Below are 57,671 nucleotides of genomic sequence, written 5' to 3'. Positions count from 1 at the left end.
GCCGGCGGCCTTGTTCTTGTGAAAACAAAGGTAATTAATTGGCATATACCCACTGCCACGTTGGCTTCTGCCGCCATATTGTCACTGATTTTTTTCCTCGCAGATTCCGATTCATTTGCCTCGCCGTTATTTCACATACTTAATGGCAGCTTGATATTTGGTGCATTTTTTATCGCCACGGATCCTGTGACGGCCTCTACAACCGACAAAGGCAGGATAGTGTTCGGCGCATTCATCGGGATGTGGGTGATCATTATTCGCACATTTGGGGGTTATCCGGATGCCGTAGCCTTTGCGGTTATCATTATGAATATGGCTGTTCCCCTTATCGATTACTATACCCGTCCACGCACTTATGGTCATATGGCAAAAAAAGCGAGGAACCCACGATAATGTTTTCCACGCTTTATAAAAATGGCGGCATGTTAGCGTTGTTTGCCATTGTCACCACAGCATTAATTAGCATTACTTTTGCCACCACCGCTTCGCGTATTTCAGAGCAACAAAAAAAACGCCTTCTGAGTGTATTGACAGAAGTTGTGCCAGAACAGTATTACGACAATTCCTTTTACAACGATTGCACCTTGGTACAGGCTGATAATCTGGGCTCTAATGAACCTCATATTATTTACCGCGCTCGGCTTGGTGACCAACCCAGTGCGCTTGCAATCGAGACTACCGCACCCGATGGATACAGTGGCAATATTCATCTTGTGGTGGGCATTGATGTTAATCTGAATGTATTGGGCGTCAGAACCGTCGAGCATAAAGAAACGCCTGGGCTCGGCGATAAAATTGAGCTTGCCATCAGTGACTGGATTCTAACTTTTAATGGTAAATCGCTTTCTGACCCTCTCCCTCTGAACTGGGCAGTTAAAAAAGACGGCGGCCGTTTTGATCAATTTACGGGGGCTACCATCACTCCCCGCGCGGTCGTCAACGCTGTTAAAAATACGTTGATATTCGTACAAAATAATCAACACGTGCTGTTTGAGCAACCTAACGATTGCAAAGTGGAGGTTGAGTAATTCCCATGCCTAGTTATCAGGATCTCACCTTGCAAGGTTTGTGGAAAAATAACCCAGCACTGGTTCAGTTACTGGGTCTATGCCCATTACTGGCGGTTACCGCGACCTTTATAAATGGTTTGGGGCTGGGCCTTGCGACCATGTTGGTATTAATGGGGTCAAACATTACCGTATCACTCATTCGAAATGTGGTAAGAAACGAAATTCGTATCCCCATCTTCGTGATGATCATCGCTTCATTTGTCACCATTGTACAACTGCTGATGAACGCCTTCACTTATGAACTGTATTTAACGCTCGGTATTTTTATTCCCTTAATTGTGACTAACTGTGCCATCATAGGTCGCGCAGAAGCCTTTGCCTCTAAGAATTCAATTTTGCCTGCGGCCTATGATGGCCTTGTGATGGGTACGGGGTTTACCGTTGTATTAGTGGTACTAGGAGGCTTTAGAGAGGTGCTAGGGAACGGCACACTGTTTACCGGGGCCGATCGGTTGTTCGGTGAAGTCGCCAATAACTGGCAAGTCACCTTATTTGCCACTGACTCTCCCTTCCTGCTTGCTATTTTACCGCCCGGAGCGTTTTTAGGGATGGGGCTACTCATTGCCTGCAAAAACGCAGTGGACGCTCATCTAGCCGCGCGTAAGCCTCAAACCGAAAAGACAATTACCCGGGCCAGAGTAACCACTGAAATTTAAACGATATTCGATCCAATATGAATAATTCCAAACGAAAAGAAATATTAACGCGATTACGCGATGCTAACCCCCACCCCACTACAGAATTAAACTTTTCCAGCCCGTTTGAACTTTTGGTAGCGGTGACACTTTCAGCCCAGGCTACTGATGTGGGCGTGAATAAGGCCACTGATAGACTCTTTCCAGTCGCCAATACACCACAAGCGATTGTGGATTTAGGCCTGGAAGGTTTGCGAGGTTACATTAAAACGATTGGCCTTTATAATTCCAAGGCGCAAAACGTGTACAAGATGTGTCAAATTCTGATGGATAAACACAATGGAGAAGTTCCCGAATCAAGAGAAGCATTGGAAGCCCTGCCTGGTGTCGGGCGTAAAACCGCAAATGTGGTTTTAAATACAGCTTTCGGCTGGCCGACCATTGCTGTAGATACGCATATTTTTCGTGTATCTAACCGCACTAAGCTGGCCATGGGAAAAAACGTTGATCAGGTTGAACAAAAACTGTTAAAAGTAGTCCCAGCCGAATTTAAAGTCGATGTGCATCACTGGTTAATTTTGCACGGACGTTACACCTGCATCGCCCGAAAACCACGCTGCGGGTCCTGCATTATTGAGGACTTGTGTGAGTTTAAGGATAAAACTGAATAGCGAATCTAAGAGTCCCTCTACAGCTCCATCACCTGGAAAACTGAATAAAAAATGTTAGACTTGAATAAATACTTCTAAACCAAGTTACTGAAAAAAAACGGACGAGGGCGCTAAGAGTTAGTTTAAAAAGTTATTATTTCAGTGACATTAAATCAGCACATATTTTGCCTAAATCAGAATAATATTCTGGCTTAGACACCATCAGTTTTCTTTTTTCGGAAGGTGTAAGATGCAGCCATTGTTTTTTAGGTTACTACTTTTAGAATGTGCAGCTATTGTAGTGACATCGTCAATGAATGTTGCTGCTTTCTCATTAGAACTCAACGAACTCACTTACATAACTGAAAATAATGCGTCGTTTAATTATGTTCGAAATGGTCAACTGGAAGGGTTTGCCGTTGAGGTATTGTTAAGTGCATCGGCAGACTTGGGTAGCCCTGTTCAAAGAGACGAGATTTTGGTTCAACCTTGGGCAAGAGCTTTTAAAAACGCCTTACGAGGACCCAATACCGTTTTATTCAGTACGATTCGAACCCCTGAGCGAGAAGATAAATTTCAATGGGTAGGCCCATTCGCTTCTGAAAGCGACGTAGTGATCGCCCTTAAAGCTCGTCAAATTAAAATCACTGACTCCGCTAAATTAAAAAGTTATATCACCGGTGCGGTTAGAGGTGATGTAGGGGAAGAAATACTTCACGAAATAAAAGTTCCATCGGACAATATCGTATTGTTACCTGATTCCACAAGTATGGGGGCCATGTTAACTGCTGGACGGATTGATGTATGGGTTTTTGGAGAGGTTGCTTGGAGTGAAACGTTAAAGTCAGCCGGATTAAATCCTTCTTTATTTGAAGTTGTTTTCCGCTTTCCGCCAAAGCATTATTATTTCGCCTTGAGTAGAGACATTAATCCTATGCTGGTCCAATCCTTTCAATTGGCTATTGACCAAACACTTGAAAAATACCAAGACGGTTCAAAATTTTCTCTACCGTCAAACACGGGACTGCAGTGAGATAGTCTGGACGGCAAACGTTTTACAATTACCTCGCATAAAGGCCACTACAATGCTTTACGTGGCATAATTTGATTTCTTTTGTGTTTTATACTTGATTGGACTAAGGTCACACAAAAATCTACTTTAATTATCCTTCGGCTGGCCGACAATAGCCGTGGATACTCACATTTTCCGCGTGAGCAACCGCACGAAATTAGCCATGGGAAAAAATGTCGAGCAAGTTCAACTATAACTGCTGAAATTAGTCCCTACCGAATTTAAAGTCGATGTGCATCCCGGGTTAATTCTGCACGGACGTTACACCTGCATCGCCCGACAACCACGCTGTGGCTCATGCATTATTGAAGATTTGTGTGAGTTTAAGGATAAGACAGAATAAGTGTTTGGCGGCTTTGAATGAGTTGCCGTCATTCACCGAATAGAGTAGCGGTCGTTGAAGTTTTCAAAGAAATAATGCCGTCATCCCAGAAATGCGAAGCATTATCCGGGACCTCCGCAAATGTTGTCGTAAAACTTAGTAATCCACTTTTTTGAGTATAGGATAACAGTCAAAGTGGTTCCCGATGCTTCGGAAATGACGTTTCTTTGGAGTAGTATTTGGCGATAAATAAGCCTATACCAATTTAATTCACAGTACACAGCGGCCATCCAGTCACGAACAGATTAGCTTCAGTAAATGGCACAAAGCAGATAAAAAATTAATGGTAGGGTGAAGCAAAGAGTAAATCCAATGTCCGAATACTTAAATAACCAAATAGAACAAGTTGACAAAAAGCCGAGTACAGGGTCCATCAATAGCCTGTAGAGAAAACTTTCAATGCCTGTTTTAAATACTCGCTAATGTTGTATAACAGTGTATTAGTCAGTCCGCATGTTAAATTCGGTCTTGGAAAAATCGAGATAACTGACTGACGGGTTAATTTTTTAATCTTTACCTATTCTTATTACATTGCAAAGTCAGCATTTTTTCATTGAAAACGTCAGAAACCACGACTCTAAATAAAGACCGTAGACTTGATGCTGTTGGTCACCCCTGCATGCTTTTAGCAGGGAGCCATTAGCGACTAAATAAAACCAATTCCGGCTAAAAGGCCGCCGGAATGACGAGGTGGGTACAAGGTTTGATGAAGCAGATACAGGGTATGACCAGTCAAGTTCAGCCTAAGATTTTTTTAATGGGCTTTGGCGCTTTATTAGCTTCTAACATCTAGTCATTAGTATCTATTTACCTTTTTTACGTTTTACGGAGTCAATTCCATTCAGGATTTGCTGCAATTGGTCGAAGTCAGCGGGCTTAGCCAGGTGGTGATCAAACCCCGCGGCCCTTGACTTCTGGCGATCGCTGGACTGGTCATAGCCTGTCAGCGCGATATAGGTTGAACAATCCGCAGCCGTCTTGAGTTGCCGCGCGAGTTCATACCCTGTCATGTCGGGGAGGCCAATGTCCAAGATGAACACGTCCCAACGTGGTTCGGCCCGCACGATGGCCAGAGCGCGAGTACCATTGTCGGCGATTTCCGCGTCATGGCCCAGTGCATCCAGCAGGATAGCGAGCAACTCCGCCGCATCCTGGTTGTCGTCGACCACAAGGATTTTCAACGCTGTACTCGCACCAGTGGTGACAGATGGCGCTGGCACTAGCACCTCATCAGTTGCCGCCAATGGCAACGTAATCGTGAAGGTGCTGCCCAGATTGAGTCCAGGGCTTGTGGCCGCAACACTACCTCCATGCTGCTCCACAATACTGCGCACTAGAGCCAAGCCGATTCCCAGGCCCCCTTGGGAGCGATCTGGGGCGCGTTTACCCTGCGCGAACAGGTCGAACACCGTTGGCAACAATGCTTCGTCCATACCAATGCCGTTGTCAGTGACACGCAGCTGCACCTTTCCATTTTGGACCTGTACCGACATTTGCAACCGACCGTTAGCTGGCGTGTACTTGGCAGCGTTGTTGAGCAGATTCGCCACCACCTGAACCAGCCGGTGGCGGTCGCCGATAACCAGCGCCGTATCCGGGAATTGCGTCGTCAGGGCATGCCCGCGCGCAGCGATCAAGGGCTGGGCCTGCTCTACTGCAGCATCCAATACCGCACGTATGTCCACTGGCTCACGGGCAAATTCCACTAGGCCCCGCGTGACCCTCGAAACGTCCAGAAGGTCGTCCACAAGCTCGGTCATATGCGCGACCTGGCGCGTGATGACTCCCCCAATCTCCCGCACCTGCGCTTCATTATCCACAGGTGCTATCTTAAGCAAACTAGCTGCAGTCCCGATGGGCGCGAGAGGGTTGCGCAGCTCGTGTGCGAGCATGGCGAGGAACTCGTCCTTGCGGCGATCCGCCTGCTCAAGACTCTCAACCATCCGCCGACGTTCTGTGATATCGAGCACCGTTCCGATCATCGACAATGGTCTGGCGTCCGGCGCGTCTCCTTCAAACAATACCTGTCCGCGCGACATCGTCCACACCACTTGACCATCGGCGTGGATCCATCGGAACTCTTCGGTATAGCTGCCACCGGAACCGGGTCGAAGCGCACGTTGGAGGGCAGCCTCAACCCGCGGCCAGTCCTCGGAATGGATGCGCTGGGCCAGGACGTCCAAGGTTACGACCGCATCATCAGGTGCAGCACCAACAATCTGCCTACATCGCGGATCCATACGGACGTCGCCGGTTTGCACGTCCCAGACCCAGGTACCGAATTGGGCCACGTCCATGGCCAGTGCAAAGCGCTGTTCAGACACGCGCAATGCGTTTTCCATGCGTTTGCGATCCGTAATATCGACGGACGAACCGATCAAACCCAGAATGTTCCCGTCTTCATCACGCCACGGTGCCTTGTTCGATAGCCAGATGGCCGGGGTCCCATCGGATAGCATAACCTCTTCCTCGACTTGCTCGCCCACGCCGGAATCCATGATGCGGCGGTCAGTGGCCATAATCGCCGCGCTCTGAACGCTGTCTGCGAGTACGTCTTCATCCGTGCGACCGAGGAACTCCTCTGGGGGCAGTCCCAGCAGTTCCGCCACTCCGCGGTTGGCAACCATGAATCGGCCGGCACGGTCCTTTGCATAAACCACCCCGGGTACCGCATCGGTAAACATACGCAGCAGCATGCCGGCTTGGTCGCGTTCGGCTTCCATGCGTCGCCGGTCTTCAATGTCTAGCAGCACTCCCGGGAAACGGACCGCCTTACCATCGGGGTCTAGCTCTACTCTGCCGTTGGCTTCGACCCAGCGGAGGGTACCATCCCTGTGCCAGACCCTATATTCGCACCTGTATGCGCCCCCCCGTCCCATCACTTCCTCGATCGCCGCCGAGACTCGGTCGCGATCATCTGTATAAATGGATTCCATAACGAGTTCCAGTGGGAGGCCCGACTTACACAACGCCTCGTTGAGTCCGAAGCTGGCGGCGAAGCGGGCGTCTGCAATAAAGCGATTGTCCGGTATCGTCCAGACCCAGGTCCCAACGATGGCGCCCGCGTCCAACGCGAGTTGCACTCGTTCGGCCGCATCCGCAGCATCTGCAGCCATTTTCTTATGCTCGGTGATATCGCGTACAAATACGGCCAGACCGGCGTCGACCATATAGGCGCGCGCTTCATACCAGCACAATCCCTGTTCGGCTGAAACGTGGGAATAATCGTGCCGCTCCGGTGTACCACTGACACTGACGCGTTGGCACATTGAGTAGACTGAGGCCTGCCCGCCTTCCGAGAACAGGCTCCCGAAGTCCTCGCCGATCATATCACCCGGCGTTTTAATCAGGCGCGAAGCGGCATCATTGGCTTCCAGTACACGGAAATCAGGTCCCAGCAGCAGGAATGCCTCGTCCATGTTAGTCAGCACCCCGCGATGCCGTGCCTCGCTTTCGGCCAACCGCTGCTCGGTCAGCACCTGGGCGGTAATCTCCGTACACGCGCAGAACAATCCTTCGACTTCCAGAGCTTCCCCTCGCACTGGAGAATAGAAGAAGGAAAAATGAGTCTGTTCCGGATAGCCGTGCCGTTGCACCATCAATGGGATGTCCTGCATCTGCACTGGCTCGCCTCTCAGAGCAGAAGATACTATCGGCTGAAGTTGCTCCCGGATCTCGTACCAGACTTCTAAGAAATCCCGGCCAAGCGCATCTGGATGCTTGTTTCCGAGGATTTCAGCGTAGTAGTCATTATAGATAAGAGTGCGCGTGGCACCCCACGCTACAAACATCGGTTGGTTTGACGCCAACATGATCCCCACCAACGTCTTCAGTGACGACGGCCAGGCTGCCGATGGACCAAGGGGCGTCTGTTCCCAGGCAAAGGCCCGCAATCGCGCACCCATTTCACCGCCGCCAACCAGAAAGTGTGGTGTTTCTATTGTCAATTGGTCCTACCCCTAACGCCAGTGAAAACGGCTGCCGCGCAATTGCGCGGCAATCCAGTGAGCGCAGCGAACGTGTTTAACACACTTGTTAGGCGAAGTAATCATCACTCAACAACTGCTCTCTTCTACGAGGATAATTATTGAAGAAACCTCCTGTCACTATGTAGTGCTCGGTTTCTTCATGTATATTTCTAATGTACCAGATTCATTAAATTTTAAAGTCTTAGTATTCGGATATGCAAGAAGCATTTGCGAATGCGTAGCAACGATGAACTGCGACTCATCATTAACAAACTCATGAATTGCAGCAAGAGGAGCCAGTTGACATAGTGGTGAAAGTGCTGCCTATGGCTCATTCAGCATAAATAAGCTATTTCCACGCAATTTACTTAAGCGCAATAACATAAATGATTCTCCATGCGACCTTGCATGAAGCGATTTATTCCCAAATCCAGCTAAATAACCAACATCATCTATGCATGATGCATGGATTAAAAAACTTTCAGCACACCAACATGTAGAAGTCACAGTAACACGCGAGCTCTATTAATTGACGCAATCTACTATATAAAAAGTTAGTTAGAAAGCACTTGAACACTAAATTATTTTCCATAGAGGATATTACTGAGAAGGCTCAATAATATCCGAGTGGGTGTTTGATAGATTTAAATCGCACAAACATCTTTTTGAATGGGGACTTAAATGTCTGCTTTAGTTTGTTATTTGAAACTTTCCTGTGCTTTAACCGATGACCGGTTATAGCACTGAGCAGACATAAATTGTTCACTTTTTTCCATATCAATTTTAATTATCTTTTGGCTGGCCTACTATCGGCGTAGGCACCCACAGCTATCGTGTGACTTACCATACTAAGCGGGCAATGGATAAATATGTTTACCAGCGCGAACAGAAGCTGCGTAAAGTCGTGCCAGCAGAATTTAAGGTCGATGTGCATCAATGCTAATATTGCACAGGCACCATATGTGCATTGCGCGTAAACCCCGCTGGGGTTCTTGTTTGATCGAAGACTTATGCGAGTTTAAAGATAAACCAGAATAGACTGAGGTGAACTACAAACTAGTAGCTGACTGTCAAAGGGTACGGGGTTTACCTATTTCGCGTTGATTATTACTGACGAAATATGCCAGTCGATTCCGTAAGAATATGCAGACATTCATCGAATGATCTCGATGGATATTGCACATCATGCGAGGTATAGCAAAAACAACCTATACCGGTCTAGCGACATATATTCAGCGTGTTTTCATTACTTTGTAGAAGTTCAGAATTTAAGTATCCTCTTTCATATGCTGATTCAAATAGGCATGAACACCCAAGGTCGCGGTCAAATCACAATCGTACTGGTGAAAGCCTCCCATACCGACATTATGGAGAAATTTGTTTACAGTCTTAGCTCAATGCTCGCCAATTACCTAGAATAAATATTTGATTAAACGAGCTATAGACAAAACATTTACGTCAACGATAGAGGTTGAAAACTGTCTCGACGATCAGCCCCCAAGTTTAATAAAACTTGGGGGCTGACAATAGATTAACTCGGGCATGCACGACTTATTACCGTTTCTGATAAAAATCATCATGTCTGCACATATAGTGGATTTTGGCTTTAGTGCATACTATTTTAATTTTAAGGTATCAAATAATTCTTAAACAGTGATTTGTTACTTTAGAGGCATTTTTTAGATAGAGCAGACAAGTTGTATGGTGCTCTATGTTGTTACGACTTACCTAATCTATTTTTGCACAAAAAATCATCAATGCTAAAGGAAAAATGCATGCCGGCTAGTACTGTCTTAAGGCAGAGCTTTTGTTCTGCTAGTGCGCTATTTCGAACGCTTATTATATTCAAATGTTGTTGGGTATTATTGCTTGCGAACTTAGCATTTGCTGACTCTGTAAATGATAATGTGCAGCAGCAGATAGCCAAGTACGTTCAAGAAAAATACCACGAAGGTGAGTTCCATGGCGCCGTACTGGTTGCCAAAAATGGAGAAATTATTTATGAAGCTGGTGTTGGCTTAGCTAATTCGACCTGGGGTATTCCTAATGCAACTGATATTAAATATCCGTTGGCATCCATTACTAAATATTTAACTTCAATAGTAATCAATCAGCTTGTTGCATCTGGAGATATTGAGCTGGCAAAACCAGCGAATCTTTATTTGCGTGAAGAGAATTTAGGATTAAATCCAAGCATAACAATAGAGCATCTTCTTAGTCATCGCGCAGGCCTTGCCGATCATGTTTACGATTTATCAGATCAAGAATACCTTCGACTATATGGCAACCACTTCGTACCACCTCGCACCATTGTTAAGAATATGACATCACGACCACAAAAGTTTAAACCAGGCACTTCGAGTTATTACAGCAACACCGGATTCGTAGTTTTAGGTTTAGTTATTGAGTCTGTTACCGGTAAACCATTTTGTCAGGTGTTGAAAAGCCGTGTATTTGCGCCAGCCAATATGCACGAAAGTGGATGTTTGCAAAATAAAGAGGTTGTTCCAAGATTTGCCACTTCATACGAATCAGATGAATCGAAGCTTCTACACGTGCCCTTTGATCATTCTAATTATTCAGACGGTTATGCTTATAGTACACCGCGGGATATGCTTAAACTCGATATTGCCTTACGTAATGAAATATTATTACCCCTAGCATTACAGAACAAAATGGGCAAAGCGCGGATTTTTGAGCCATGGATTGAAGAACACTATGGCCGACTTAATCAGCTCGGCTACGGCTATGGTTTAGCAAGCTGGAAAATAGTTAGCAGTAACAATCAAGTAACCTATACAGTTGTGGGACATGGGGGGGCCGGTTGGGGATCAACTTCAACCTTTTGGCGAATACCAAAACTAGGGGTGGTTGTAATAGCTTTTAGCAACCGTTCTATCTGGCCGTTTCCAGTTTATGAAGAGCTAGTTAATCTGGCCGTTGCTAATTGATGGTTGCTATCTTAGCCCTGGCTTGGAGAGTTTACTTGGCAAAATCATCTGAACTCTGCATAAGCTATTGCGCTGAGGGGCACCATTTCCATACTTTTGAAATTATAATGCTACGGCCAAATTGTACTTTATGACAGCCCGCTTCCTGAACTAACAATCCTCACATTGACGTTCCACTTACGGCACAAAGCGCCCCATCGAGTAGATTCAATTTCTTGCGCCAGGTTCAACATCTAGCATCAAAATATATCGGCTGGCCTACCATTGTTATAAATCCCCACATTTTTCGGGTCTGTTTCCGCACTAAACTTGCGATAGATAAAAACGCTGTTCAAGTAGAGCAAAACTGCTTAAAGTGGTATCTACTAAGCGTAAGGTGGACGTTCATCACTGGCTAACTTTGCACGGCCGCACTACGTGTATTGCGCCTAAACTACGCTGTGGTTCAGATACTATAGAAAAATCATGCGTGTTTAAGGAAAAGACTGAGTAGCCTGAACTCGCTTTAAGCATTTGAGCGAAACGCTTGCACTAAGCTCCGATCGTTCAACCAAGAAACATGTGGATACAAAAGAAAAAGGCATGAAGGAATTAGGTGGATTATTCTGTAAGGTCGAAAATTTGGCCAGAGTTTCGCCCCTCAATGACAAAAGCAGCTCACTAGCTATGATGCTTTTGAGCGTCTAAGCGAAATCCCTATGAGCCTGAGTGAGACGATTATGATTTTCACCCGGTTTTAAATGATCAGCAACGACACTTTATAATACTCTACGGGTGTTATCTCACGGGCCGACGCTCATGGTTTTCCCACATTATAAAACTCAGTTTGCTTTCGGAATGTGGTGCCCTCAATACTGATTTCTCTATGTATCTACTTCACACACATCACGAGAAAGCTGACGGATATAAAGTTCTTCGATTCTACCACACTCCGAATTTGCATTAATTTTCGCATTACCCGAATCAACGTGTTGGAAGGCATTGACACGGGGGACGCGGAACAATGGGTTAATTTTTTGGCTTCAAATTAAGTGTCACCATTAATCATTTTAGGGAATATTTTGCGGTCAAACTCCCCCCGCCAACTAGAATACCGCCTCTAGGCCTGAAAAGTTTCTGCCCCATTGCGATAAGTAGTTAAGAGTAAATTGCAGAATTGCGGCTGTTGATTTTCGGAATTCCACCGTAGTATTACGGCAAATTTCGGTGCGACTGGGATGACTTTTTCCCTGAATTAAAGGAAATCAATTTTCAGGATAAGCTGATTGCGATTTTTGGCAGAAGTAATCTAGAAGACTAAGCCGAATACTTGTTAGATGCCAAGGGTATGATCCGGGATCTCTTTGAACCTACAGGTGCAATTATCGTTGGCCATTGGCCAATAGGCGGTTATGATATTGAAGCATCTAAAGGTATGGCAGATGATGACCATGTTGATGGTTTATACATAGCTGGTCATCAGAATGAATTGATTGAAGAACGGGTGAACGCCCAGGGTCAACAAGTTTATGATGGACTGTGCCTCGCAGAGCTCGCTTAGCTAACTGCATCCACACTGAATTAAGGCGTTTTTACGCCTTTGTTGTGGGTAACGAAGTCTGCACTTATCTCGCGACAAGGAATATGATTGACATGCTAGATCCAATTCGACAAGCTGAAACTCTCTACAACAATGAAGATTTTCAGGCGGCATTAGCGCTTTATCAGTCCATGAATGATAGCAGTGCACACATTCAGTGGAACATTGCTCGGTGCCTGTGGAAACTAGGCGAATATCCACCAGCCTTACAGGCGTTTGAATCAGCTTTTACTAAAGAATCGTCACTGATGCACGCGATGAGTCTTGCCAACGCATATATCATGCTTGGGTTGATTGAAAAAGCTAAGCAGTTGTTGGTGCGTATTAATATGGCTCAACCGGGTTTTGCCAATGCCGCCGTGAATCTCGGTCTGTTGCAGTTTTGTGAGCAGCGTCATGAAACGGCAATTAAGACGGTGGAAAGAGCATTTCAGCATAACCCCAGTGACCCAAATATCTTGATCACGCTTTATGCCTTTTATACTCTAACGCACTCAACCCAAGCAAATGCGTTACGAAGCCACTTGCCACAAGACGCTCGAACGCAAAGTCATCGACTATCAATTGACTTTATCGCCCAACAGATAGACGCAAATCCGAAGATAAAAGTAACCAGCTCGACTTTAGAAAACTTGTCGCTCGCGCTTAAGCACGCCAAATTAGATGGGAGTGTAATAGAATGCGGTGTTTACTATGGCCGCTCAATTAATTTTTTAGCCGCTGAATATTCTGGAGCAATTGACGGTTTCGATAGTTTCGATGGGCTACCCGAAAAATGGAAAGCCGATGAAGCAGAGGGAAGTTATTCAACCGGGGGGCAATTACCAAACGTTGCCAGCCACGTGACCTTGCATCAAGGGTGGTTCGAAGACACTCTGCCAGAGTATGCAAAGACGCAGTCTATGCCCATCAAACTGCTGCATATCGATTGTGATATCTATAGTTCAACAAAAACCATCTTCGATTGTCTGGGCAATTTAATTCAATCGGGGACCATTATTGTTTTTGATGAATTTTTGGGGTATCCCGAATACCAGCAGCATGAATTTAAAGCTTTCTATGAATTTATTGACAGTTCAGGATTAGCCTTTGAGTTTATTAGTTTTAGCCTGTTGCCACATGAAGCTACTGTGCGGATCAAATAACGACCTAGTAGGTGAACAGCAGTCACACGGGCGTTAACTTTTGCGTCAATGGTTAATGATGGATATTTTTATGAGTCTACGTTCACGTCATAGTATCTGAGCAATTTGCTATATTTTAAATTTCTCGACCGCTCGTATCAGACTCGGCATTTGCGTTTTAAATCGTATAAAGCGGGTATTGAGAAAAGAGGTTTAGGTAAACAAAAACAGCTTTATCTCGAGCCATAAGATTTCAGCATCGATGCGAATCCCTGGTTTATCTTACATGCGCATAATGTATCGACAGCGCGCTAGGCAAGATACTGAAGGTGTATTAAGGGGATTGCATAAAGTTTATAGGTAATACTGAATTCTAGGCCGATAATGCTCAGCAGCGAAACTGTCTGGAAAGGTATCAAGGATTATTAAAAGAAAATTTCACAAGGCGATACCACCTGCAATTCCATAGCCTGAACCTACGGTTCCCGCTGCTAGAACACGTAGATAACACCAATGCCCACTTCGGCTTCATAGTCGTTGCGTGTAATTGGGCTGTCCTTGATGTCGCCAGTATAACGTTCATAGACCAGCTCGCCGAATATTTGCCAGTTATGAGAGAGATAGTTGCGATAGTTGTAATTAACTCCTATCGAGCGAAATCCGCCACTTAGATGTGTCTCATTTAAACCCGAGGCAGCGGCTTGCGCAGCGTTAATGCTAAAATCTTTATTCGCGTAGTCACTGTCGTGAAAGACCGCTACAATCGCAATTTCAGATCCGGTTCCATCGAAGCGATCACCGAAGCGGTGACCCACGCCAAAAAGGCCAAGACTGCCGCTATCCCCGACAACCATTCGACCATCCAGCCAATAACGCCACTCGGCACTGAACGCGCGACGCACCTGTAACACAATTTGCGCTCCCTCATCACTGTCGCCCAATCCATCCAGATGACCATCATCAGAATCACTTTCTTCACGCCCTTCATCATAAGCCACGGCGGCCTCGAATAGCCACGTATCGGCACGAAGCCCACGCCAGCCCAGCGCCTCTCCGGCCCAGAAGAAAATATCATCATCGTTGCGCCACTGCAGTGCGCCAGCCGGATCGACTTCAAAACCGAATTCATCGGAGCCTTCGTAAGCAGCTTCGTATTCAACTCCAAGACCCAACCCTACGGCCCAGCCGTCGTTGCCCCTGGTGAAGTCATTGATCGAAGGCAGAGGGACTAAAGCAGTTCGTCCTGCTTGGGCTAATGCGGTGTTAAAGAAAAGGCCATGCATGACGATCATCATCAGTAAGCCTGCGTACTTTTTCATACCACCCTCACATTAAAGGATGTTGGAACAAAGAGTGTTCCAAGTTATGGAGATAGTTTAAATTATAGTCAAAGTCGCGATAAACAGATAACTGAATGCCGCTTTTGGTTATTATTTTCCATCTCCATATATTGAGGCTCTCACCAATGAATATGCCAATTCTCATTAACCTGGGGATATCAACAACATAAATTTTTAAGTATCGCTTTCAATACTGTTCGGTCCGGGGGATAGAATGGACTGAACGTTTAATATATCCCCCATTTTCCGATTGAGAATCTCCATTACGGTTACGTAATTTGCAGAATGTTCTAATTGGGTAGGCTTAAATTGTGCGATACCGGTTGTTGATAAATGAATGTACCGAAAAACGCGCGCACACATGTGTCAACAATCTTTACACTGATATTTATTTCAGCATCGAGACCTCACCCAACCCACTGTAAATTAAAGGATTTGCAAAAAGGTATAATATTTGCTTAATGGCAAGAATAATAATTCCTCCTTGTATGTGAAGTGAGCACGGGGAGGACACGCATTTCATACCACAACAACTCATTCATTGGATGTATATAATGACAAAAAGAATTGCTCTAGCGGCGTTGCTAGTTTGTGTAACAGCTTTTCACGCGCAGGCCGGCTTAGTGAATACTGAATATAATGGTCACTTCGATGAAGCTTCAATAGTGAGTGAAGAACGCTTACCCGCGGGGGATTATGACACTATAGGCGGGCTGGAGGATGTAGCACTATTCAAACTTGTTGAAGGTTCTAATGAGTTCTTCGGTTCAGTTTTTAGCCCACACGATAGCAGCGATGTTTTTACCATTGAAGTAACAAAAGGGTTACGTCTTGTTGGCGCATCAATTAGATGGGCGACAAACTTACCGGGGATCCGGTTAGATTTTAACAACCCCACCGGTTACTTGGCGCAGAATACCTGGGGCGAACAAGCGCCGGACTGGTTTGTTGAAGAAAGCTCTATCGAACCGGAAGTCTTCACCATTGAAAATCTGGAAGCCGGTGCAATAGGGTTCGATCTTGATATAGCACCATCCCAATTTTTTGCCGAGAGTTTTACGCGAGAACAAGGGATATATAGCAGTTTGCTTGCCGCTTCCGGAACGTGTGCGCAAACATTTAGCCCCTCCCCAGATGGAATTGGGCTTATTCCAGGGTGCGTGGAAGGTATAGATTATCAAATGAGCTTTATTGTGGAGAGAATTAACGTACCCGAGCCATCATCATTCGCTATTTTTGCGTTAGCACTTATGGGGCTAGCATTACGCAGACTTAACAGCCTGTAAACTACCTAGATTTTCATGACGAAAGCACCTTAGAGGTGCTTTTTTTATTACCGAATGCGTAAACCACTTTAAAAGGTACTATTTCCCTATCGTCGCCCCGCAATTCGACCCTAACAGGCCCTCGCTCAAATTAACAATTCAGAATATCTCCTTTCACAAACGAATAAGGATGAGCAGAGGGTTGTCATACCATCTACATAACCTATTGTGATTTCTGTTTATAGAAAGTCGGGGGTTAGCTTAGCGACATAACTAGATTGTTAAGTGTTTTTTTTGTGCTATAAGATATATCACGGCGTGAAACAAATAATGACAGCCTTGGAACACATGCTAATGGCTATTCATAATGTTTCAGAAACTTGTTTGATGACTTTCCCAGTAGCTATAACCCAATAGCGGCACGTTGTTTAATTGAATGTGAGAGTTAAAGTTTTATTCAACAGGGAGCGTGGTATGAGCATACGCATCTTATCACCGGCTAGTTTGCTCTGGATTTTTCTTTTCTCGTGTAGCACTCTGCCCGACGAAAAATTAGCACACCAAACCCCTATCAGCCTCTCCCCCTATGTTAAAGAGAATGTTACCTTTACCAGTGATAATGGTGAGACGACTTTAGCGGGCACGCTCACTTTTCCAGACAACATTAATCGCGCTTTACCTGCGGTAGTGTTATTGCATGGGACGGGTTGTTACAACCGAGATTATGTGGTTAATCAACACAAATATTTTTTGGTATTAGCCGATTTTTTGACGAGAAATGGAATTGCCGTTTTAAGGTATGATAAGCGGGGATGTGGTGAGTCTCAGGGAGACTTCAGTCAAGCAACGTTAAATGATTTTGCTTCGGATACCACGGGAGCTGTTCGTTATCTAGTATCCAGAAAAGAGTTAAGCATTAGCCACATCGGTTTAATAGGACACAGCGAAGGGGGAATGGTGGCCCCTATGGCTGCAATCGATAACCACGATATCGACTTCCTTATTTTGTTGGGTGCCCCAGGCCTTTCCTATCCAGAAAACATTTTACTTTCTGAAGAACGGATGGCAAAAATAGCCGGCTATTCTGATGATTTCGTCAAACAACAACGCACTGCGAACGAAGAGATTTTTTCGGCGGTGATGACAATTAACGATCGAGAGCATCTTGTAAAAAGACTGACTCAAATACTGTATGCGTCACGAAATCAGCTCTACTTCTTAGCAGGACTGGAAGGAAAAGAATTTAAAGAACGCGTCCAATTTCTCGTCGGGGAATATTCCAGTCCGTTACTTATCAATGATTTTAAGGGCCATCCACCCAGCTATTTTTTACGCAAAGTAACCTGCCCTGTATTAGCTATTACTGGAGACAGGGATGTCAATGTACCCTACCCTGAAGAAATTGAAGCGATCGCTCACGCGCTAGAAGAAGCTAATAATGAGGATGTTACCATTAAAATTTTCCCCTCATTGAATCATATGCTTCAGCGCTCCGAAACGGGTTTGCCAGAAGAAAGTGATGATATCGAAGAAACGATTTATCCAGGGGTTTTACACACGATTGCAGAATGGATTCGGGAAAAGACAAGCGCTACTTAATTATTCGTTCCATTTAGCTAATTCGTTAGGCGGCTTTGTTTACCCGCTGACAATTGCCGCTCCCTTTTTTACACACAGTTAACCCACCAGCTGACATTTTTTTGTAAACCGAGAAGGGAGGTGCATTTAGGCGCTGCATTACATATTCTTTTTTACATCAGTGTAAACTCATCCCACAATCCAGCCAAAACCTGAGCAAATTGAGAATTTGCCGCACCATGAATAGAATAAAAGCAAACTATTGAACATTATGACATTTAATGCCTATGATAGGCTTACATCGAAGAAATGTTGAGAACCTTCAAATCGTAATAATGTACAGCATACTAAAACAAAGGGTGAGTAATGAATAAAAGCAAAAACGTAGCATTATTAGCACTACTTGCGTGGTGTATAGCTTTTAACGCGGGGGCGAGCAAAGTACCAGCACAACCTGCACAGGTAATGGTCTTCGGCGTGTTTCATTTTGCCAATCCTGGGCTGGATGTGGTTAAATCCGAACAAATTGACGTCATGAGTGACGCTAACCAAAGCTATCTAAAAAGTTTGGTGGGCCGGCTCGCGAGCTTTCGTCCTACGCATATTCTAATCGAATGCGATCTGGAACTAACTCCCAAATATCAATCAGACTATAGCGCTTACCTAAATAACCAGTTCACGTTAACTCCTAACGAAAATCATCAGTTGGGTTTTAGAACGGCAAAAGCCTCTGGGTTAACCCAACCTACAGCGATCCAGTGCTACAACGAGAGTAACATCGGTTGGGATCCTACATTACTGTTAGAGCATATGTCCGCTAATGATAAAACTAGCCAAGAAGCATTTGATCAGCTTATTGCCTCGGTTACCGAACAGACTGCTCACGCACACAAAACCAAAACGTTTGCTGAATTGTTAATGATGTCAAACTCACCTGAACAGGACCAGTTAAACAAAAGTCTGTATATACTGACCAATAGTGTGGGTGCGGGGGAAAACTTCGCTGGAGCTGACGCTGCAGCGAGTTGGTGGCACCGGAATTTCCGCATGTATGCGAATATCCAAAAAGTCGCTCAACCTGAAACGCGAGTACTGGTTATCGGTGGACAGGGTCATACTGCTATTTTTAAAGAAATGCTAGACGACGATTTAAATAGACAAGCGGTGGATGTACGGTCTTATATCATGTAAGCCTGGGACGATTAGCTAGAGAGCAAGCGTGTTATCTTTTATAGTGGTGGGTGTGAAAATAGAAACGTCGACGGTAACACGTTTATCGCCAGTATCGTAACCCGCTTGGCGCGGTCTCGGCAGAACAGAATCTTGCAATATCGGAACGGCCATTAATGCAATGGGGTTGATGCCTCGTCTTCGATTAGAGTGTGCCGATGTTTAATTCTCTGCACGCTCCACGTTGGAACTTTACGGTCGCCATCGCTTTACTAAATGGCCATTGTAGTGGGTTGAAAACAGCTTACCTGAGGCGCTGGACCTAAGATAAAAACCATTGGAAAACTTGCTAACGAATTGGTAATAAGGGTCGAAACAATACACTTTTATAAGCGTTACGGCCTTATTGCCTACCCCCCCGAGCCGCAGGCCTGGTATCGTCACTATGACGATAGAATAACCGATCAACTGAAGCTCATCGCCGAAGCAAAAGCAAAAGCAAAAGCAAAAGCAATAGGTTTTACACCGAAAGAAATTGATTCATTAATGAGATTAGATGGACATTGTGCGGATGTTGCGCCAATAGCCATACAAAAGCTTCATTTAATTCGCGCATAGATTACAGTTTACAGCGATTGGAATCGGTCATTCGTAAGATGAACAACTCTTGTAAAGATAACCACAACCCACATGCTTGCCCTAATATCACCTCATTAAAGTAATTATTGACTCCTTACCCCAGTACGGAGTTTATACTACCTAAACACGACCGATAGATGAGGAGATTATGATCAATACTTTTTTTGATAAAGTAGGCTCAAGGCGTGTGTTTAGCAGCTTTGAGCTGTACAGTGTGTTTCCAAGCGCTCGGTTCAATGGCCTCAGCATTAGGTATGCTTTCACATTTTGGAGGGATAGCGACAATTATCCTATTACCTCTTTTTGCCTCTCTAGCTCTTCTAGGAAACGTCTTAAACGGGAATTGCCATAAAAATGTACAAAGAGGAGTATTTAGTATAATGGGGCCTAGCCTGGTATTGCTCACGCTTTACCCTCTGAGGCAATATCACTGATGCAATAACGTGTTTTATTTCGGCATCATCTGGATGGTGACAATGTCTTTCGTAGATATACTCAAACCGGCTAAGGAACAATCATGCGAACGTTTTTATTAGAAACTGAAATTACTTGTCCGCAATGTGGGTTCAAAAAGATTGAAACCATGCCCACCACTGCGTGCCAGTGGTACTACGAATGCGATGGATGTAAGACATTATTAAAACCTTTGCCCGGGGATTGCTGTGTATATTGCTCATTTGGCTCGGTGAAATGCCCTCCTTTGCAGGTAGGAACGGGGTGTTGTAATACGGCGTAGCGCTTACCGGTGGAAAATAAGACCGAAATATACCTTTTTCTTCCTTATGGCACTGCTAACCGAGGTCGTTAAGCCCCTACCTTCACATTTAGAAAAGTTGTCATTCATTGATGATGGTGAACGTATCGGTTCATTGGACCCTCACTTTTTACTATTACCGAGATGTAAGTAAGCATATTGGGATCTGGCAAAAAAATTTTCCTTCCAGTTGCCTGTGCATTGAGGAGATAGAAATAGTACCTACACTTGAGTTTGCTTTTAAAAATATAAGTGGTTAAAACGATCCAGAACCACCTGTAAATACGTTAAAATCCTGTCTGAATTAACCCGGTGAAACTATGCCAAAAACAAACCTATTCTCTCGCGATATAGGGGCATTGCTACTTGTGGTTTTGGTAAGCGACTTAATGGTGGGCTGCGCCTCGAACAAACCACAAATCAATATGGTCGAAGAAGAAACATTTGCCACTATTGAGACATTTTACGTTGAGCCCCCGCTTAATTGGGGCAATGTACCAGTTGAAAATCACATCATGTCGACCATTACCGCAGTCATGCAGAACAAAGGATTAACGCCTGTCAGAAAAGAAAGTGCTGATATAGAAATAAGCTTTTTCCCTTCCACGGCGCTAAAAGAAAGCGGGAATTCAATGAGTATTGGGCTTGGGACAGGAGTCTTCGGGCGTTCAAGTGGAATATCTTTGGGCAGTATTTTCAGTGTTCCGGTAGGCGACCAAGTTACCCAGTATCAAAATCTGCAAATCGATATTATAAAAGGCGGCGAATTTATCTATAGCGCTGTAGGAAGTGCCAAGCTTGAGTCACAAGATAGTATCACTATTCAAAAAGAACTTTCAGAACTTGTACACGGTTTATTAAAGTCCTATCCAGAAGAACCTAGCATTCCATGAATGGAGGGCCCTCACGATGGCGTATAAACGTTTTTTATTCCTTCAACCTGGAATACATTCTTAGTTAAAAAAGGCAAAGTTATGACTCGTCATTTTGAAAAAGCGGAAGGGTTGTGCGAAGAAAAAGACCCAGCCACGCAGGGTTTTGTTTTCAATCAAACCATGCTTCGAATCGCTGATCCGGTTCGCTCTTTGGATTTTTACACTGGCGTAATGGGGATGACGTTGCTGAAAAAGCTGGAATTCCCGGAAATGGAATTTACGCTTTACTTCCTGGCGGCAGGTGATGATTTTTCCGATATCAGTGACAATGAAAAAGAACGTACCGCGCAGACTTTTGCCCGCCCGGCAATGTTGGAATTAACGCATAACTGGGGTGATAGCGCTGAGTCGATCACTTATCACAATGGCAACAGTGAGCCGCGGGGCTTTGGCCATATCGGCTTTCACGTACCCGATTTAGAAGCCGCATGTCAGCGTTTTGAGGATCTAGGCGTCCCTTTTCAAAAGCGGCTGAAGGATGGAAAAATGAATAATCTGGCTTTCATCAAAGATCCTGATGGCTATTGGATCGAAATTTTTGATGCCAATCGCATGGCGGGTTCTTAGGTCGTCATCGTTAGGTTATATTCAAAATAATATAATCAGGCCTGAAGCATCACCAACGAAGCGAAAGCTGGTGATAATTCAGCCTGATAGATCGCTATCGCAAGCAAGCATCATCCCGTTCGGGAATGCATGACAAAATTAAGCAAAATGCTAATATACTACTCTTTTTCAAGCCGTCGATTTTTTGTTCCTGGAGCCCCAGTCTTTGTTCAAGCACCCTTCTATTAAAAGTTATTTTGATGCTGAAATTGCCAAAGCGGAAACCGAATTAGCCTTCACCAAGGGGCTCAGTTATGCGGGACATTCGCTGATGGTACCGGAAAAATTCAGCTATCAGGTGTTGCCTTACTTCAATGACAGATTTGTGCTGTTTAACCAGGGCGACAAGTACGATCTGTTATCAAATGTCTGTTTACACCGCCAGGCTAAATTACTCGAAGGCAGCGGCAGAACCCGAAGTATTGTGTGTAAACTGCATTGTTGGGGCTATGATAACCTGGGCACATTGAAAGGTGCTCCGCACTTTGAGAACAAACCAGAGGGTAAACTTAAAACTGAAACACTTAACGCCTGGAATGGAATGCTGTTTAGAGGGCGTGTTCCGGACATGGACCTTGAGGCATTAGGTTTAACGTCATACATTAATTTTGACGATTATTTTTTCGCTGGCCTTGAAACCACACAGTACAACTTCAACTGGAAAACCTTTGTCGAAATTTATTTGGAAAATTATCACGTATTTTCCATGCACCCTGGCCTGAGGCAATTTGTAAAACCCAACGATCTAGAGTGGGAATTCGGCAAGGACTATTCGGTACAAAAAGTGGGCTTAGGTGAGGATTTGCTCAAAGCGACCACACCGCATTACCGGCATTTCCAGGACGCGCTGGTTGAGCGTTTTGGCGACAATCTCCCAAGGTATGGTGCAATCTGGTGTTATATCTACCCCAACATCATGATTGAATGGTACCCCGAGGTGTTGGTTGTCAGTACCATTTACCCTAACGGGCCGAGGCAGTGTACCAATCATGTGGAATTCTATTACCCCAATGCGTTTCATGCAAAAGTACCCGGTTACTTTGAAGCTGAGAAAAAGGCCTACATGGAAACCGCCATTGAAGATGAGGAAGCCTGTTTGATTCTAGAAAGCGGAAGAGAAGCGCTTTATCTATCCGGAGAAGAAGAACACGGCCCGGTGGACTCATTTTTAGAGGCTGGCGTGGCAAAATTTTATGAGTTTTTATCTTCCTCCTAATGTAGGAGCTTAAATCATTCGGTTAGTTGCAATGGGGTGCAGAATAAAAGAATATGCGGATAATTGGGCAGAACGCATGCGCCAAAACGCTTAAAGGCTACTCCAGACTTAGTTGAGCGAAATTGGTTACGCATCAATTCAGTTTAGCCTCAAATAAAAAGGAATTAAAATGTTATCCCGCTTTACAACACTACTGGTTTTACTGTTTCTGTCCAAACAGGTTTTTGCTTTCGATATCATTGCTCATCGCGGCGCCTCAGGCTATTTGCCGGAACATACACTTGCTGCAACCACGCTGGCTCACGCACAGCTTCCCGCTTATATAGAACAGGATGTGGTGTTGACTAAAGATAGCATCCCTGTGGTTTTACATGATATTCATCTGGATACGGTGACAGATGTCGCAGAAAAATTTCCTGAGAAGGTAAGAGAAGATGGCCGCTACTATGTTATCGATTTTACCTTAGCTGAAATTAAAACGTTGCAGGTGCACGAGCGAACCAATCATGTGGGTAAGCAGGTTTTTCCCCAACGATACCAAGGCACACAAGCTCAATTCACTATAGCCACGCTGGCAGAGCACCTAGAGCTAATTGCTCAACTCAATCGTCTAACGGCTTCATCCATCGGTGTATACCCCGAAATAAAAGCGCCTGCCTGGCATCGCAAGCAAGGTAAGGATATCAGTGCGATTACACTTGATGTGTTAGCTGCCTTTGGATATCCAAATAAGAACAATCATATTATTTTGCAATGTTTCGATTTTAAAGAGATAACCCGCATACGGGAGGAGTTGGGTTATAAGGGCAAGCTGGTTCAACTGATAGGCAGTAACAATACTCATTTGTTAAATTCGGCGCGTTCACTAAAAGAGCTTGCGAATGTGGTGGACGGCATTGGCCCTTCGTTCAATCAGTTACTGGATAAGGTCGCGTTAAGTAAAGGCCGGATCAGCCCCCAAACGTGGGTAACGCAGGCGCAAAATGCGGGATTGCTAATTCATCCTTACACACTTAGAGCCGACCAGCTTCCACCGGGCATGACGCTTCAGGAAGCTGTTAGCGCTTTATATTTACTCAAGGTGGACGGGGTATTTACTGACCATGTACCGCCAGTGAAAACCGCAATAAAGCTCAGGTAGCGGAAAAGAAAAAATGGCGCGATATGCGCCATTTTTTCTTATTTCCTAACAAATCAAAGAAGCATTACAAAATCACGATTTGCTTAACTGCACTACCACCCTTCTGTTCATAGCGCGCGATGAGGCGTTATCATTGGGTGCAATATGATGCTTTTCACCGTGTCCGGTGACTTCAATACGCTCACCATCTACACCTAGCGCGGTAAGATAATTTTTTACTTCATTTGCGCGTCGGATAGACAGCTGTTCGTTATTCCAGCGACCACCGTAACTGTCGGTATAACCATCTAGCAAAACCAGCTCTAAGTTACTGTCTTCCTTCAAATACTCGCCAATCATGCTTAACCGTTTACGCGAATATTTGGTTAGATTGGTACTGTTTTTCTCATAGCTGAGCACAGTGTAAGCGATGTCTTCAAAGCTATAAGGGAGCAAATTAGATACGCATTGAACGAATTGACGATACGCAGGAGTAAAGTTACTCGCATTTAAAGCAACAGAGATCTGGTCGTAGGCGTTATACCAATCTTGATAATAAATGGTAGGCCAATAGCCTTTTTCAAGTTCACTTAACATCGTCCAGGCGGCTTCTTCTGGCAGATCACCTGAATACTGCGTGCGTAGCTGCATGTCAGAAATGATTTTAGGTGCTTTCCCAGGCATCCACTTTGGGGGGATCGAATACACGGCGGCGACATCAAATTTCTTCGGCAGCAAATACATGTCCATCTCAAATTCCATGTTGAGCTGTTTGGAGGCCATACTGGTAAACAATGCATCACCGTATCCTGGTACGGTGTGATTGAGTGTACACTCAAGTCTGTTAGCGGTTTGCATCAGCCAGCTGGAATCTTCCACTGCTGCTGCATATTGGCGCATAGCCGCATGACTTGCGGTTGTGACAATCAAAGTTAAGGCAAAAGCGATTCGAATCATGAGAAATCTTTTTTACACCATCTTATTCTATTAATCATATCGTCTTATTTCGCGAAAGCTTTAGCTATTACTGATTAGCGTTCAGGTCTATTCACGCAGCTGGAGAATTTTGTCAATTTTTAACCTGTCAGCTATGAAGCATGCTACAGGACCAAACCGACGTGATGCGTCATGAGTTCACCAGACCATCCATCTGTGCTTACTTCCCCCAGGGGGTCTTGACAGACTTTATGGCGACTATCTCTAAGCTGCTCATCCATCCATTCAAATTAGTATAACATCTGAATGGATGGATACTCGTGCGTATAACTGCGATAATCAGCACTAACCCCTTCTCAACTTCATATTTAAGTAAACTAAACCAGAGCATAAATTAAACCAGTTTTGCGTTTATTAAGGAGCTAGTGACTAAATGAGTGTTAAGCGCACGCCCTTGAACCAGCGTTTCAGAGGATACTTCCCGGTTGTCATTGATGTTGAGACAGCAGGATTTAACCCCAGTACAGATGCCCTGTTGGAAATTGCCGCGGTGACGTTAAAAATGGATGATACCGGCCAACTTTGTGCTGATAAAACTATTCATTTTCATGTTGACCCTTTTGAGGGGGCCAATCTTGAACCTGCGGCATTAGAGTTCAATGGTATCGATCCTTCGAACCCCCTGCGCGGTGCGGTCTCAGAAGCGGAAGCGATGAAAGGCGTGTGTAAAGAAGTGCGGAAACTACAAAAAGCGGCAGAGTGCCAACGCTCAATTATCGTTGCTCACAATGCAAGTTTCGACCAAAGTTTTGTGAATGCAGCGATAACTCGCAGTGCAATAAAACGCACGCCTTTTCATCCGTTTGTGTCATTTGATACGACATCTCTGGCGGGCCTGACATTGGGTCAAACCGTTTTAGTCAAAGCGTGTCGCGCTGCCAATATCAGTTTTGATGCGAATGAAGCGCACAGCGCATTATATGATGCAGAAAAAACGGCGGAGCTGTTTTGCTATATGGTGAATCGGTATCAAGCCCTTGGCGGCTGGCCTTTGCCTCAGGAAGAGGATGAAGAGGAAAAATAATTCAGGCTAGCAAAGCATCCTGAGCCGCTAGGCTCAGGATTAGAAAGCTAACTTATAACTTGTCAGCTTCTTCAGACAAGAACTTAGCCACACCCTCTGGGTCAGCACTCATGCCGGCTTTACCTTCCTGCCAGCCAGCTGGACATACTTCACCATGTTCTTCGTGGAAGTTAAGTGCATCCACCATGCGTAACATTTCGTCAATGTTTCGTCCTAAGGGCAAATCATTCACAACCTGATGGCGAACCATGCCATCGGCATCAATGAGGAAAGAACCACGGAATGCAACACCGGCTTCTGGGTGCTCAACATCGTATGCCTGACATATTTCATGTTTTACGTCAGCGATCATAGGGTACTTAACTTCACCGATGCCACCTTGATTGATTGGAGTTTTTCTCCACGCATTGTGAGTAAACTGAGAATCGATAGATACACCAATTACTTCACAGCCACGTTTGGTGAATTCCTCATAGCGCTTATCAAAAGCAATAAGCTCAGAAGGACATACAAAGGTGAAGTCTAAAGGATAAAAGAAAATAACCGCTTTTTTGCCTTTAATTGCTTCGCTTAACGTAAACGAATCAACAATCTCGCCATTGCCTAACACTGCTGCAGCGGTAAAATCAGGGGCTGGACGCCCTACTAGTACGCTCATAATTCACTCCATATAACTGTAGATGGTTTGTTCAGAGTTGTTCACGAAACCGACATTCACATTTTTACCGGTTTAGATTTCCGTAAATGCGATCAGTTTCGTATGCGAAACTTTTCCCAACCCCGAAAGGTTACGCATTCATTATTGGTGCAGTTTTTAAAATAACAACCATAAATTACGATTTAGCTGGCCGACCGCTCATTATTTCGTTCATCACATATCGTTGGGCACTTATAGGGCTATATATCTATCCCGCTGCTTTATCAAAAGCTATGATGGCGATATCCTCGCAAATTTTGTTTACACGTGGAGCAGCTAAACTTTTATTACAGCAAGGAATTTCTTAAAACGTACACTATTTAAACGGTTTTAGCATCACTATTGAGCTTAAATAGCGCTTGTCAAAATCGGTAATAGCAATTATTATCATTAGCAGGTAATAACTGGAATCATTTAATGTACGTTTGTATGTGCTTCGGCATCACTGATAAATCTATAGCAGCTGTGGTGAGAAATCAGGGCGTGGGTAATATTCGCGAATTAAAAGAGCACCTCGAACTAGGAAGTCAATGCGGTAAATGCATCCAAATGGCGCAAGACGTAATTGATTCTACGATCATAGATGATTCTATGTTCAAAGAAGTGGGCTGATGAGATTAGTCGAACTTATAAGATAACTGCAAATAGTAAAAGCCCCCCCCCATACCATTTGGCGCAGTGGGTGGATATAGCGCTCCCACCTCTCCCTTATACGGATTTTCGTCAGGACGCGCGTCCAGCACATTTTTTGCCCCAATAGCAGCATGAATGCGATCATTTAATTGCCATCCTAGCTCAACATCCACAGTAACAATTGGGCTTGCATAAATATCCATTCCCGCCGAAGCGTCCAGATGATCTTCATAAAAGCTGCTGTAATAATTCGTTCGCCACGTAATCGCCCAGTTTTCAAAGGTATGTAAAAACGTCAAATTCGCTCGGTGAGCTGGCAGGTTATCCTCAAGCATGCGAATACGAGCTGGAGTTAAATTGGGCTCGTATACAATACTGCCCGAGGCAAGTTCGCGAGGGTACTCGTTGACCCGTTCTACTTTTGTCTGGGTCCAGTTATAGGCAAAAATCATTTGATTACTAATTGATTCAAGATCAAATCCATAGTGAATGACTAAATCTACCCCTTGTGTATTGGTATCAAAGTCATTAGTGAAGAACTTTACACTTTGGTAGCGCTCAGCTTCCGGATACCCCTGTAAAATCAGCGTATCAATATCAGCCTGGGTGAGCGTAATGGCAGAGGTGGTGCTTATCCTGTCTTTTAATCGGATATTGAAATAATCCAGGGTAAGATAAAGTTGCTCATCAAACGTTGCAACCATGCCAATACTGGTGTTCAACGACTCCTCCGGGGTTAATGGAGTAGCACCCACCTGAAGTGAAATCGCATTGGTTGGGGGTAATGTGGCCTGATCTTCCAGCCCGTTAGCGGAATACGCTGTAGTGACGTTTATCACGTTGCTCTGCCCCACCGTCGGCGCTTTAAACCCCGTACTGGCAGAACCTCTGATGGCTAGCACGTCGTTGAGCTCAAAACGGCTACTAACCTTGCCATCAAACGTGCTTCCGAAATCTGAGAAATTTTCAATGCGCGAGGCAATACCAAGCTCCCACTTATCTGTTATGAAGACTTCCGAATCCGTATACATCGCCCAGTTATGCCGCGTCCAATGCCCCGCAGAAACGGGTTGGTAACCTGGAAACCCGTTTGACCCTATACTAAACCCCTGGGTGAAACCCGATGCAGGATTATAGGCAAAGGGTCCCGCTTGCCATGAAGCTTCATCCCCAGCGCGTTGATGATAGGATTCAGAGCGCCACTCTACGCCAAAGGCGATATTAACTGTTTCGGCCAGATTCGTTTCGATTGACCTGCTGATATCGAAGTTCAGGGTACGCTCTATCTGACTCACACCGCCTGGTCGAAATGCCGTGGGAGAATCTGGACCAAGCGATGGGTTAACGGTTTGCTCAAGTCGATAGTCGATACCCGAATAGCCCACCCCCGCACTAGCGTCCCACAGCCAGCCATTCACTTCTCCTTTCACCCCCAAAAATGTCGAGCCATCTTTGATGGTGCCGCCAAACTGCGGAGTAAATCCCCCAGGAAACCATTCGTTGAAAGCGAAACAGTTTTCGCCCAGCGCTGTGGTATTGTCAGCAATTAGCCGGTATTCAGGCTGTTCCAGCACATTAACAGCTGATAGCTCAATTTGCGGACATTCAATCCCTGTATTCAAACCGTCTAAATCAGCAATCAGCAGACTAGGTTTGTGCGTGAGGGTAGTATCCACAAAAACACCTTCGCGAGATTGTGGATGACGATAATAAAATCCGCCTTTTATTTTACGCTGGGCAGCATTACCAAACAGATAGAAATTAACTGTATCGTTTAACGTGTGCTGTGCATTGATGGCGGCCTTAAAATCATATTTCACATCTAATGCCCCCCAAGTCTGTGCTGGATTAGAGACAAATTCATTACCACTGGCATAAAGTAGCTTGGCATCAGTGCGCTGAACACTGCGAGAGGTGGGTTGCTGTTGACGGTATTCCGCGGTGATATTAATGAAACCGCCATTTTCCAGACTAAATCCCTTGTTTGCCTGAAGTTGAATCGATTCCCCATCTCCTTCGTAATACTCGCCAGTTTTCATTTTAAAAGACCCTGCCTGGGCCTCATCTTTTAATACAAAGTTAATCACGCCAGCGATGGCGTCTGATCCGTATTGCGCCGCGGCTCCATCCCTTAACACTTCCACCTGTTTCATCGCTGCGCCTGGTAGGACGGATATGTCAGGCCCCTGGGCGCCATCGGATAGACCGCCGCCAAGAAATGTAATGACGGCCGAGCGATGGCGACGCTTTCCGTTTATCAGCAGTAACGTATGATCTGAGGCCATGCCCCGAAGATTTGCGGGCCGGACTAAGCTGGTTGCATCATTTATGGGTTGGTCGTTTACATTTAATGAAGGGATCACCACGCTTAACATATTCAGCACATCGCCATTTTCTTGTGCGGCGAATCCTTTATCACTAACAATGTCCAGCGGTACAGACGAATCGGTAACGGAGCGGGGAGCATTTCGCGTTCCAACTACCGCAATTCGCTCCAGTCCGTAATTTTCATCACCTTCCTGTTCGGTTTCATCTTGTGCGGGAGCAGCTTGCCCCAGCGCGGAGGCATTCGTCGTTACACTGAGCATGCCAGATTCATCAACCGAGACCGCTAATGCCGTTCCTTTTAATAGACGTTGCAAGCCCTCCTGTAAGGTAAATTCACCGTTCAGGGCATTGGTATTTACTTTTTCAGCCAATTCAAATGGGAATAATAAAGTGGTATCAGCTTGCCTGGCAAATTCGGTCAGCGCACTATCGGCTTTTTGTTCTGATATCGAAAAATGAATTTTTGGTTGGATGTCAGCATAGGAAGTCAGAGAACTGATAGATAACAACAGACTTAACAAGGTAAAGGGCCTTCGCAAACGCGAAGCACAGCTTGTCCTCTTGTACGAGAACCTTCTACAAGCGGCTGACATTATTCGAAGGGTGGACCAATACCTGCGCAAAACAATCTGTAATTATTATATTTTTACTCATATTTACACAAACTGAGTAAGCATCACAACATATTAAGTTTTTTAGTGCGCGTAAAAATAGCGAGCTGATTAGCACTTGCGACAGATTATCCTGACGAAAATCAGCCAGCTGATCTAAGTTCGATAACTTTATCCAGTTCCTGGGTATATTCAATTTGAAAGCTATTCTTTAGTGCAAACAGCAGCCCATCAATATCACCCACCTTAAAAAATCCGGCGACACGTCGGTTTTTTACGTCTTCACTCATTAACTTGAATTGAATGGGCGTGTACCGGCCAATTTCCTGTAACACTTTGTAAAGTGGCTCACCTTTAAATACAATCATACCCTGCTGCCACGCCAGGTCCTCGTCAATATCATTTTCACTGACATTATGTTTTTCTTTAACCGCGCCCTGGACCATTGCCTTTTCACCTGAAAACATCAGTAAGCCTTCAGTTGTTACAGGTTTTTTGCTGATCAATGACTGCACTCCGCTTTGCAACTCGGTATGCTCATTCTGTTTCACCAATACCCGGCCTTCAGTCACAACCAGTTCGAACGCCTCATTTTCAACATATTGCATATTAAATGCAGTACCCACGGCAGTGACAGAGTTATGGCCTGCATTGACCGAAAACGGGCGTTGTTTATCATGTGCGACGGTAAAATGCGCCTCGCCTTTGATTAAATCGATAAGTCGTTGACTATCGGTGTAAGTTACAGCTAACACCGTGTCAGTATTGAGATGAATAATTGACCCATCTGAAAGGGTAACGTTTTTTTGCTCGCCTATGGCGGTCTCAACGGTTTGTTGCATCACAATGGTGGCTTCTGGTTGTTGCTCGAACCAAGCCCAGTCCATTATCATTCCTACACCTAGTGCCATGAGGGCAAAACCGGCGGCGATACTCCAGCGCGCCTGTTTCACTAATTTATGAAGTCGACTAACTTGCTGTGTCTGGGCCTCGCGCAGCGGGAATAAACCTGATAATTCGTTCATCACGCTCATGTCATCCCATAATTGTGCAGCCTGCATCAACATCTTCCGATGGCTTGATGATGAGGCGACCCAACGTTGCAACGCTTTCGTCTCCGCTAAAGATAGTCCACGATCGATACGACTTACCCATGCACATGCTTGTTGCTGGATTTCATCTTTACTGGAAAACTGACTGATATTGTTCATGCCATTACTACTTCGTATCTTGATTAGCTGAGACAGATAATGATGGTTCGTCTACTTCATCATTTAATGCCGCTAAATATTGACTACAATAAAGCAATCCCTTTGCGACGTGCTTTTCCACTGTACTTTCACTTAAACCGACTAACTCGGCAATTTCTTTTTGCTTCATTCCGTAGACTTTTTTTAGCAAAAACACTCGTTTTACATCTGGAGAAAGTGTATCTGTCGCTCTGCAGAAATTTATAAACCGCTCTTTACTTTCAACATCTTTTTCCAGCGTAAAGCCAACCAATTCATGCGGTAACGAGTCCATATCATCTATAGGTTGATTCTGTTTATAAGCCGCACTGGCCACATGATTTAAGGCCAAATTCTTCACCGTTCTAAGCATGTACGTTCGCGCGTAGCGAATTTCCTGTTTAAGTTCAGCTTCATAGCTCTTAATAAATGCTTCTTGTACGATATCTTCAATATCGTCCATGCTGACAATTGAACTTATCGCTCCCATTAATTTCGAACGATACTTGATATAGGTGGCGGAAAGTGGCGACTTTTTAGTCATAATTTATTCTTATATGTGTAGTTCTGTAATTACACTTTTTTCCATTCTGCCAGTATTAGGGGTTTGTTGTCACGCTCGAAAAACACGGACCCCGTATACTTTCTTGCTTGAAAAAAATAGAGGGGCAATGTGCCCCCCTAACTTTTCATGCTATTAAAAGGTGTAGATACCTCTGACGTAGTAGAAACCACCATTGATACCAATCGGTGAAGTAACAGGATATTGTGCGCCTGCCACTTCCGTATCATATAAGGTGTTTTCGTCCGGATACTCATCCAAGGCATTCTTGGCACCCACTGCCACTTCGAAGTTCTCGGCAAATGAATAAGCCACTTCTAAATCAAGCGTCACTTCAGATCCAATCTTGTCGATATCTAAGGCTGAATCTAAGTGGTCTTCGTAAATGCCACCGAAGTAATTTACGCGACCTAAGAATCTCCAGTCACCGGTTTCGTGAGTAGTAGTAAAGCTCCAGCGAACAGCTGGTAGGTTATTTTCCAACATACGAACGCGGTATTGCGAGATGTTATCAGAAAATTCATCTACTTCAGTTGATGTCCAGTTATAGGCCAGTGAGTACTTAGTTTCCCCTCCCCACATATCCATACTGTAGTTGGCTACCACATCGACACCTTCGGTAGTGGTATCAAAGTCATTGGTAAAGAAGCTTACTTCAGTAAAGCTAGAAGCATCACTAACGCCTTGCGCTAATAACTGTGCAATATCAGCTTCAGTCAACTTGATACCAGACGCTGTACTTAAGCGGTCAGTCACTTCGATATTGTAATAGTCCACTGTCATAAACAGACCATTTTCAAAATCTGCCACTAAACCGACACTCATACTGGTGGATTCTTCTGGGCTTAACTGCTCTCCCCCTTTCAACACAGAGATAGGATCAGTAGGAGGTAGGGTCGCACGGTCAATCAACTCACCGTCGGTACCAAAAGCAGTGGTAACGTTTCTTACGTTACTCTGACCCAGCGTAGGTGCTTTAAAGCCCGTTGAATATGCACCACGCAGGGCTAGACTATCCGTCATCTGCCAGCGTGCGGCTAATTTACCTTTCAGGGTATCGCCGAAATCAGAGAAGTCTTCATAACGTGCGGCAGCGGCTAACATAAATGACTCAGTCAGGTACATCTCCGCATCAACATAAAATGCGATGTTGTGACGAGAAACTTCACCCTGACTTCGTGCTGACAAGCCTGGGAAGCCGTTTGAACCAATACCAAAACCTTGACTTCCTAGTGGGCCGATCGCGTAAGAAGCAGGATCACCGGCGATGCTTTCATAGGTTTCATGACGATATTGGAAACCACCAGCCAGGTAGATGGGCTCATATAACCCTGCATCGATTGGCTTAGTTAAATCAATATCAAGCGTTTGCTCACTTTGAATATATTTACCCGGTTTAAATGACATTGGCGTATCAGGGCCAAGAGACGGGTTAATAGTATTTGAAATAGCGAAGTCGATTTCGTTTTGGCCTAAATTAACACTTACGTCGTAGCCAACTTCGTTTGCAAACTCGCCTTTGGTACCCAGCACCAATGACATATCAGTGACCACACCACCGAAACGGGGGGTGAAACCACCGGGTAAGATTTCATTAAACGCAAAACAGTTTGCCCCTACTGCCGTGTTATTATCAGCAATTAATGCATAACTGGGGCTTTGCAATACGTTATTACCAATAACCACTTCCGGACAGCTGACACCCTGGCCAACGCCATCCAGATCACCTACAAGCAATAACGCTTCACCATTTTCATTGGTGCCACCATCGAACACACCGCCACGGGTATGCGGGTTACGGAAGTAAAAACCACCTTCAACTTCACGCTCAGCGTAGTTACCAAACATATAGGCTTCGGCGTCATTGCCTAGTTCCAAACCCAGGTTTGCAAATAGCTTAATGTCATCTTTAATCTCGGGGTTACCCCAGATTTGAGCAGGATTGGCTACGAAAGTATTGCCTGCGGCAACAAGTGCAGCGGCGTCATCACGTTGAACGCTGCGTGAAGTGGGGTCTGAGGTGCGATATTCCGCTGTTAAATTAACGAAACCCGCTTCAGTTAGCGGCATACCGATATTACCAGAGACTTGATACATTCTACCGTCGCCTTCGTAGAATTCTCCCGCTCTCGCTTCGATCGTGCCACCCTCGGAATTATCTTTTAATACAAAGTTCACAACCCCGGCAATGGCGTCAGAACCGTATTGAGCAGCAGCACCATCTCGCAGTACCTCCACTTGTTTAAGGGCTGCGGCAGGAATAACTGAAATATCGGGACCTTGGGCACCGTCAGATAAGCCACCACCTAAAAAGGTGATAACCGCAGAGCGGTGACGGCGTTTGCCGTTAACCAATACCAATGTATGGTCAGAAGCCATACCACGTAAGTTGGCAGGGCGAACTAACGTGGAGGCATCGTTTATTGGCTGCTCGTTCACGTTAAAAGAAGGTACCACGGTCTGCATCATGGAAACCATGTCAGTTGAGCCTTGGTTTTTAAACTCTTCGTCAGAGATTACATCAACAGGCACCGCAGAATCGCCAACCGAACGGGGAGCGGCTCGCGTACCCACAACGGCGATTTTTTCAACATCAGCATTGTCAGGGGTGTCAGCAGTTTCTTCTTGCGCCAGAACAGGGGTAACAGCAAATGCACTGAGTGTCATTGAAGCTGCCAGCACTGCGCGGACATTTTTAGATAAAAGTGTCAGTGAAGTTTTCATATATGTTTCCTGGAATGAAAATTCCCCTTGCCCTAAACGCCAGGGAAACGAAAGTTCAGGGGTGGGAAATTTAATTATTTTCAACCTTCAACACTGGTTATAATGTAAACCAGCATTTCTTGTTATAGTCGGTAACTTTTTAAAAAACAAACGTTTTTTAAAAAATAAAATATATTTTTTCAAACCATAGAGGATTTTTAATTGCGAGCTGTCTATTACTCTTTAGGCGGGTCTAATCGACGTGTAAAAGAGTCTATTTTGGATAAAAAACCTTCACTGAATATGAAGGCGAAATGAATTATCAGCAAACCTGTTCGCTAACGAAATAGAAAAAGCCCAACCGGATAAAGAGAACCCGATGCGTCAGGCTTTTTTTATAGCAAATGCCCCAACCTGAAAATTTTAGGCTTGGCATGGGACAACGCTGGAGCAGCTATGTTAACGCGAATAGTTATTCAGCGTCGCTTTTATGTTTCTCTGCGGTCTCTTTAATGAGGGGTTGCAGCTCATTTTGCTGAAACATTTCAAGAATGATGTCACACCCTCCCACTAGCTCTCCATCTACCCATAATTGCGGAAAGGTCGGCCAGTTTGCATACTTAGGCAGTTCTGCACGAATATCGGGATTTTGTAAAATATCCACATAGGCAAAAGGTTCACCACAGGACATCAATGCCTGTGACGCCTGTGCAGAAAAACCACAGCTAGGAAGTTTAGGTGAACCTTTCATATACAACAGGATCGGATTTTCTTCGATTTGCTGTTTGATACGTTCTACAGTGGTTTGATTCTCAGTATTTTCCATCCAGTCCTCTCAATATTAGAAAAACCAATTTTACGGTTTTCGTTTTCACTCAGTGGATTTTATCATATTAGTGTAGCGTATGCCGAGCAGCTTCCCTACATACTATAACTAAGTGATCTTTCTGATCCGAAAGTGTCTATGATAATCAGGGTAAAAATAGATATTTCAATTCCCTAACATTACACATTGGTTAAAAATTTCAAATTTGTCATTGGGTTATGAAATAATGTCCCAATATAACTGAGACAACCAAGACCACTGTTGCCTTGAATTCGTGAACAGGCTTACTATTTTCAGGCAGCAGCCAATTTAATATCAACAAGGAGACTCGTATGGCTTTTGAATTACCAGCGTTACCCTATGAAAAAAATGCCTTAGAACCTCACATTTCCGCTGAGACGTTGGATTATCACTATGGTAAGCATCACGCTACTTATGTGAATAAATTAAATGGTTTGGTAGAAGGCACCGAAAACGAGAAAAAGAGCCTTGAAGAGATTATCAAATCTTCCAGTGGCGGATTATTTAATAATGCAGCACAAGTATGGAACCATACGTTTTACTGGAACTGTTTGAGCCCAAATGGTGGTGGCGAGCCGTCCGGAGCACTGGCAGACGCGATTAACGCCAAGTGGGGCTCGTTTGCAGATTTTCAGGCCGAATTTAATGATAAAGCAGTAAATAATTTTGGCTCTAGCTGGACATGGTTAGTGAAAAAGTCTGATGGTTCATTAGATATTGTCAATACCAGCAATGCCGAAACCCCAGTCAGTGACGACAGCATGACACCTGTGATGACCGTCGATTTATGGGAACACGCGTATTACATAGATTACCGGAATGCACGTCCAAAATATCTGGAAGGATTCTGGGCATTGATTAACTGGGAATTTGCCAGCAAAAACTTTAGCAGCTAAAGCTCGCTAAACCGCCTTTTTTCAGCCCGCTTCCTGGCGGGCTGTATATCTTTCATCGCTTCTTTTTTAGTTATATTTTTGTATACGATACGAGCATTTTTGCTGAAATCCTATACTTAAAATTGTTTAAAAATTCACACACTTTTGCAAATACCTACTAAGCTCAAAATACGGGGGAACCGATTTTCCAGAGGTGCGTATGGGTATTTTCGAACATTTCCAACAACGCTACGAAGAACGTAAACAAGAAGAATTTACGATACAAGAATTTTTAGACATCTGTAAAGATGATCCCATGGCCTACGCCAACGCTGCTGAACGTTTACTAAAAGCAATTGGTGAACCAGAAATGGTTGATACATCCAACGATCCAGCGCTTAGTCGTTTGTTTTCTAACAGGGTAATTGCCCGCTATCCCGCTTTTCACGAATTCTATGGCATGGAAGAAGCCATCGAGCAAATCGTGTCTTATTTACGTCACGCTGCGCAGGGCTTAGAAGAAAAGAAACAAATATTATATTTGCTCGGCCCAGTAGGTGGCGGTAAGTCGTCCCTGGCCGAACGCTTAAAGGAATTGATGCAAAAGGTTCCTATCTACATGCTAAAGGGATCTCCAGTTAATGATCATCCCTTCTGTTTATTTGATGTGAACGAAGATGGCGCTTTGTTAGAGAAAGAGTATGGCATTCCAAAGCGATATTTAAAAACGATAATGTCCCCCTGGGTGCGTAAACGTTTGCATGAACTTAATGGTGATATCAGTCAGTTTAAGGTCGTGCGCGTTTATCCTTCCGTACTAGATCAGGTTGCCATTGCCAAGACCGAGCCTGGCGACGAAAATAACCAGGATATCTCATCGTTAGTGGGTAAAGTAGATATCAGACGGCTCGAGCAGTATGCTCAAAACGATCCCGACGCTTACAGTTATTCAGGCTCGCTCTGCAAATCCAATCAGGGTTTAATGGAATTTGTAGAAATGTTCAAAGCACCGATAAAAGTGCTGCATCCGCTGTTAACTGCCACGCAGGAAGGCAATTATAATCCAACCGAGGGTTTCTCTGCCCTACCCTTTGATGGTTTGATTCTGGCCCACTCTAACGAGTCAGAATGGAAAACCTTCCGTAATAATAAGAATAACGAAGCGTTTTTAGATCGCGTTTATATTGTTAAAGTGCCCTACTGCTTACGTGTTAGTGAGGAAATTCGGATATATCGAAAATTAATTGATAGCAGTGAATTGGCCGGTGCGCCCTGTGCGCCTGATACATTGCAATGTTTAGCGCAATTTACCGTACTCTCCCGACTTAAAGAGCCTGATAACTCAAGCATTTATTCCAAAATGCGTGTCTACGACGGCGAGAGCCTGAAAGATACTGACCCCAAAGCTAAATCCTATCAAGAATATCGAGACTATGCTGGCGTTGATGAAGGAATGGAAGGTTTATCGACACGGTTTGCCTTTAAGATTCTGTCTCGCGTATTCAACTTTGACCACCAGGAAGTCGCGGCCAATCCTGTCCACCTCTTCTACGTACTGGAGCGACAAATTGAACGAGAGCAATTCCCTCAGGATACCGCAGAACGCTACAAAGAGTTCCTGAAGGGCTATTTGATTCCACGCTACGTTGAGTTTATCGGCAAAGAAATACAAACCGCCTATTTGGAATCTTACTCCGAGTATGGTCAGAATCTGTTTGATCGCTATGTGACGTATGCAGATTTCTGGATCCAGGACCAGGAATATCGTGATCCCGAGACAGGTCAACTATTTGACCGGGCGTCGCTGAATGCTGAATTGGAAAAAACAGAAAAGCCTGCCGGCATCAGCAATCCGAAAGATTTTCGCAACGAAATTGTTAACTTTGTCCTTAGGGCCAGAGCTAACAATGCGGGTAAAAACCCCGCGTGGACCAGTTATGAAAAGTTACGCACGGTTATCGAGAAAAAAATGTTCTCCAATACCGAAGATTTATTGCCAGTAATTTCCTTCAATACCAAAGGCTCAACTGAAGACAAGAAAAAACATGACGATTTCGTTCATCGCATGATGGAGAAAGGCTATACACAAAAACAAGTCAGACTACTCTGCGAATGGTATCTACGGGTGCGTAAAGCCTCGTAGAATTATGTTTGATGGACCTGGGTATCGACAGGATGGCAAATATCCCGCTCACACCCAGGTGCGGTACTCCTGTTATGTAAGTAGAGGCTTATGGCGCATTTCATCGATAGACGGTTAAATAGTAAAGGAAAGAGCACGGTAAACCGACAGCGATTTCTCCGTCGTTATAAACAACAAATTAAACGTGCGGTATCTGATGCAGTAGGAAATCGTTCCGTCACTGATTTGGAAACCGGTGAAAAAATCAGCATTCCCGCCAAAGACATCACTGAACCGGTTTTCCACACTGGGAAAGGCGGAAAGCGTTCTGTTGTACATCCAGGTAACGATCAATTTACTACAGGAGACAGAATCAACCGCCCTCCTTCAGGTGGTGGCCAAGGTGGGGGAAGTGGGGATGCCAGCAACACAGGCGAAGGGCAGGATGAATTCGTTTTTTCCATTTCGAAAGACGAATATCTGGAGCTGTTATTTGACGACCTTGCTTTACCGAACCTCAAACGCACACATTTTGATAAAGTGATCCAATATGAAACCTATCGTGCAGGCTATCAAACAGACGGTGTCCCGAGTAACCTGGATATAGTACGTTCTTTGAAAGGCTCGGTAGCCAGAAGAATTGCCTTAACAGGAAAGGATCGCGCGAAATTACGCGAGCTCGAAGAAAAACTGCAAGCGTTAAAAGATGATAAACATGAAAATACGTTGGCTATTATTGAGCTGGAAGAAGAAATAAAGCAGCTAAAAGCCAAGATTGCCCGCGTCCCTTTCATTGATACATTTGACTTACGTTTTAAAAATTATGATCGCCGCCCTGTTCCCACCAGCAAAGCAGTGATGTTTTGTTTGATGGATGTTTCCGGCTCGATGGATCAGGCAACGAAGGATATCGCCAAGCGATTTTATATCTTGTTATATTTATTTTTAACCCGAACATACGAAAATGTTGAAGTAGTCTACATTCGCCATCATACCCAAGCTAAGGAAGTGGATGAGGAAGAATTTTTCTACTCGCAGGAAACCGGCGGAACAATAGTGTCAAGCGCACTGAAATTAATGGATGAAATCATTAAGGAGAGGTATCGGGATACTGACTGGAATATTTATGCCGCGCAAGCCTCGGATGGTGACAACTGGGCAGACGACTCCCCCCACTGCTCACAGTTATTACTCAGTAGCTTACTGCCTGTAACCCGCTACTTTGCCTACATCGAAATTACCGATCGCCAACATCAAAGCTTGTGGCGGGAATACGAGAAGGTGGCGTCTGTCGCTGAAAATTTTGTATGTCGCCATATCAGGGAAGTCAGTGATATTTTCCCGGTATTCCGGGAGCTATTTAAAAAACGCACCGAACAACCAGTTGCTTCAGGAGGTTTGTAATATGCCTCGCAAAAAGAAAACAACGAAAGTACTGCCTGATGGTCCAGATTGGACATTTGACTTAATCGCCCGCTATGAAGCCGAAATTGATCGCATTGCTAAAAATTTCAAGTTAGAGACGTATCCAAATCAGATTGAAGTTATCACGGCAGAGCAGATGATGGACGCCTACGCAAGCATCGGTATGCCCATAAATTATACTCATTGGTCTTACGGAAAAAAGTTTATTCAGACCGAGCAAAATTACCGACGAGGATTCATGGGCCTGGCCTATGAAATAGTGATTAACTCTGACCCATGCATTGCCTACTTGATGGAGGAAAATACCATCACTATGCAAGCATTGGTGATGGCGCACGCATGCTATGGGCATAATTCGTTTTTTAAGGGTAACTATTTATTTGAGACCTGGACTGATGCCAGCTCAATTGTTGATTATTTGGTATTTGCTAAAAATTATATCGCCAAATGTGAAGAAAAATATGGCTATGAAGAAGTAGAAAATACGCTGGACTCGTGCCATGCCTTAATGAATTTTGGGGTAGATAGATATAAACGACCACAAAAACTCTCTTTGGAAGAGGAAAAAAGCCGGCTGAAGGAGCGCGCGCGCTATCTGCAAACTCAAGTGAATGAACTTTGGCGTACATTGCCATCCTCCAAAGCCAGTAAAGATCCAGAGAAACGAAGATTTCCGGCTGAGCCCCAGGAAAATTTATTGTATTTTATCGAGAAAAATGCGCCATTGTTAGAGAGCTGGCAACGAGAGCTGGTGCGAATTGTCCGCAAAATCTCGCAATACTTTTATCCGCAAAAACAAACCCAAGTGATGAATGAGGGCTGGGCGTGTTTTTGGCATTACCACATTTTAAATCAGCTCTATGATGAAGGGTTGGTTACAGAGCGCTTTATGATGGAGTTTTTGCACAGCCATACCAGTGTTGTAAAACAGCCAGAATACAACTCACCCTATTATTCTGGCATTAATCCCTATGCACTGGGGTTTAATATGTTTATGGACATTAAAAGAATGTGCCAAAACCCGACCCCGGAAGATAGAGACTTTTTACCTGATGTCGCTGGAAAAGACTGGTTAGAGACCGTTCATTTTGCAATGAAAAATTTCAAGGATGAAAGCTTCATCAGCCAGTTTTTGTCACCCAAGTTGATTCGCGATTTTAAACTCTTTGCGGTGGAGGATAATTCTGAAAAACCGTATGTCAGCGTGAGTGCGATACACGATGAGATGGGGTACCGTACCATCAAAGAAAAGCTGTCTGCTCAATATAATTTAAGCAATCTGGAGCCCAACATCCAGGTTTATAATGTAAATGTGAGAGGCGATCGTTCCTTGACACTCCGTTATATTCCGCAACACGACATCCCCCTGGCAGACTCAAAAGATGAGGTAATGCGACACCTTCATCGACTGTGGAAGTTTGATGTAAGGTTGGAACAAGTCAATTCAGAGGGTGAGATTGAGGTGATTGCCGAATGCAGACGACCACCTCCCGCCGCCTGATGCACCAACAATTGTGTGTTCTAACGCGCTGGCCTATTCGTTACAAACCAGTGCCAGATACCTGTCGTGTCTCCCTAAATGAAGCCGCGTAGCACCGTTCGGGCAGTGGGTTGAGATATCCAACCAAGCTTGCCAGCGTTCATTTTCGTCGCCCTCCGCTATATCGTCGCTCTCTGGCTGTCCACGCTCTTCACCATCCCCGTTATTGGGTGCCAGCGACCACGATAAAATAGTGGTTCCTTCAACTACCAACGCTTTTGCATCATGCGTCCAAGCCATGTATTGATTACTACCCGGCATAGTTGATAACACTGTAGTCTGAGCTGATGTTTGATCATACGCCATTAAAGTCCATGGCTGTGAATCGGGAGCCGGATTTTTGGTATAGCTGAACATATCGGTACCAGGAATGGGCCACAAACTGGCGCCAATATATTCGTCCACGATATGCTGGTAACCCGAACGTGTGATGCTTTGCAGCGTATGGGGTTCCCCTAAAATAAACGCTAAAACGGTATCACTCGACGTCCACACATGGTACCCCACGGGCTCTGCATCCACTATTTTTCCAGCCATCCCCTGGTCTGTAGAGTGCGCCCATAGCCATTGTTTACCCTGCTTATCGACCTTGATAACTGAGAAGCCATTTCCTAACGGCAACGGCGTAGGAGAGTACTCAGAGGTCGCGCTGGAGGTTAAATTGGTGTGCTGCCGTTTTACGATATGATATTCGAACACATCCATTTGTGTTTGCTCTCCCGCCCCCATTTCCTGCGTGAAATATAATGAATGGCCGTGAGGTAAAAAGTGGGGTTGATTAGAGTAACCGTTATTGTCAGTAATTTTTAAAGCTTGCTCTATATGAGGCAAGTTGTTCTCGTAACGCAGTGAAAACAGCCAGATATTGCTCGCCACTGGTTGAGCATGTACCAGTACACTTTGAATGAGTAGCCCTATAATTAGTAACGCCTTTTTCATTAACTCTACCTCCTTCTCACTTTTTACCCACAAGCTACTCTGCTTTTAAGCCGATTGCCATTTTTTGAACGAAAAAATGCCGAATACGAATGCACTCAGCAACGCCAGCGTCGCCGAAAAGCTGAACGATAGATAGGCGTTTGTCCCTTGCTGCCAGATTTGTCCAGCAATGTAGTTGCCCGACGCGCCGCCTAAACCAAACGCCACGCTGATATAAATCGCCTGTCCGCGGCTATGAAAGTGCGCGGGCAAGCGGTGGTGAATGAAGTGAACGGAAGCTGCATGCGTTAAACCAAAGCTAAAAGCATGCAGTAGCTGACTTACAATAACCACGGTTGCATGACTTCCCCACGCCCCAAGTGCATACCAGCGTAGCGCCGTCAATACGCCGCTAAGAACAAGTAAGCTGCTAACGCTGTACCGGTTGAGTAGTTTTTGCGCATACATAAATATCACGACTTCGGCCACCACTCCCAACGCAATCAATAACCCTGTTTGCTGGCCGCTATAGCCTAAATCTCTAAGATAGAGCGTAAAAAAACCATAATAAGTGCCAAAACTTACCTGAAGTAAGGTGGCCGATAAAATGAAAACGATAAATGCAGGGTGTTTAATAACTTTCCAAAAATCACCTGATTGTTCGTTAGTTCTTTTTGATGTAGCCGGTTGAGTTAAGAAAAACGTACTGACCATCAATGCAGTAAGCGTAAACATACTGGCATAAATAGGCACCTCAGTAGTAAAATAATCCAGCGCCTTACCCACCGCTATGGTTAGAATTATAAAGCCAATGCTACCCCACAGACGAATTGTCCCATAGTTACTCCCTGCTAGTTTGACGCTTTGCATGGTGATGACTTCAAGCTGCGGTAACACCGCCGTCCAGAACATCATCATCATGCCAAAAGAAAATGCGAGTCCCCAGAAGGTATCCTGCCAAAAGATGGTGGCAAAAGAGCACACGGTCAAAACGCACCCAAGTTGCAGCACGCGAAGAGTCTTTCCTGATTTATCCGCTATGCTGGCCCAAAGCGAAGGTCCTAAAATACGTGCCAGCGTAATGATGGCAAACAGCTCACCGATCTGTTCGGAAGAATAACCTCGACCATCCAGAAAAATACCCAAGTAGGGTACCAGCACCCCAAGTTGGCCGAAGTACAACAGGTAGGTAACACAAAGAAGCACAAGATTTAGGGGCGAAATGCGTGTTTCACCAGTAGAGGGTAAGTTCACAGTTTTTAAGTCTTACGAAGAAGTTTTATCGCAAATATCCGGGGTAATGCTGGTAACATGAGCGTTTTGTGCTCGATGCCTTAGACAGTGATCCATCAAAACTATGGCAAGCATTGCCTCAGCAATGGGAACGGCCCGAATACCGACACAGGGATCATGGCGCCCTTTAGTAACGATATCGATTTCTTCGCCCTGAAGGTTGATGGTTTTACCTGGCACTGAAATACTGGAGGTGGGTTTAAGCGCCAAATTGACTATCACGTCCTGACCGCTTGAAATACCACCGAGTACGCCCCCCGAATGATTTGACTTAAACCCACTTGGGGTCAGGGTGTCTCGATGCTCACTTCCACGTTGCTCCACCACATCAAAACCGTCGCCAATTTCGACGCCTTTCACTGCATTAATACCCATCATGGCCGATGCAATATCTGCATCTAGCCGGTCAAACACAGGTTCCCCCCACCCGGGCTTAACACCAGAAGCAATAACTGTCACTTTTGCGCCAATTGAATCTCCTGACTTTTTCAAATCACGCATATAAGCATCAAGTTGTTTCAATTTATCCGGGTCGGGGCAGAAAAACGGGTTTGATTCTTTGCTTTCGGGGTTTACATTGTCAATTTTAATGGGCCCCAACTGAGACAGATAACCTGACACTTCAACCCCAAAATGGACCTTTAAAAATTTTTTAGCAATGGCTCCTGCGGCCACTCTGATAGCTGTTTCGCGCGCAGATGAGCGACCACCACCCCGATAATCGCGGCTTCCATATTTTTGTTGATACGTATAATCAGCATGACCAGGACGAAAGCGATCGGCAATCTCAGAATAGTCCTGGCTGCGTTGGTCCATGTTTTTAATTAACAAGCCAATACTGGTGCCGGTAGTTTTACCCTCGAAAACGCCCGATAATATTTGCACTTCATCGCTTTCCCTTCTGGCAGTGGTATAGCGGGAAGTACCTGGCTTTCTGCGATCTAAATCAGGTTGCAAATCTGCCTCGCTAAGCGTCAGCCCCGGAGGACATCCATCCACCACGCCCCCAATTGCAATGCCATGACTTTCACCAAACGTGGTAACGGTAAAAAGTTTTCCGAAGCTGTTTCCCGCCATTAACTTATTGTTCCTTTTGCTGCCAGTAGGTGATGAGCGATTCTTTTGAAATGGCAAAAATGCCATGCCCGCCATGCTCGAAGTTCAGCCATTCAACGTTAAGACCAGGGAAACGCTGCTCCATATGCACTTCGCTATTGCCCACTTCGACAAATATCCAGCCATTATCGGCGAGATAGTCAGGAGCTTGCTTTAACATAGTTTCAACCAAATCTAGACCATCATCCCCAGCCGCTAATGCTAATGCCGGTTCATGTTGAAATTCATCGGGCAAATCAGCCATATCTTCCGCATCTACATAGGGCGGATTGGAAACAATTAAGTCGTATCGCTGGCCCTGAAGACTAGTGAAAAGATCTGACTGAATAGGATATACGCGGTCCGATAACTGGTGTTCCTGAATGTTTATATCTGCTACTTCCAGTGCATCGTGACTAATATCCACTGCATCAACGTGTGCAGTTTCAAATGTATGCGCCAATGCAATGGCAATACAGCCCCCCCCCGTACACATATCTAAAATGGTGTTAGGCGCGTCTACTACGAAGGGCGAAAAACGGTTTTGGATAAGCTCAGCAAAGGGTGAACGGGGAATAAGTACACGTTCATCCACGTAAAAAGGCATTCCACAAAACCACGCTTCATTGGTTATGTAAGGCAACGGCATTCTGGTCTGTACACGCTTTAAAACCAGCTCAGCGATTTTTTCCTTTTCGCTGCGTGTCAGGGCAGCGCTGATTACGGACTGCTGAGTCTGTTCCAGAAGCGAGTAAGGTAAGTGTAAAGCCTGTAACACTAAGCTTGTTGCTTCATCCCACGCGTTATCAGTGCCATGACCAAAATACAATTGCGCGTCATTAAATCGGCTACAGGCCCACCTGACCAAATCCATCACAGTACTAAGATCATTAATTGCTTCTTCTAAATAAAATTTATCGGTCATAACGACTAAGGTACATGGATAATTATAAAGCTGATATCATACCCAAAGATAAACGCTACGCCCATGCTTAATTCATCTATGAAAGAACTTCGACAACTAAAAAAGCAACTTGCTGATGAACGTCTTAAGACTAAAAAAGCAAATATCAACGTCGAGCAAAATGATGAAATATCATTTCGGGAGGTGGTGAAAGGGGTGAAACCGCTAATTCAGGACAAAATACCCCCTCCAAAAAGAATCAAAAAAAGCGCCGAGTCAAGTAAGTTACACCAGCAATCGGCCGATTTTTCCGAAATTAGTCATCGTCGGATGGCCGCCACATTCAGTTTTTCAGATATGTATCAGGCCCAACTTCCAGATGAAGGGCCAATGCGGTACTGCAAATCTGATGTATCTACATATGTATTAAAACAATTGCGACGCGGAGATTTTTCACCGGAAATGGTGCTGGATCTGCATGGCTTAACTAAAGAAGCAGCAAAGCAGGAACTGGCGGCACTTATTTACACTGCCAGAAAGGAGCTGATTGATTGTGTAAGCGTAATGCATGGAAAAGGCTCGGGTATTTTAAAGAATGCCCTGCCCCACTATCTTATCCAACATCCTCATGTAAAGGCCTTCCACCAGGCCCCGAAAGAGTATGGTGGCCAATCGGCAATTTTGGTATTAATCGATATTGACTCAGCGAAGCGCTAATTAGCCTGACATTCGAATAAACACGCAGTACAGTAGTTATTATTCAACCAGTGACGACTCGACGGACTGCAAGTATGCAACAAACCCATGACGTTTTTAATCAACCTTCAGCTTTAGAAAATTATAATGCCTATTTAGCTGACGAGGTTTTGCAATACTGGGTTAATCGATATGGCGGGAAGTGGGGCGAGCAAAAGCTCAGCTCGTTTGGCCACCACATTGGTCACGAATTGTTACAGGCTGGATTTGACGCCAACAAATATCTGCCTGAATTCCAGCCCCACGACAGGTTTGGACACCGCATAGACGACGTCAGGTATCACCCTGCTTACCACCACCTGATGGAGCACGCTATCACTCAGGGTCATTGCAGCTTGCCGTGGACGACCCCGAAATCCGGTGCACACGTCGTTCGTGGTGCAATGGCATTTTTGCATACCCATGCTGACCCGGGTTCAGGTTGCCCATTAACAATGACATTTGCCAGCATCCCCGCCATCTCAGTGCAGCCTGATATTGCTGAGGAATGGCTGCCTAAAATACTTTCCCCCCATTACGATGGTACAAATAAACCCTGGTTTAAGAAGCAAGGCGTGACCATAGGCATGGCGATGACTGAAAAACAGGGTGGTTCAGATGTGCGCGCCAACACGACCATTGCCACCCCGGTGGGCGAAACTGGAGGCGGAAAGCTATACACTTTAGTGGGCCATAAATGGTTTTGTTCTGCGCCCATGTGCGACGCGTTTTTGGTGTTGGCACAAGCAGCTTCCGGTCTCTCTTGTTTTCTCGTGCCCCGCTGGCGGGAAGATGGCAGCAAAAATCCAATGCATATTCAGCGACTTAAAAATAAAGCAGGTAATCTATCCAATGCCAGCTCTGAAATTGAATTTCTGGGTGCACAGGGCTGGATGCTGGGAGAGGAAGGCAGAGGGATCGCAACTATTATCCAAATGGTTGCCCTTACCCGTTACGACTGTATGCTCGGTTCAAGCGCGTTAATGGCACAGGCTGCCAAAGAAGCGATTTGGCATACCGGCGAGCGGAAGGTGTTTGGGAAGTTCCTACATGAGCAACCTCTTATGCTAAATGTACTGGCTGACCTGGCACTTGAAGCAGAAGCAGCCACCGCGATCTCGTTTCGCATCGCTCATGCATTGGATAATAGTGCAACCGCGGCCGAACAAGCGCTTATTCGCAGCGCCACCGCGATAGGGAAATACTGGATTTGCAAACGTGCGATCCAACACACCTACGAGGCGATGGAATGTATTGGTGGGGTTGGGTTCGTTAATGAAAATGTCACCGCCAGACTTTACCGAGAAGCGCCTGTAAATGCCATTTGGGAGGGCTCAGGCAATGTGCAGTGTCTTGATTTATTGAGGGTGCTCAACCGGGAACCCGATGCGTTTTCAGTACTTATGGCAGAATTGGAACGAGGAAAAGGACATTTTGTGCTTTTCGATAAAAAACTCGCGCAAATGAAAACGGCTTTGGCAGATACCACAACGTTGGAAATGCAAGCGCGCTGTCATATGGAATCGATAGCATTGCTTTGGCAGGCAGCCACCTTAATTCGCGATGGTGAGCACTTTATCGCCGAAGCCTTTGTTAAAGCCAGATTAGCTGAACGTGGTTTTCATCAGTACGGCACTCTCCCCCCTGATGTTGATGCGGCTGCGATTGTTAAACGATATATGCCAAAGGTGAGGTGATCGGTTAATAGAATTCGTGGCTGTGAGTAGGCCAAAGTAACTATTAATAATTGATTTAAATTTGTAGGCATAGTCAAAGTGTGTCTATATTTTTAGTAGCTGAAAATATGGCACTCACCCCGTTATCAAGTGACATAACCGGGTGTGCTTCGCACTATCATCTGGTCGATTTTCGCCCACCCTGATGCGATTAAAGCGTATTGCGTTTCTTCGCTTGAAAAAACTGCTGTTAACGCTTCGGAAAGAAGTTGAGCGGGACGCTCCGTAACTTTGTTTAAATGATGAGGGGATTCAACATGAAACACCAAGTATTAATAGTTGTTGCCACCAGTTTACTTATTCCGTTTAGCCAAGCTAAAGAATCAGCCGAAGACTCGTGCAGAAGCGCCGCTCAGTTATATGCCGATGGCGATCTTGATAACGCCTTAGAGGATGCGCGCTGGTGCGTAACACTGATGGAACAGGAGCAACAGGCCAAAACCAATACTTATTTTAAAGATGAGATTAGTGGCTATAGTGGCAGTGAGCTTGAACAACAAAATGCGATGGGCATGAATATGGTTAGTCGTGAGTATACTAAAGGCGACAAACGGATTAATGTCACCCTCAATTCAGGCAATAGTGGCGCGGCTATGCAAGCTTTTTCTGCTCTCGCACAATTTGGCATGCAAGCTGGAGCCGGGCAAAAGGTCCGCATCCAAAAACGCACTGCGATGACTAGCGTGGAAAACAATAATGCCAGTGTCAGTGTTACTTTGCGCAACGGCGGCATGTTAATGTTTGAATCAAGTTCTGCATCACTGGAAGAGGTGGTCGCGTTCGCAAAAGAATTTCCCATTGCTGAAATGGATGAGTCACAGGGATAAGCTTATGGTACATGCAGACTAGTTCGCGTTGAATTTGTCTTTTTCAATGAGAATTAGTAACCCACCGTTCCCTTGCCCGGTTAATTCATAGCTTTGCTAACCCCAAACGTATGCCGCGATAGATGAGCGCGACTACCCATTGGCAATGCACTCACAGGTGGAATGAACGGTGGTGGCTGGAAAGGAGCGCTTAGTGGTGCTGCGATGGGTGCTGCTGGAGGGTTCCTCGGCGGTTGGGCTGGAAGCCTCTGGAGTGCAGGGTATAGAGCTACGTCGGCGAGCGTAGGTGCCAATACCATCGCTTTAGCCGTTGTTGCCAATTCGGAAGATGAATAAATTGAAAAAGGAAGGGTTGAGCAAATGCTCAACCTCATAAAGGGACACTATGCAGATATATAGGTTGGCGGCATTGAGCTCGACTTGGAGTGAGCAAGATATTAATAAGTGGCAAAAAAAGCGGAAACAAGGATTAGTAAAATTTATTATGATTGACGGTGTTTTAAAATGGGGGGGAATTTCTTTGACCTTTTTTCTCATTGCATCACATCACACAATTACATTGCAACGAGATAATCCTTTACAACACATAATTTTGACCAGCCTTATCTGGTTAGCTTGTGCAATTAGTTACGGTTACGTGGTGTGGACATGTACTAATCGATCTTTTGAGAATCGCGTTAAACAATAAACCTAAATATTGTGCGCTTTAGAAAAAGGTCGGCCAAAACTGGCTGAGTACGGGTAAACGCTACACTCAGCCATGCATCAGGCGCAATATCATGGGTTTCATTTTCTCAATGATTAGAAACGTAGAATAAAAAATAATCCAAAAAATAAAAACTTTCACTAGACAATGCTATTTATCCGGAATAAACTGCGCGGGCTTTAGATATTAAAGCACTTTCTACTACTGCTCTGTTATGCTCTATTTTCCTTTTTTAAGTTGATATATAGATGAGTACAAGCGTTATTAGCTAAGTTCTATCTATAAGCTCCATTGGTGATTTTCACCATTTTTTATAAAGTTAAAAAAGGTTATACACATGTCTAATTCAGTAAACGGTACAGTTAAGTGGTTCAACGAAGATAAAGGTTTTGGTTTCATCACTCCAGCTGACGGTAGTAAAGACGTATTCGTTCATTTTCGTTCAATCGTATCTGACGGCTTCAAGACTCTTAAAGAAGGTCAGGCTGTAAGCTTCGAAGTAGAACAAGGCCAAAAAGGCCCTCAAGCAGCGAACGTTGTTGTAAAATAAGCGCTGTTTTATAAATATAGTGATAAAGCCAGAATTTAATTCTGGCTTTTTTGTTTCTAAAGCTTTTTTCCCGTCGATTTAGTACTTACCACTCATCCCTGTCTTACCCCAGCCCATCCTTACTTTCTTGAGCACCGAATAGAATAAACACAATTATTACTGCAAGCGGAAAAATACAAAAAAAGATATTGAAAACAATTCTCATTTGCAATAAGGTATTCAAGCCTGTTCGATGTTAGGTATTCACGGTCTTGGCTTAGCATCGCTAGAGAGCAAGTATTTACTTGCTCTCTATTTTTTTCTTAGCCGAAAAATAATTTCCATAGCCAGCTATCATCTAAATCATCTTCACAGGTTTTTAGTTGAGTAGCATAGCGAAGCGAGCGCGCTTTTACCTTGCCCGCCACCTTTTTTAACCAAGGCTTTCGATTGTAAGATTGTCTGCGGTAGCCGCCCCACCCTTCGTGGTAATTAAGGTACTGTGAATAAGCATCCCACTTGGAAACGCCATTCACCTTATTAGATTTATATATAAACCACCCCATAAAATCGATGGCATCTTCAAATTCATCACGATCTGCCCAGCTATTGCCCGTCTCGCGAACGTAATCGCTCCAGGTAGGGGTCTTTGCTTGAGAGTAGCCGTAGGCGGAACTAACTCGCCCCCACGGGATGAGTCCAAAGAAGATATAATCCCGTGGTGGCAGTGCGTCATGACGGAAAGAGCTCTCCTGATACATCATAGCCATAGGTACATGAATAGGAACGCCCCACTTGTCGCGTGCGTCGGCTGCAGCATCGTACCAGTCGTCTTTCTCGTAAAAAATTTCACAAAGATTGCTAATGTCTTTTGGTGGTGCCGTTGCACATCCTGTTAACGCAACTGGTACGACCATCACAAAAATTAACAACTTTTTGCAAACTTCTTTGAACTTTTCCAACATCACGTGTCCAAATAAGTGTTCTAGTAAATGTGTGTGTTTCCCTGGAACCTTTTATATGCCTGACCCCCGTCAGGCATTTTTTTTGGCTGGGGGTTCACTAAAGTAATCACTGATAAAGGTATCAAAACTTTTTGTATCTTTAGCTTCAACTTCATTTTGCGCTCGCGCTGAGTCTGAGGCCATCTGTTTAAACACCGTTTCATCATCATGCAAATAAGCATTCTCTCTAAGCTTAGTGGAGTACTGTTCGGCTAGCTCAAGCCCAACTGCACCGTTATCTCTATTTTCACTAAGCATATTAGCCATTAATTTGCCGGATAAAGTGAGTTCAGGGTCAATAATCTTGTCTTTTTCTAACTGAACTGAAGCTGAATAGTCGCTTGTTGCATAGGCTGCGTCAAGTACCTTTGCAGCTTCGGCAAAATACTCAACCAACTCTAACGCCCAATTTTTTAGGGTGACTGTTTGACCCGGTCGGACTAATTCGATATTCGGTTTGCGACCATATAATACTGTTGTCGCAATATTGTCATTGGTAAGTTGTAATTCGTCGGGGGAAAGCTTTCCACTCGGGATCAATAAACAAGTCAACATAAAGACATCAAGGAAATCCATCTGTGATTGCGCGATCCCGACTTCACTAAAGGGATTCACATCCAACGCCCTCACTTCGATATAGCTGACTCCCCGTCGCGCCAGTGCATCTGACGGCTTTTCCATACTGCGGGTAGGCTGTTTAGGTCGCACGGGGGAATATAGCTCATTTTCAATTTGTAAAATGTTATGACTTAACTGCTGCCAGTTTCCCCCTTCACCCGCTGGAAACTGTTTGAATCGGCTTGATTCCGTTTCCATTGCTTTCCGTAAAAGGGTTACGTAGTTGTCCAAGTGATTATAACAAATCTGCAGGCTCGATTGATCTGCATTGGTATAACCTAGATCACTCATTCTTAACGACGTTGCGTAAGGCAAATACACAGTGCCCTTACCTAACTTTTCGAAAGGTAACTCCGGCGACTTCCCAGTTAGAAAAGAGCTGCACAACGCTGGTGAGGCGCCAAATAAATAAGGTATGAGCCAACAGAAGCGTCGGTAATTTCGGATCATTGCAAAATAGTCTGCAGAAACCTGCTCGGTCGAATGAGCCTTACCATGTAAAGTGGCCCACTTTTGCCAGAACTCGTCAGGAAGAGAGAAGTTAAAATGTACTCCCGCAATAGCCTGCATCATACTTCCATAACGGTTTTTAAGTCCCAATCGATATACCCGTTTCATCTTGCCGACATTTGAGTCGCCATACCAGGCCAGGGGTATCTCGTTATGATCTTCTACGAAACACGGCATGCTCATCGGCCAGAGCCACTCATCGCCCATATTGTTAAGTGTGAATTTATGCAGATCACGAAGTTGTTCAATGGTTTTTTTACGCTGACTTTCTGGTGGCGTGATAAACTCCAGCAGAGACTCAGAAAAATCCGTCGTAATTCGCTCATGCGTAAGGGCTGAACCTAATGCCGAAGGATGTGGCGTAAGGGCTAAACGACCATTCGGGTTGATTCGTAGCGCTTCTCTTTCCACACCGCGTCGAATATTGCGCAAACTGTTTAAAAAGTCGCTTTTGCCTACTGCGCTGACACGCGCATCGAAAGTTAAAAATGTAGAGGTCAATTCAAATTCCCATGATTGCGGATATTTTGCAGGTTAATTGCGAATTACGCTTTCCCGATTTAACAAGAACTAATAGAGAAATACCTCTACCAACTCTGTTTTGCTTCATTTAGGTGATAACCTATTAATTAGGTTTATACTGTTCAATTTCAAGCATAAAGCAACTGATTGGAAGATTATCAGTCGCTTTAGCTTAAATATACGATAAATTATTAATGTCGAATGGTTAAAATCTGAGTCGGATAAGGTAATCCTTGTAGCTGACTTTCCAACACAGATTTGTCAGCTACTACAATTATCTGCATATCCTGCATTTTTAAGTGCTTACTGGCCAACTGATTTAATTCATCAACGGAAATGCTATTGATGATTTTAAGTTGCTGAACTGGATAATCATCATCAAGTTCAAACGCTTGTAGCTGTCTTAAAAAACGAACCTTATTCGCTGGCGTTTCATATTTTAAAGCGTCGCTTAATGTATAAGCGCTTCGCATGAAGGCCACTTCTTCTTCGGTCATTCCCTGACTTTGATACGCATTCAATTCGTTGACAATTTCATTGATCGCATCGGCCGTATTTGCAGCAGTAACATTCGAACTTACTTCAAAAAAGCCTAAAGATTTGCCACCCGTAAAATGGCTTCTCGCGCCATACGCATAACCTTTGTCCTCACGCAGATTAAGGTTTATTCGACTGTTAAACGCCCCGCCGAGTGGAAAGTTCATCAGTTTTGCTTTGAAAAACTCCCCTGTGGCATCGTATGTAGGGCCACGTTTAGTCACGAGCACTACTGATTGTACTGCTTCTGGATGTTCGATAAAAAATAACGAGGTTTTATCGTATTCTGGGAATTGATACTGTTCAGTAATCGCGTATTCTTTTTGCTCCCATTTACTTAAGAAGCCAAGTTGCTGGGTTAATTCTGCCTGGGACAAATCGGTGACAGTGATGGCTTTCGCCATATTGGGAGACCAATAGCGACTGTAGAAATTTTTTACGTCGTCCAGCGTGATGTTGGTCACGGTGGCAATGGTGCCTTCCCCAGGAAGGCTCACTCGGTTCTCTTTACCAAATAGGACAACATCTCTTCCGCGATCAGCGAGATATCCAGGGTCCTTGAGCTGTTGCTGCATACTTTGCAGAATTCTTTCTTTTAAACGTAGAAAGTCAGCTTCAAGAAATGCAGGATTAAACATTTTTTCTTCAAGAAGATTAATGGTCTCGCTCAGGTTCTTGGATAAAGTCGATACCTGCACCTGCATATAGCGTCCGCTGGTGGAAAACTGAATTGAACTACCTAGTTTTGCCAAAGCATTCGCCATTTCTTCGTTTGTGAAATTCAAAGTGGATTCGTTCAACATCAACATGGTCAGGCTGGCAAGCCCGGCCTTATCCTTTTGATCCAGTAACATCCCCCCTTCCAGGGCTAGACTGATGTGGGTGGTAGGTGTTTCTTCGCTATGGACGCCGAGGAGCGAAATCCCATTTGCCAGCGAACTTTCCCAGTATTCGGGCACTTTTACGGCCGGAATTTCACCCGCCGCAGGCGTTTTCGAACGATCAAAATTATCCACAATAGCTGGCTGCTTAACTTCATCTACTTCTGAAGGGGGTGTTATTTTCCGTTCAGGCAACTGATAGTTCTGCGCTGCTACTGCTAACTGGGTTTGGCCTTTTGGCACAACACTCAAAACAACTGCGTGTTTGTTTTTAATATACTTTCTATACACTCGCATGACATCTTCAGCGGTAACGCTGTTATAGCGAGCGATATCGTCGGCAATAAGGTCTGGTTCCCCGTAAAAAGTTTCGTTTGCGGCCAGTGCAGATACTTTGCCTGCGACACTTTGCAGACCGAAAACTGTAGACACTTCGATAGACGCCTTTGTGCGTTTCAAATCGTCCGGTAAAACTCCCCGTTGTTCAAATTCCTCCAACGTATCCTTGACCACTTGATGAATCTGTTTAAGATTTTTTCCAGCCGAAGGATTAGCAAGCGCCAATAATTGAAATTCGCAGGCTAACTCGCGGCAGGGATGACCTACAGCGGCTTGAACGGCCATGCCTGATTTGACAAGGTTTTTATAAAACAAAGAGGTTTTACCTGTACCTAATATGTCAGAAAGCACATCTAAAGGTGCTTCATCTGGATGCCTTGCGTAGACAGTAGGGAAAGTTATTTGTAACAATGGCAAATGAACTTGATCTTCCAGCGTAATATATCGGGTTTCATTTAGCTCAATTATCTCGGGTTTATCTTTGTTAACTTCTGGTCCTTTCGGGATAGAGCCAAAATACTTTTCAACCCATTGTTTGGTTTTACTTTTATCAATATCCCCCCCAATTGTTAGTACTGCATTATTGGGCCCGTACCAACGCTTAAAAAAGGCTTTGAGATCATTAACGTCTACTCTATCCAGATCTTCTACATAGCCAATAGTCGACCAAGAATAGGGGTGCCCAGAGGGAAACAACGCTTCGATCGTGCGCTCGTGCCGTAAACCATAGGGTTGATTGTCAACACGTTGCGCCCTTTCGTTTTTGACGGTTTCACGCTGTACTTCAAATTTTTTCTGCGTCACCGCGTCCAGCAGGAAACCCATTCTATCCGCTTCCAGCCAAAGCACTTTTTCTAATTGATTCGCGGGTACAGTTTGATAATAATTGGTACGGTCCGAGTTTGTGGTGCCATTCATGCTACCGCCAGACTCTGTAATAATCCTGAAGTGCTGTTCATCGGCAACATGCTTTGATCCTTGAAACATCATGTGTTCAAAGAAGTGTGCGAACCCTGATTTGCCAACCTCTTCCCTTGCTGAGCCTACATGATAAGTCACATCCACATGTACCAAGGGGTCAGATTTATCTTCATGCAATATTACGGTTAAGCCATTGTCGAGCGTGTACTTTTCATACGGTATGGTAATCTGTTCTTGATTTGGCTCGTTTTCAATACTGCTGGTAGCCTGCTGCTGACACGCTGCTATTCCAAGCATGGCGCTGACAATTACAAAATTTTTAAGGGTCAGTTTTACTGACATTGTTTATCCTTTTTAACTATGCGTTAGATTGATCTGACATTCTTTAGTGGCTGAGCTGAGTATATATCAGATTTTACGTTTTACGTGCTGACCAAAAAATCAGGTTAACAAAAATAAGAGCGAGACACACAACATTATCGATTGATATACAATGTGTTGTATCAATTTATTTTCTGTTGCCCTACACTTAACGTGTAAATACGAGGATTCATTATGAGTAAAACGCAAACGATTATCGATTTGGAATTTGGAACCGCCCAACTAAGTGGTAATAAAAGTTTGCTGTTGACCCTGCTTAACAAATTTGCCGATGAATACCGAGACACTGAGCACAAACTCAATAATATAATTGAAAGCGAAGACTGGGAGTCGGCGCGAATTTTGGTACACACCCTCAAGGGGGTAACTGGCAACTTAGGCATTAATGCCTTGCATGAAGAATGCAAAGAGATTGAAGGTTTTTTAAAAGATAACTCAACGCTTCCTCCAAGTTACCCGCAATTTCTGAGTATTTTACGGGAAACCTTAGCGATGGTTAGTAAGCTGAATGCCGAGCCAGATGTTGCCTCAGCGACTAACAGTGATGGCGTCACTCCCCCTAATCAGGACAAAGAAGATTTTTTACGCGCGCTTAGAAACAGCGAGTTTATTCCTGAAGATCAGTTAGATAAATGGGTAAACGCCGCTACAGATGACCCCCAAAAACAACAATCAATCAAAGAAGCCGTCGATGAGCTTGACTATCAGGCAGCTATTGAGCTGCTTAACGATTAGGTAAAGTACTTGGTAAAAATAGTATTTGAGCATCAGGATTTTATCGTGGTTGATAAGCCTGTGGGTATGCCTATGCATGATCCCGAACGGGGCATCATCTTAAATAGTGAAAGGGCAACAGGAAAAGAAAAGCTACACCTGTGCCATCGTCTTGATACGGGAACATCCGGCTGTCTTATTCTAGCTAAAAACCCCGCCGCTGCGGCAGAATTTCAACAATTGTTTTCACGGCGAAAAATTGAAAAATACTACCTTGCCATTACCCAGCTTAAACCGAAAAAAAAACAGGGAAGCGTAGTTGGCGATATGCTCAATCGCCGACGAGGCCAACATATTTTAGTCAAGTCTCGAGAAAACCCAGCCGTTACGCAGTTTTTCTCTTCAGCTATTGAAGCTGGTCACAGGGGTTTTGTGGTTAAACCGCTCACTGGGAAAACCCACCAGATTCGCGTGGCGCTGAAAAGTTTAGGTAGTCCGATTGTAGGTGATATTTTCTATGGGGGTATTGAGGCTGATCGCATGTATTTACACGCCTGGCAACTTCAATTTACCTATCGCGATGAAGCTATTCACTGCGTCAGCGAGCCATGCGAGGGAAAGATTTTCCAGTCTGCGGCTTTCCAAAACTGGTTAGCAAAGCAAGCGTCTCCAGAGGGGTTACCATGGCCGCGTTTTAATCTGCCGGGATTAAATCATGCAGACCCCTGAAGAGTTTGAATTTGTTCAAGTCGTGGGCGATGGCGCAATTGGATCTCTTGTTTGCGCCGGTATGGAAACACTTAATCAACCCTATGGTCGTAGTGTGCGCTCGGCACCCGCAATAAGCTCTGTGAG

At 44.7% G+C, this 57,671-nt stretch carries 46 protein-coding genes and 4 pseudogenes (2 of these 50 running past the window's edge); 34 read left to right on the top strand and 16 right to left on the bottom strand.

The genetic code is table 11. The features are described from left to right. From rsxD to OPS25_RS04440, 6 genes and pseudogenes are all read left to right on the top strand, one after another. Window positions 1-393 carry the end of an electron transport complex subunit RsxD gene (gene rsxD / locus OPS25_RS04465; RefSeq protein ID WP_265616450.1) on the top strand. 693 nt of this gene lie to the left of the window's left edge, so the window shows 393 of its 1,086 coding nt (coding positions 694-1,086); the start codon falls outside the window, past its left edge; the stop codon is at window positions 391-393. Then, window positions 393-1,028: an electron transport complex subunit RsxG gene (rsxG, locus tag OPS25_RS04460; protein WP_265616449.1), complete on the top strand. Its 636-nt coding sequence runs from the start codon at window positions 393-395 to the stop codon at window positions 1,026-1,028. The genes rsxD and rsxG overlap by 1 nt, the downstream gene beginning before the upstream one ends. Window positions 1,029-1,033: 5 nt before the next feature. Next, a complete protein-coding gene (locus OPS25_RS04455; protein WP_265616448.1) occupies window positions 1,034-1,726 on the top strand; it encodes an electron transport complex subunit E in 693 nt (230 codons plus the stop codon). A gap of 17 nt (window positions 1,727-1,743) precedes the next feature. Continuing rightward, complete coding sequence (nth, locus tag OPS25_RS04450; RefSeq protein ID WP_265616447.1) at window positions 1,744-2,376, top strand: endonuclease III; 633 nt, start codon at window positions 1,744-1,746, stop codon at window positions 2,374-2,376. 229 nt (window positions 2,377-2,605) lie between these two features. Beyond that, window positions 2,606-3,388 carry a substrate-binding periplasmic protein gene (locus OPS25_RS04445; protein WP_265616446.1) on the top strand — a complete coding sequence of 261 codons (783 nt, stop codon included), beginning with the start codon at window positions 2,606-2,608 and terminating at the stop codon, window positions 3,386-3,388. Window positions 3,389-3,521: 133 nt separating this feature from the next. Then, window positions 3,522-3,770 (top strand): annotated as a pseudogene (locus OPS25_RS04440) (endonuclease III); the annotation flags it as partial. 842 nt (window positions 3,771-4,612) lie between these two features. On the opposite strand, the gene OPS25_RS04435 reads toward OPS25_RS04440, so the two are convergent. Beyond that, on the bottom strand, window positions 4,613-7,756 hold the full coding sequence (locus OPS25_RS04435; RefSeq protein ID WP_265616445.1) for a PAS domain-containing protein: 3,144 nt from the start codon (window positions 7,754-7,756) through the stop codon (window positions 4,613-4,615). A gap of 811 nt (window positions 7,757-8,567) precedes the next feature. Here OPS25_RS04435 and OPS25_RS04430 point away from each other — a divergent pair. The 5 genes and pseudogenes from OPS25_RS04430 to OPS25_RS04410 all read left to right on the top strand — a co-directional run. Further along, window positions 8,568-8,815 (top strand): annotated as a pseudogene (locus OPS25_RS04430) (endonuclease III); the annotation flags it as partial. A 737-nt stretch (window positions 8,816-9,552) separates the two neighbouring features. Further along, entirely contained in the window at window positions 9,553-10,728 is a 1,176-nt protein-coding gene (locus OPS25_RS04425) for a serine hydrolase domain-containing protein (protein ID WP_265616444.1), read from the top strand. 251 nt (window positions 10,729-10,979) lie between these two features. Further along, window positions 10,980-11,221: pseudogene (locus OPS25_RS04420) on the top strand (endonuclease III); the annotation flags it as partial. A 654-nt stretch (window positions 11,222-11,875) separates the two neighbouring features. Then, window positions 11,876-12,268: pseudogene (locus tag OPS25_RS04415) on the top strand (flavodoxin FldA); the annotation flags it as partial. A 92-nt stretch (window positions 12,269-12,360) separates the two neighbouring features. Beyond that, window positions 12,361-13,452: a class I SAM-dependent methyltransferase gene (locus OPS25_RS04410; protein ID WP_265616443.1), complete on the top strand. Its 1,092-nt coding sequence runs from the start codon at window positions 12,361-12,363 to the stop codon at window positions 13,450-13,452. Window positions 13,453-13,922: 470 nt separating this feature from the next. Here OPS25_RS04410 and OPS25_RS04405 read toward each other — a convergent pair whose 3' ends face one another. Continuing rightward, complete coding sequence (locus tag OPS25_RS04405; RefSeq protein WP_265616442.1) at window positions 13,923-14,750, bottom strand: MipA/OmpV family protein; 828 nt, start codon at window positions 14,748-14,750, stop codon at window positions 13,923-13,925. 575 nt (window positions 14,751-15,325) lie between these two features. On the opposite strand from OPS25_RS04405, the gene OPS25_RS04400 reads away from it, so the two are divergent. The 9 genes from OPS25_RS04400 to glpQ all read left to right on the top strand — a co-directional run bounded on the left by OPS25_RS04400 (window position 15,326) and on the right by glpQ (window position 24,075). Then, the gene (locus OPS25_RS04400) at window positions 15,326-16,057 is read left to right on the top strand and encodes a PEP-CTERM sorting domain-containing protein (RefSeq protein WP_265616441.1); all 732 of its coding nucleotides are present in this window, start codon (window positions 15,326-15,328) and stop codon (window positions 16,055-16,057) included. Between the two features lie 453 nt (window positions 16,058-16,510). Then, entirely contained in the window at window positions 16,511-17,635 is a 1,125-nt protein-coding gene (locus tag OPS25_RS04395) for an alpha/beta hydrolase family protein (protein ID WP_265616440.1), read from the top strand. 345 nt (window positions 17,636-17,980) lie between these two features. Next, entirely contained in the window at window positions 17,981-18,805 is an 825-nt protein-coding gene (locus tag OPS25_RS04390; protein WP_265616439.1) for a DUF5694 domain-containing protein, read from the top strand. Between the two features lie 306 nt (window positions 18,806-19,111). Then, the gene (locus tag OPS25_RS04385) at window positions 19,112-19,402 is read left to right on the top strand and encodes a MerR family transcriptional regulator (RefSeq protein ID WP_407080215.1); all 291 of its coding nucleotides are present in this window, start codon (window positions 19,112-19,114) and stop codon (window positions 19,400-19,402) included. 538 nt (window positions 19,403-19,940) lie between these two features. Further along, window positions 19,941-20,159, top strand: coding sequence for a GDCCVxC domain-containing (seleno)protein (locus OPS25_RS04380; RefSeq protein WP_265616437.1), 219 nt, complete (start codon window positions 19,941-19,943; stop codon window positions 20,157-20,159). Window positions 20,160-20,497: 338 nt separating this feature from the next. Further along, on the top strand, window positions 20,498-21,070 hold the full coding sequence (locus tag OPS25_RS04375; RefSeq protein ID WP_265616436.1) for a DUF4136 domain-containing protein: 573 nt from the start codon (window positions 20,498-20,500) through the stop codon (window positions 21,068-21,070). A gap of 81 nt (window positions 21,071-21,151) precedes the next feature. Next, window positions 21,152-21,679, top strand: coding sequence for a lactoylglutathione lyase (gene gloA / locus OPS25_RS04370; protein ID WP_265616435.1), 528 nt, complete (start codon window positions 21,152-21,154; stop codon window positions 21,677-21,679). A gap of 205 nt (window positions 21,680-21,884) precedes the next feature. Then, the gene (locus OPS25_RS04365; RefSeq protein ID WP_265616434.1) at window positions 21,885-22,934 is read left to right on the top strand and encodes an aromatic ring-hydroxylating oxygenase subunit alpha; all 1,050 of its coding nucleotides are present in this window, start codon (window positions 21,885-21,887) and stop codon (window positions 22,932-22,934) included. Window positions 22,935-23,103: 169 nt separating this feature from the next. Further along, on the top strand, window positions 23,104-24,075 hold the full coding sequence (glpQ, locus tag OPS25_RS04360; RefSeq protein ID WP_265616433.1) for a glycerophosphodiester phosphodiesterase: 972 nt from the start codon (window positions 23,104-23,106) through the stop codon (window positions 24,073-24,075). Between the two features lie 72 nt (window positions 24,076-24,147). On the opposite strand, the gene OPS25_RS04355 is transcribed toward glpQ, so the two are convergent. Next, window positions 24,148-25,011, bottom strand: a complete 864-nt coding sequence (locus OPS25_RS04355) for a flagellar protein MotY (RefSeq protein ID WP_265616432.1) — start codon at window positions 25,009-25,011, stop codon at window positions 24,148-24,150. A 412-nt stretch (window positions 25,012-25,423) separates the two neighbouring features. Here OPS25_RS04355 and rnt point away from each other — a divergent pair, with 412 nt between their 5' ends. Further along, window positions 25,424-26,074 (top strand): ribonuclease T, encoded by a 651-nt coding sequence (gene rnt / locus OPS25_RS04350; RefSeq protein WP_265616431.1) that lies wholly within the window; start codon window positions 25,424-25,426, stop codon window positions 26,072-26,074. A gap of 52 nt (window positions 26,075-26,126) precedes the next feature. Here the strand turns inward: rnt and OPS25_RS04345 are convergent, their stop codons facing one another. Then, window positions 26,127-26,732 (bottom strand): peroxiredoxin, encoded by a 606-nt coding sequence (locus OPS25_RS04345; RefSeq protein ID WP_265616430.1) that lies wholly within the window; start codon window positions 26,730-26,732, stop codon window positions 26,127-26,129. A 456-nt stretch (window positions 26,733-27,188) separates the two neighbouring features. On the opposite strand from OPS25_RS04345, the gene OPS25_RS04340 reads away from it, so the two are divergent. Next, window positions 27,189-27,383: a (2Fe-2S)-binding protein gene (locus OPS25_RS04340; RefSeq protein ID WP_265616429.1), complete on the top strand. Its 195-nt coding sequence runs from the start codon at window positions 27,189-27,191 to the stop codon at window positions 27,381-27,383. A gap of 5 nt (window positions 27,384-27,388) precedes the next feature. Here OPS25_RS04340 and OPS25_RS04335 read toward each other — a convergent pair whose 3' ends face one another. The 5 genes from OPS25_RS04335 to OPS25_RS04315 form a co-directional block, all read right to left on the bottom strand. Continuing rightward, window positions 27,389-29,992 carry a TonB-dependent receptor plug domain-containing protein gene (locus OPS25_RS04335; RefSeq protein ID WP_407080214.1) on the bottom strand — a complete coding sequence of 868 codons (2,604 nt, stop codon included), beginning with the start codon at window positions 29,990-29,992 and terminating at the stop codon, window positions 27,389-27,391. Between the two features lie 494 nt (window positions 29,993-30,486). Then, on the bottom strand, window positions 30,487-31,554 hold the full coding sequence (locus OPS25_RS04330; protein ID WP_265616428.1) for a FecR family protein: 1,068 nt from the start codon (window positions 31,552-31,554) through the stop codon (window positions 30,487-30,489). A 7-nt stretch (window positions 31,555-31,561) separates the two neighbouring features. Then, on the bottom strand, window positions 31,562-32,116 hold the full coding sequence (locus OPS25_RS04325) for an RNA polymerase sigma factor (RefSeq protein WP_265616427.1): 555 nt from the start codon (window positions 32,114-32,116) through the stop codon (window positions 31,562-31,564). A 153-nt stretch (window positions 32,117-32,269) separates the two neighbouring features. Beyond that, window positions 32,270-34,858 carry a TonB-dependent receptor plug domain-containing protein gene (locus tag OPS25_RS04320; RefSeq protein WP_265616426.1) on the bottom strand — a complete coding sequence of 863 codons (2,589 nt, stop codon included), beginning with the start codon at window positions 34,856-34,858 and terminating at the stop codon, window positions 32,270-32,272. Window positions 34,859-35,309: 451 nt separating this feature from the next. Then, window positions 35,310-35,663, bottom strand: a complete 354-nt coding sequence (locus tag OPS25_RS04315; RefSeq protein ID WP_265616425.1) for a Grx4 family monothiol glutaredoxin — start codon at window positions 35,661-35,663, stop codon at window positions 35,310-35,312. A 332-nt stretch (window positions 35,664-35,995) separates the two neighbouring features. Here OPS25_RS04315 and sodB point away from each other — a divergent pair, with 332 nt between their 5' ends. The 4 genes from sodB (at window position 35,996) to OPS25_RS04295 (ending at window position 41,607) form a co-directional block, all read left to right on the top strand. After that, complete coding sequence (gene sodB, locus OPS25_RS04310) at window positions 35,996-36,580, top strand: superoxide dismutase [Fe] (protein ID WP_265616424.1); 585 nt, start codon at window positions 35,996-35,998, stop codon at window positions 36,578-36,580. 199 nt (window positions 36,581-36,779) lie between these two features. Further along, complete coding sequence (locus tag OPS25_RS04305) at window positions 36,780-38,702, top strand: PrkA family serine protein kinase (protein ID WP_265616423.1); 1,923 nt, start codon at window positions 36,780-36,782, stop codon at window positions 38,700-38,702. Between the two features lie 90 nt (window positions 38,703-38,792). Further along, on the top strand, window positions 38,793-40,085 hold the full coding sequence (locus tag OPS25_RS04300; protein WP_265616422.1) for a YeaH/YhbH family protein: 1,293 nt from the start codon (window positions 38,793-38,795) through the stop codon (window positions 40,083-40,085). 1 nt (window position 40,086) lies between these two features. After that, window positions 40,087-41,607, top strand: a complete 1,521-nt coding sequence (locus OPS25_RS04295) for a SpoVR family protein (protein ID WP_265616421.1) — start codon at window positions 40,087-40,089, stop codon at window positions 41,605-41,607. Between the two features lie 33 nt (window positions 41,608-41,640). Here OPS25_RS04295 and OPS25_RS04290 read toward each other — a convergent pair whose 3' ends face one another. Genes OPS25_RS04290 through prmB form a run of 4 tightly spaced genes read right to left on the bottom strand, consistent with a single transcriptional unit; the run spans window position 41,641 to window position 45,877 of the window. Continuing rightward, window positions 41,641-42,585, bottom strand: coding sequence for a hypothetical protein (locus OPS25_RS04290; protein WP_265616420.1), 945 nt, complete (start codon window positions 42,583-42,585; stop codon window positions 41,641-41,643). A gap of 45 nt (window positions 42,586-42,630) precedes the next feature. Further along, window positions 42,631-43,818: an MFS transporter gene (locus OPS25_RS04285; RefSeq protein WP_265616419.1), complete on the bottom strand. Its 1,188-nt coding sequence runs from the start codon at window positions 43,816-43,818 to the stop codon at window positions 42,631-42,633. 12 nt (window positions 43,819-43,830) lie between these two features. Then, window positions 43,831-44,934: a chorismate synthase gene (gene aroC / locus OPS25_RS04280; protein ID WP_265616418.1), complete on the bottom strand. Its 1,104-nt coding sequence runs from the start codon at window positions 44,932-44,934 to the stop codon at window positions 43,831-43,833. Window positions 44,935-44,938: 4 nt separating this feature from the next. Further along, on the bottom strand, window positions 44,939-45,877 hold the full coding sequence (gene prmB, locus OPS25_RS04275) for a 50S ribosomal protein L3 N(5)-glutamine methyltransferase (RefSeq protein ID WP_265616417.1): 939 nt from the start codon (window positions 45,875-45,877) through the stop codon (window positions 44,939-44,941). A 63-nt stretch (window positions 45,878-45,940) separates the two neighbouring features. On the opposite strand from prmB, the gene smrB reads away from it, so the two are divergent. From smrB to cspE, 5 genes are all read left to right on the top strand, one after another. Continuing rightward, entirely contained in the window at window positions 45,941-46,573 is a 633-nt protein-coding gene (gene smrB, locus OPS25_RS04270; protein WP_265616416.1) for an endonuclease SmrB, read from the top strand. A gap of 74 nt (window positions 46,574-46,647) precedes the next feature. Then, complete coding sequence (locus OPS25_RS04265; RefSeq protein ID WP_265616415.1) at window positions 46,648-48,288, top strand: acyl-CoA dehydrogenase family protein; 1,641 nt, start codon at window positions 46,648-46,650, stop codon at window positions 48,286-48,288. A gap of 296 nt (window positions 48,289-48,584) precedes the next feature. Continuing rightward, on the top strand, window positions 48,585-49,154 hold the full coding sequence (locus tag OPS25_RS04260) for a hypothetical protein (protein WP_265616414.1): 570 nt from the start codon (window positions 48,585-48,587) through the stop codon (window positions 49,152-49,154). Window positions 49,155-49,316: 162 nt separating this feature from the next. Further along, the gene (locus OPS25_RS04255) at window positions 49,317-49,490 is read left to right on the top strand and encodes a hypothetical protein (protein WP_265616413.1); all 174 of its coding nucleotides are present in this window, start codon (window positions 49,317-49,319) and stop codon (window positions 49,488-49,490) included. Between the two features lie 707 nt (window positions 49,491-50,197). Further along, complete coding sequence (cspE, locus tag OPS25_RS04250; protein WP_265610289.1) at window positions 50,198-50,410, top strand: transcription antiterminator/RNA stability regulator CspE; 213 nt, start codon at window positions 50,198-50,200, stop codon at window positions 50,408-50,410. Between the two features lie 302 nt (window positions 50,411-50,712). Here the strand turns inward: cspE and OPS25_RS04245 are convergent, their stop codons facing one another. The 3 genes from OPS25_RS04245 to OPS25_RS04235 form a co-directional block, all read right to left on the bottom strand. Beyond that, on the bottom strand, window positions 50,713-51,354 hold the full coding sequence (locus OPS25_RS04245; RefSeq protein ID WP_265616412.1) for a transglycosylase SLT domain-containing protein: 642 nt from the start codon (window positions 51,352-51,354) through the stop codon (window positions 50,713-50,715). Between the two features lie 69 nt (window positions 51,355-51,423). Next, complete coding sequence (gene gshA, locus OPS25_RS04240; RefSeq protein WP_265616411.1) at window positions 51,424-53,022, bottom strand: glutamate--cysteine ligase; 1,599 nt, start codon at window positions 53,020-53,022, stop codon at window positions 51,424-51,426. A 212-nt stretch (window positions 53,023-53,234) separates the two neighbouring features. Then, window positions 53,235-56,063 (bottom strand): M16 family metallopeptidase, encoded by a 2,829-nt coding sequence (locus OPS25_RS04235; RefSeq protein ID WP_265616410.1) that lies wholly within the window; start codon window positions 56,061-56,063, stop codon window positions 53,235-53,237. Window positions 56,064-56,276: 213 nt separating this feature from the next. Between OPS25_RS04235 and OPS25_RS04230 the strand changes: the two genes are divergently transcribed. The 3 genes in view from OPS25_RS04230 to OPS25_RS04220 are tightly spaced (at most 9 nt apart) and all read left to right on the top strand, a layout consistent with a single transcriptional unit that may run on beyond the window. Beyond that, window positions 56,277-56,837 (top strand): Hpt domain-containing protein, encoded by a 561-nt coding sequence (locus OPS25_RS04230; protein WP_265616409.1) that lies wholly within the window; start codon window positions 56,277-56,279, stop codon window positions 56,835-56,837. Window positions 56,838-56,846: 9 nt separating this feature from the next. Continuing rightward, window positions 56,847-57,545 (top strand): TIGR01621 family pseudouridine synthase, encoded by a 699-nt coding sequence (locus OPS25_RS04225; RefSeq protein WP_265616408.1) that lies wholly within the window; start codon window positions 56,847-56,849, stop codon window positions 57,543-57,545. Continuing rightward, window positions 57,532-57,671, top strand: partial view of a ketopantoate reductase family protein gene (locus OPS25_RS04220; protein WP_265616407.1) — the beginning only. 760 nt of this gene lie beyond the right edge of the window; only the first 140 of its 900 coding nucleotides appear in the window; it begins with the start codon at window positions 57,532-57,534; its stop codon lies off the right edge, out of view. The genes OPS25_RS04225 and OPS25_RS04220 overlap by 14 nt, the downstream gene beginning before the upstream one ends.

It is taken from the genome of Alteromonas aquimaris (genome assembly GCF_026183695.1).
In the GTDB taxonomy this organism is placed as follows: domain Bacteria; phylum Pseudomonadota; class Gammaproteobacteria; order Enterobacterales; family Alteromonadaceae; genus Alteromonas; species Alteromonas aquimaris.
The sequence above is the reverse complement of the archived record's forward strand: the minus strand, read 5'-3'. Positions and strand labels throughout refer to the sequence as shown.

Coding starts and splice junctions, on each gene's coding strand:
- OPS25_RS04400 (WP_265616441.1), top strand. CDS start 15,326: ATGACAAAAAGAATTGCTCTAGCGGCGTTGCTAGTTTGTGTAACAGCT.
- glpQ (WP_265616433.1), top strand. CDS start 23,104: ATGTTATCCCGCTTTACAACACTACTGGTTTTACTGTTTCTGTCCAAA.
- OPS25_RS04230 (WP_265616409.1), top strand. CDS start 56,277: ATGAGTAAAACGCAAACGATTATCGATTTGGAATTTGGAACCGCCCAA.
- rnt (WP_265616431.1), top strand. CDS start 25,424: ATGAGTGTTAAGCGCACGCCCTTGAACCAGCGTTTCAGAGGATACTTC.
- OPS25_RS04290 (WP_265616420.1), bottom strand. CDS start 42,585: ATGAAAAAGGCGTTACTAATTATAGGGCTACTCATTCAAAGTGTACTG.
- OPS25_RS04395 (WP_265616440.1), top strand. CDS start 16,511: ATGAGCATACGCATCTTATCACCGGCTAGTTTGCTCTGGATTTTTCTT.
- OPS25_RS04335 (WP_407080214.1), bottom strand. CDS start 29,992: ATGCTCAGTGTAACGACGAATGCCTCCGCGCTGGGGCAAGCTGCTCCC.
- OPS25_RS04345 (WP_265616430.1), bottom strand. CDS start 26,732: ATGAGCGTACTAGTAGGGCGTCCAGCCCCTGATTTTACCGCTGCAGCA.
- OPS25_RS04445 (WP_265616446.1), top strand. CDS start 2,606: ATGCAGCCATTGTTTTTTAGGTTACTACTTTTAGAATGTGCAGCTATT.
- cspE (WP_265610289.1), top strand. CDS start 50,198: ATGTCTAATTCAGTAAACGGTACAGTTAAGTGGTTCAACGAAGATAAA.
- OPS25_RS04405 (WP_265616442.1), bottom strand. CDS start 14,750: ATGAAAAAGTACGCAGGCTTACTGATGATGATCGTCATGCATGGCCTT.
- OPS25_RS04295 (WP_265616421.1), top strand. CDS start 40,087: ATGCCTCGCAAAAAGAAAACAACGAAAGTACTGCCTGATGGTCCAGAT.
- OPS25_RS04260 (WP_265616414.1), top strand. CDS start 48,585: ATGAAACACCAAGTATTAATAGTTGTTGCCACCAGTTTACTTATTCCG.
- OPS25_RS04425 (WP_265616444.1), top strand. CDS start 9,553: ATGCCGGCTAGTACTGTCTTAAGGCAGAGCTTTTGTTCTGCTAGTGCG.
- sodB (WP_265616424.1), top strand. CDS start 35,996: ATGGCTTTTGAATTACCAGCGTTACCCTATGAAAAAAATGCCTTAGAA.
- OPS25_RS04305 (WP_265616423.1), top strand. CDS start 36,780: ATGGGTATTTTCGAACATTTCCAACAACGCTACGAAGAACGTAAACAA.
- OPS25_RS04325 (WP_265616427.1), bottom strand. CDS start 32,116: ATGACTAAAAAGTCGCCACTTTCCGCCACCTATATCAAGTATCGTTCG.
- OPS25_RS04235 (WP_265616410.1), bottom strand. CDS start 56,063: ATGTCAGTAAAACTGACCCTTAAAAATTTTGTAATTGTCAGCGCCATG.
- nth (WP_265616447.1), top strand. CDS start 1,744: ATGAATAATTCCAAACGAAAAGAAATATTAACGCGATTACGCGATGCT.
- OPS25_RS04245 (WP_265616412.1), bottom strand. CDS start 51,354: ATGTTGGAAAAGTTCAAAGAAGTTTGCAAAAAGTTGTTAATTTTTGTG.
- OPS25_RS04375 (WP_265616436.1), top strand. CDS start 20,498: ATGCCAAAAACAAACCTATTCTCTCGCGATATAGGGGCATTGCTACTT.
- OPS25_RS04455 (WP_265616448.1), top strand. CDS start 1,034: ATGCCTAGTTATCAGGATCTCACCTTGCAAGGTTTGTGGAAAAATAAC.
- OPS25_RS04315 (WP_265616425.1), bottom strand. CDS start 35,663: ATGGAAAATACTGAGAATCAAACCACTGTAGAACGTATCAAACAGCAA.
- rsxG (WP_265616449.1), top strand. CDS start 393: ATGTTTTCCACGCTTTATAAAAATGGCGGCATGTTAGCGTTGTTTGCC.
- OPS25_RS04380 (WP_265616437.1), top strand. CDS start 19,941: ATGCGAACGTTTTTATTAGAAACTGAAATTACTTGTCCGCAATGTGGG.
- OPS25_RS04410 (WP_265616443.1), top strand. CDS start 12,361: ATGCTAGATCCAATTCGACAAGCTGAAACTCTCTACAACAATGAAGAT.
- gloA (WP_265616435.1), top strand. CDS start 21,152: ATGACTCGTCATTTTGAAAAAGCGGAAGGGTTGTGCGAAGAAAAAGAC.
- OPS25_RS04265 (WP_265616415.1), top strand. CDS start 46,648: ATGCAACAAACCCATGACGTTTTTAATCAACCTTCAGCTTTAGAAAAT.
- prmB (WP_265616417.1), bottom strand. CDS start 45,877: ATGACCGATAAATTTTATTTAGAAGAAGCAATTAATGATCTTAGTACT.
- OPS25_RS04255 (WP_265616413.1), top strand. CDS start 49,317: ATGAACGGTGGTGGCTGGAAAGGAGCGCTTAGTGGTGCTGCGATGGGT.
- OPS25_RS04300 (WP_265616422.1), top strand. CDS start 38,793: ATGGCGCATTTCATCGATAGACGGTTAAATAGTAAAGGAAAGAGCACG.
- OPS25_RS04355 (WP_265616432.1), bottom strand. CDS start 25,011: ATGATTCGAATCGCTTTTGCCTTAACTTTGATTGTCACAACCGCAAGT.
- OPS25_RS04330 (WP_265616428.1), bottom strand. CDS start 31,554: ATGAACAATATCAGTCAGTTTTCCAGTAAAGATGAAATCCAGCAACAA.
- OPS25_RS04340 (WP_265616429.1), top strand. CDS start 27,189: ATGTACGTTTGTATGTGCTTCGGCATCACTGATAAATCTATAGCAGCT.
- smrB (WP_265616416.1), top strand. CDS start 45,941: ATGCTTAATTCATCTATGAAAGAACTTCGACAACTAAAAAAGCAACTT.
- OPS25_RS04390 (WP_265616439.1), top strand. CDS start 17,981: ATGAATAAAAGCAAAAACGTAGCATTATTAGCACTACTTGCGTGGTGT.
- OPS25_RS04320 (WP_265616426.1), bottom strand. CDS start 34,858: ATGAAAACTTCACTGACACTTTTATCTAAAAATGTCCGCGCAGTGCTG.
- aroC (WP_265616418.1), bottom strand. CDS start 44,934: ATGGCGGGAAACAGCTTCGGAAAACTTTTTACCGTTACCACGTTTGGT.